Raw genomic sequence first — 57,671 nt, forward strand, 5'->3', positions numbered from 1 at the left:
TTTATAAATTCTATAATCTTAAAAAAGGGATATAAACAAGAGTGTAAGCGTTTTCAGGTTAGCCGGACAGTCATTCTCCTCGGCTCAGCGAACCGTCAAAACAATCCATTCTATCAGGTTCTATCCGGATCTATCAGGCTCAATTAAAATTTACAAATACATCGTATCTCTTAAATCTATCGAATCTCTTGAATCTCTCAAATCTATCGAATCTCGTAGTATGCTTCAGCGCTTTCAATAACCATAAACTTATATTAATTGTAATTAAATGTTATTTGGTAGGCTATAGATCGTTAGTTGCAATTTTAATAATAAAAATCAACGATTTTGCCGAATCACCTGCCCCTTAGGCTTTACATCCCGCTTGGCCTCGAACCCATGCCTAAACCAAAAAAGGACCGCCGGGAACAGTACCCATGCGGTCTGCATCTTCTATGGGGGCTCTACCAGCGAATCTCCTTGATCCGCGCGGCGATGCGCTCCTGCTCCATAACAGGCAGCGGCCAGTCGCTGATTTCCTCCAGGATCCGCGACCGGTTGGTATACCCTTTTGCGAGTCCGTTCAGCCTTGCCGCCAGCGTTGTCCGGTCCATTTCCGCGATGGACAGATACAGCGCAGCCAGCTTTTTCAACGCATCCGGATGGCGTTTAAGATAGTATTTCTGGTGCCTCTCTTCGGCGGGATAAAACACGGTGAACGGCTTCACCTCTGTCGCCGGCTCCGGTTTGCCCGCGGCACGCCGCGCTTTGAGTACTTGTTCTATATCATCCTTTTGCTCCGGCGTGCGGTACAGCAGCATGGATTGATACTGCCGCCCTTTATAATCATTAATATTTGCCGGATTGTGATTCTCCCAGAATACGCGCACAATCTCCTCGTAAGGCAGCTCGTCCGGATCATATTCCAGCTCTATGGCTTCCGAATGATCGCCCATATGACGGTAAGTCGGATCAGCCAACGTACCGCCCGTATAGCCTGTTCTCGTACGGATGATCCCCGGCATGGAACCGAACAGCGCCTCCGGACTCCAAAAACATCCCATGGCAAGCACAGCCTTCTCCATCCCTTGTGTCATTTCTTTCATGTTCCCGCTCCCGTCCGGCACGCTTTTTGATTAGATATCAATATACACGAGCCCGGCGGGATTTGCCAGCGCGTGCAGCAGGGCGGCAGGAATCTGCCCCGTCATGTCAAAAACGCCCACTCTTTCGAGTGGACGTCGTCATGCATGCTTGCGAAGCTTCCCTCCGCCATGCAAATTTGGGTTTTAGAGGTTCACGGCCGCTTTCTTCATCTCTTCGTCCAACAGCCGGAACGCGTCATGGAGCTTATCCTTCGGCACGCCCGCGTAGCGGTCGCCGATGCTGATTTCAAAAGAACAGGAGCTTTCCCCGGTATGGCGCAGCCAAGCCGTTAATCCTACTCCCGTCGCTCCTATAACGCCACTAAGTATCGGTGCGATCCGCTCTTCGGGCAGCCGGAAATGAACATGGAACATGTTCGACACGGGCACCTCAGGCACGGTCGAAACGCCTTCGCAGGCATTGTAAAGCGCAGCAAGCTCCTTCGCTTCCTCGTAATACTGCGCCATTTTGCCGATCCGCAGGTCAAAATAATATTCCGAGCTGACAATGTACGGATACAGGCTGATCAGATCGCCTCCATGGCGTCTTTTCCAGATCTTCGACTGCTCCGTGAAGCCGGGATCCCCGGCCAAAATCGCGCCCGCAATGCCGCCAATGCCCTTGTAAAAGGACACGTACACGCTGTCGAACAGCGCGCAGATCTCCGCAGCGGTCTTTTGATAATACGGGGTGATCTCGAACAGTCTGGCCCCGTCCAGATGGAGCTTGATCCCTTGTTCCCGGCAGTAGGCGGAAATGGCCTCCAGCTCCTCAAAAGCCGGCAGCTGGCCGCCGATCTCGCGCTGCGGCAGCTCCAGCAACAGGCAGGAGATGTCCTCGCCCAGCTGCTGCACATCCGCAAGGGTGATCAGCCGGTCCTTGTCCGCCAGCAGAACCGGCTCGATGTGATGCAGCTCCTTCATGCCGTCCTGCTCGTGGATTTCCAGATGGCAGAGCGGATGATAGGCCACGCGCTTGATGCCCTTCTCATCGCACCAGATTCTCAGCGCAATTTGCTGCGCCATCGTGCCGCTCGGGAAAAATACAGCCGATGCCTTGCCAAGGTACGCTGCCATTTTATCCTGAAATTCCTCGATCACCTTGCCGCTACCGTACATATCGCTCTCGAGACTGCCCGAAACTTCATCAAAAGCTTCCTTCAATACCTGTATATCCCGCGGACCGTTGCCACCCACCGGGTAAGCCGCCTTCTCATAGGACTCGATCAATGTTTTGCCGCTCATGACTGCTTGTCCCCCTTCGGTAAACTCTATCCTCTCTAGCATACTAAATCCGGCTCGCCTTGAAAAATCACATTTATCCCCATTTCCCTCCTGCTGGCCAGTTCTCCCTTCATCATTCCGCAAGACACCACCTTATAGGCATCCGCATACGATATTCCATCCAAACCCTAAACGGAGGTTTTGAATATGAGTCTGCAGCAAGCGAACCATCAGCAGCATCTGTACCAAGCCGAGTCTCATATGGGGCCCACGCTCCAATCGGTGCGCGACCGCTTCAGCCAGATTTGCAAGCAGCATGCGAACCGGCATGTCCGCGTCGAAACCATGGACGGTGATGTGTTCGAAGGAATGATCGTCGGCTGCAATAAAGGCATTTTGTACATCCAGATGCCCATGGAAAATGCGAACGGTCAGCGCTACCTCGGCCGCCCGCCGGTCTATAATGCCATCCTGCCCTTAGTGCTGTATGAACTGCTCGTCATCACCCTGCTCATGTAATTCAAGCGGCTTCGGACATGTCATGAATAAGGAGTGCTATGAAAATGGCTTTTATGCCCCCATTTGGTCCGCAAGGACAACAGCAGGCACCAACCTCACCGCCGCCTCAATACACGCCCCAGATGCCTGTCGCATCGACGTTTGCCATCGATCCCGGAGCGATTTCCGGCTGCCTGTTCCGCAATACTTACGTTTGGCTTAACAATGGTTCCGGCTTCTGGTTTTATCCGGTCTTTGTCGGCCGGACATCCGTCGCGGGATTTCGCTGGAACGGCTTCTTCTGGATGTATTCCGGTGTGGATTTAAGACAAATCCGCTCGTTTACCTGCTTCTGAAGCTTGCACGACCGTGCTGCTCTCCATTGCACGCAAAAGCCCCCCGTTCCGCGATTCAGGCGGTTTCGGGGGGCTGATTTGCGATCTCCTTGATCTATGTGTAATTTCTTATTCTCTGCTGCCTGGCAAACAGCTTACTTATCCGCTGCTTCGTCCGCGATCATCTGCTTGTACTGCTTCAGCAGCTCGGCCAAGGCTTCCTTGATGGCGGCTGCGTCTTTGGACTCTTCCGCTTTGGACAGCGCCGTCCACGCATTGCCGAATGCGTCATGCTCTCCTTCCGGCAGGCTGGATGCCGTCACGAGGGAAACGGCGACAGTTTTCGCATTACCGTCACCCGGAACCCATGTCGCTGCCGGAACGGCAACCGCTGCCGGGACGGAAATCATGTCAAGCCTCACGGCTTTCGCGAAATTTTCTGCTGCGGGTTCGGCTATCTCTGTTTTCGCGAAATCTTTCGCTTTGGCGGTGTCGAGCTTCACGGCGGTGACAGCCTTGACGGCCGGGATGAGCTTGGTTTCGCCCTTGACATCGCCATCCTGAATTTCGACGCTCGCCATCGGAGTCGTCTCATCCTTGGTTGCTTTTAGCGTAATGCTCTTACTGAAATGCTTCATGGTTTCCTGCCAATCGGACACCGTCTCCGGTGCGTATTGCCTGGCGAGCTCGACCGGATCGAGGATTTTGTCGATCTGGATTTGCTTCGCATCGGCGCTCACAGCCGTCGCTACGGCCATGGCCGCTTCCGTTTTCACGGCCGGGACGGCCTCCGCCTTCTGGCTGCTATCCGCGTTCGTAATGGCCGGAGCCGCCACTGCGGACAACATCACCGCGGACAATGCCGTTCTTTTCAGTATTTGCTGCACCTTCATGGGTAACACTCCTTCGATTTGGTCTTGCAAACCCCAATGCGCGAATCAGCCGAGGCAACGAATCGGGTGAAGAATAGAACGGTGAACGCACGTAAACGATCAGCGAATCACGCTTCGGACGATCACGTCATACGCCAGCAGCGCAGCCTCCGAGCAGGCGAAAAAGGCGCACCAGCACAGCAGCATCAGCCCCGCGATCCGGCATATCCTTGTAAGCGCGGTCCACCGTTTTGCCGTGCTATGCCTGGTCTCCTCGCTTGGATTGGCCATTTCCTTCAGCTCCTTCTTCCTTGCCCTTATCTGCCGTTCTCATCCTCTTGCAGAGCTTCATCCGGGCTTGCAAGTCCCAGTATATCCGGGGGTGATGGCAGGCCATTGGTGGATTTGTGGAAAAACGATGGCATTCCTCCTTCCGTTCCTTACGGCCTGCTATACTTAATGAAAGAAATCCGGCCTGGAGGAACCAAACATGAATCAAAACTACGTCATTGCCATCGTCGATGACGATCTCAATATACGCCATTTGGTGGAAGCCTTTTTGCAAAAAGAGCAGTACCGTACCATCGGCCTTGGCAGCGCCGAAGAAGCCTGGGAGCTGTGGAAAACGAGCCCGCCCGACATGTGGGTGCTGGACATTATGCTGCCCGGCATGGACGGGTATGAATTTTGCCGGCGGATCCGCAGCGAAGCGGAGGTGCCGATCATCATGATCTCCGCCCGGGATAACGAGGTTGATAAAATTTTAGGTCTGGAGCTCGGAAGCGACGACTATCTGGTCAAGCCGTTCAGCCCGCGCGAGCTGGTCGCCCGCATCAAGAGGCAGCTTCAGCGCTGGTACAAGCTGAACGGGCCCGAGTCGCAGGGCAGCAGCCCTGCCCCCGTGCGGATCGAAGCGGGCGGACTGGTGCTGATGCCCGAGGAGCGGCGCGTTTATTGGCAGGGCGAGGAAGTCGATCTGACCAGCAAGGAGTTTGCGATGCTGCAGGTGTTCGCCGAGCATCCGAATCGCGCGTTCACGCGGGACGAGCTGCTGACCTTCGTCTGGGGGGACGATTATTTCGGCAGCGACCGCGCGGTCGACCACCTGATCAAGCGGATGCGCAAAAAAATCGACCGCCTGCCGGTCGAAGCCGTATGGGGACATGGCTACCGCCTGAGAAACGATGGAGGTGACAGAAGCGATGAAGCTCGTTCATCAGATTAATTTGGCCTTCGGCATCGCGCTCGTGCTGGTGCTCAGCGTTACGGGCATCGTGGTTCACTATGTGCTGCTCGATCATCTGATCGGCGCGCAGAAGGACGATCTGAAAGCCATGAGCGCGGAGATGACCGCCACGATGAAGACGCTGGACGTGACGGTCAAGCATACTCCGGTTCCGTCGTATACGCAGGCCATGCCGGTTGCGCCTTCCACCGCCGGCGTCAGCGCGATCCTGACCGATAACACGGGCAGCGTCCTCCAGGTGTCGCCCGCAACCTCTATTGACATGTCCCAGCCCGTGAAGCTTGAAGCAGACTCTCAGCCCGTGACGACCGCGGCCAGCATCCAGGCCATTCAGAGCGGTTCGGCCAAGAACTATATCACAGTGGATCATCCGACGCCGCTGGGAACGCTGACGCTGTACACCCCCATGAGCAAAATTCAGAGCATTGAGCAGGCGCTGCTGAAGCGGGTGCTGATTATTTTCGGCGCGGCGGGTCTCGTCATGTTTCTCTTCAGCCTGTTTATAACGAAAAAGCTGATCCGGCCGCTCATTCGCCTGCGCGACGAACTAACCAAAGTCAAGGAACGCCGCTTCTCCGACGTGCGCTTCATCAAGGCGGGAGGGGAAATCGGGACGGTCGCCAAATCGGTGTACGACATGGCCGGGGAGCTCAACCGCTTCAACCATGTGCAAAAGCAGTTTTTCCAAAACGCCTCCCATGAGCTCAAAACGCCGCTGATGTCGATCTCTGGCTATGCGGAGGGCATTCGCGACGGCGTGTTCGAGGGCGAAAGCGTGAGCAAGGGGCTCGACGTGATCATGAACGAAAGCGCCCGGCTCACAAAGCTCGTCACCGAGATGACCTTGCTGGCCAAGCTCGACAGTGAAGAAGATGTGTTCAAAAGCGAAGAGGTATGCCTGCAGGAGCTGCTCACCGAAACCGTGGAGCGCATGAATCCCCTGCTCGTCAAAAAAGGAATTACACTGCATACGATGTACGAGGATGCCGAGCCGGTAACGCTGCGCGCAGACCGCGACAAGCTGCTGCAGGCGCTGCTGAACGTCGTATCCAACGCCGTACGTTACGCCAAGCATCATATTTACATCCAGGCCGATATCCGCAAGGATCAAGTCATGATCCGGGTGAGCGATGACGGTCCGGGCATACCGGATGATCTCCTGCCGTACCTGTTCCACCGCTTCGTGAAAGGAAAGGACGGCGAATCAGGCCTCGGGCTTGCGATCTCCCGCGCCATCGTCGAGCGCTGCGGGGGCCAGATCGCGGCCGGCAACGGACGCGGGGGCGGCGCGGTGATTTCGCTGGGTTTTCCGGCGGCTCCGTGCTGACCCGAGACGGAACCCTGAATCAAAAAAGAGACCTGCAGAGGTCTCTTTTTTGATATCGATTCGCCGACTACAGCTGCCTCACGAGATGCAGCGCCGAGCGCAGGCGCGGACGTTTCAGATGCTCCTGCACATAGCGGTAATCGGTCAATTCCACGCCGGCATCGCGGAGCGCGTACCCGAAATCCTCGTCGAAAGGGAGCTTGAATTCCCATACGCGCTTGGCGTAATTCGGGATGTTCGCAAGCATCCAGGCATCCTCGACACCGGGATGGATGTATGTTTCGCACACGCCATCCGGCAAATGATAGAGCTTGGCGATCATCGACTGCTTGAAGCTGTCGTAGGTCTCTCCCTCCTCGATACCGAAGGGGTGGGACAGCAGATAATCGGGAATCGGCACGCCGAGCGCATCGGCCAGCGCAACCACGCGGGCGACCGGGCGCTCAATCCCGCTCAGCGAACCGAGCAGCGGATCCTCCTTATAGATATGCCGGAAGAAGCGCATCGGCAGCTTCCAGCGCGACACTTTCCAGAGCGTCTGCGGCAGCAGGCTGCGTCCGGTTTCCATGCCGTACAGGCTCCCCATGTGGTTATCGACATGGCTGATGGCGATGCCGGCCTTCCTTGCCCGTTCATACTGGGCGTCGATCTCCTTCATGGCCGCTTTCGCATCCGCCCCCTGTTCAAATTCCTTCACCGTGCGGTATTGGTAGCCGCTCTCGTCATGCAGCGAAGGATCCCCCGTCAGGCTGCGCCAGCGCAGCGCGTCAAATTCGCTCGTCATCGTCAGATGCAGCCCTACGTTCGGCTGGTTCCGGCGGGCCGTCCAGGCCGCAGCCTCTTCAAAGCCGGGCGCAACCGCCATGATGGTGGCCGAGGATACCTTCTTCTCCTCAAGCAGGGCCATGATCGCCCGGTTCAAGGCCGGGCTCTGCCCGAAATCGTCACAGTTGAGGATGAGTTTCTTCCCCATGCGCCAAGTCTCCTTTCCGATTCGTCGTGAATTCAAATCTGGTAAGCAGCGAAATGATGATCGAGACCAGAAGCAGGCAGAACGGCACGATACTGATCAGCACCCGGAACGTCATTTCCGGATTCGGTCCCGGCTTGTCGCCGCTTTCGTAGCCGAAGATCAGGCCGACAATCAGGAAGGCGAGCGCGGAAATCAGGCCGCTGGAACGGGTGATGAACCCGGCCACAGCCGTATAGATGCCCTCCCTGCGCAGGCCTGTTTTCTCGGCATCCTCATCAATAATGCGCCCGCTCACCATGGCCGGCGTAACGAGGAAGCCGGCCAACCCGAAGCCGACGGCGATTCCCGCGGCGACCCCGCTCACCAGATTAAAGCCGAACCAGAGCGGCAGCACGGAGACGGCGTAGACTGCCAGCGACAGCCGCCATACCTTCACCCCGTCCATCCGGCGGCAGATCCAGTACCAGACAAAGACGAGCGGAATGACCGAAACGAATACGGCCGCCATCAGAATCGTGACCTGGGGTCCTTCGATTTTCAGCACGTATTTCGCATAGAAGGGGATGATGGAGCTGACGAGCCCGTTCACGGTCTGCGCGAAGGAATTCGAAATATTGAACAGCCAAAACTTCTTGTTCTTCATCGTTTCCTTGAACGCGGCGCCAAGCTTCAACGGCTCGCCCACGCTGTACTCCCTGCGTTCCTGAACGTATAGCATGCACACGAGCATGCTGATGCAAAAGACGAAGGCATAAATGATGGACATCGTCGAGAAATTGAGCGCATTGAAAATAATCGGCGTCAGCGCCGAGCCGATCAGCAGTGCCACAACCTGATAGCTCTGCTGGATCGCCGATGCTTTGGCGCGAAGGCGGTCCCCATGGTACAGCTCCGGAAACAGCGCTCCGTAATTGACCCACAGGACGGTGGATACCGCTTCAAACAAAATCAGCGCCGTCAGAAACCAGGCAAACAGTCCGTGCTGCGATAAACCGCCGGGAGGGGAGAACACCATGATGAAAGTCAGCATGAACAGCGGCATAGCCCCGAATATCCAGGGCCTCCGCCGGCCAAGGCGGGTATTGGTGCGGTCGGACCAGTGGCCGAACAGCGGGTTGTTCACGGCATCCCATATGAGGAAAATCGTCCGGGCCAGCGTTGCGAGCCCGATGCCGAGTCCCAATTTCTCCACATAAAAGAAGCTGTAGAACGTGCTGAAGGCCTGGCTTGGAACCATCATGGCAAACATGCCGAGTGCGAAGGTGTACGGCGAATTGATCCATTTGCGCTGCATGCGCATTCCTCCCATGCGTGAATCTCTTTTGTTCTATACTATTCAACGCATGGGTTATTTTACCTCCATACGAAAACTTATATCTATCAATTTAATGAGCTGCTGACACCCTAAGGACAAGCCTTGTCTATGAAACAGATGCACGAAGCGGACGTAATCCGGCAGCAAAAAGAAAGAGGACGGATCATAACGATCGTCCTCCTTTTTAAGAAATGCATCCTTCAAAACCCGAGCAGGTGCAGCGGAAACGCCAGCACCGACACGAAAATGCCGGTCAGCCCCATGCTGAAGCCGCTGACGGCACCCATCCATTCCGAGTCCCTCAGCACGCGCGCCGTGCCGATGCCGTGCGAGGTCGTCCCGATGGCAACGCCGATGGCTGTCTCGTCCCGGACGCCGCACAGCCGCAGCAGCGGCGCGCCGATGAGGCTGCCCGCAAGGCCGGTCAGGACGGTGAGCACCGCCGTCAGCTCCGGATAGCCGCCGTACAGGCGTGATACTTCCATGGAGATCGGCGTCGTCGCCGATTTAGGCATAATCGTCCACGCCATGCCAGCCGCCCCTCCCATGCACAGCACGATCAGTCCGGCACTGAGCATGCCGCATAATGCCCCGACCGTGATGCCGCTTAGGATCGGCTTCCAGCTGCGGCGGATTTGCTCGGCATTCTTGTAGATGGGCACGCCGAGCGCAATCGTTGCCGGTCCGAGCAGAAAGCTGAGCCAGCTGCCGCCCTTCTGGTAGTCCTCGACCGGAATCCGGAGCACCACGAGCATGATCATGATCACCGCGCTTGTCATGAGCAGCGGCTGCACCCAGGTACGGCGCGACTGCAGCCACAAAAACGCCGCGTACACAATCACGGTCACGGCGATGCCGAATAAAGGATCAGCCGCGATGGACATGAGCATCCTCCTCCCGCGGCCGGTTTCTGCGGGCCTGCAATCGACTTTGCACCAGCCATCCGGTCACAAGCAGCGGCAAAAGCAGGCTGACGACCCCGCTGCTTGCGAACACGGCCCAGTGCTCGCGCAGATACGGGAAGAACGCGAGGCTTCCCACGATGACCGGCACAAAAAACAGGCTCATGTATTTGAGCAGAAAAGACGCCGCTCCCTCTACCTGCTGGAGCGGCACCCACTTCAAAAACAAAGCCAGGATAAACAGCATCAGGCCGATCACATTGGCGGGGAGCGGCAAGCCCGTCAGATGCTGAATGAGCCAACCGACCAGCTGAAAAAGGACGAGTATGGCGAATCCCATCATCTTGATTCCCTCCTTGTAAACGGCTTGATGTCTCGTTGAAGATTACAAATCCTTTAAGAACTGAATGATTTTATCGTTCAGCCCCGGCAGCCCCTCATGCCCGAAGTCCGGGAAAATTTCCAGCTGCACCGGCGACGTGATTTTGTTGATCGCCGCAAATTGCGTGGACGGCGGGCAGACAACGTCCATCAGGCCAACCCCGATAAGCATGTCGGCTTGGATGCGCGGAGCCAGGTTCTGAATATCGATGTACCCGAGCTTCGTGAATATTTCATCCTCGCGCTGATGCTGCGGATCGAAATAGCGGAAATACGTGCTAAGCTCTTCGTAAGCATGCTTGAAGAGGTCCATTTCCCAGGTTCTGCGGTAATCGCTCAGGAACGGGTAGACCGGAGCCGCCTTCTTGATCCTTGGTTCCAGGGCTGCGCAGGCGATCGTCAGCGCACCGCCCTGCGACCAGCCCGTAGCGCCGACGCGGTCCGCGTCCACTTCCGGGAAGCTCATCACGATGGAAGCCAGCTGCGCCGTATCCAGGAATATATCCCGGAACAGCAGGCGATGCGGATCTTCGTTCTCCAGGCCGCGGATAATATGGCCGTGATGCGTATTGCCGCTTACACCGCCGGTATCTTCAGACAAGCCGCCCTGTCCGCGCACATCCAGGGAAGCGATGGAGAAGCCAAGCGCAGGATACACCATCTTATCCATCCAGTCCCCGCTGTTTCCGCGATAGCCGTGGAATTGCAGGACGGCCGGATGCGGCTCCGTTGCCCCCTTCGGTCTGATATACTTCGCATGCACTCTGGCACCGCTTACACCGGTGAAATACAAATGGAAGCATTCCGCGAACGGAAGCTGGAATTCGGCCGGAATCAGCTCAACCTGCGGATCTACGGCGCGCATTTCTTCAAGCGCTTTTTCCCAGTAGGCATCAAAATCATCGGGTTTGGGATTGATTCCTTGATACGTTTTCAGCTCGGATAGGGGCATATCGATTAGTGGCATCGTCATCACCTTTTCTTCTGATTTATCAAACTTGCGTTGATTCTGACAATACAATATCAGTCCGTTTATATCCTCTTTTTATCGACTCGCCTATTATATCACGCCAATGTCCCAACCAAGAAGAATTTTTCTTCCAAAATCCACTCTATAATGACGAAAATCTTCAGTTCATCCCTTCTCCGGTGAAAACCGGTTCCCGCGGCGGGTATTCCCACAGCTGCAGCCCCGCGCCGATCATGCCGCTATGATTGCCCCGGTACGCCGGAACGATCCGCAAATTCTCCGTAAAAGACCGCATCGCCCGCTTCAGCGTTTCCTCCCTGACCCGTTCCAGAAAAATCTCTCCGCTTTCGGCCACGCCGCCGCCGAGGACAATCATTTCGGGATTAAACATATGGACGATGGACGCGAGGCCCGAGCCCAGCGCCTGGAAGGTCTCATCCATGACCCTGGCGGCCGCTTCGTCGCCTGCCTGCCATAAGGCGATCGCCTGTCGTGCATCGACGCCTTCCGCATTCCGGCCCAGGGATTCCAGCTCCCGCCGCATACGCACTCCAATGCCGGTACCGGAAGCATACTGCTCCAGGCAGCCCACGCCGCCGCAGATGCAGGGAAGACCGTCAAAATCCACCGACATATGGCCGATTTCACCTGCCCCGCCCCAGCTTCCGCGAACGATCCGGCCGTCTGCCATGATACCTCCGCCGACGCCCGTTCCGAGGGCGAGACAAACAAAATTCCGCAGTCCCTTCGCGGCGCCCAGCCTCTTCTCGGTCAGCGTCAGCACGTTCACATCATTGTCCACAAACACGGGCATACGAAACCGCTCCTCGAGTATCTGCCTAAGCGGCGTACCCGTATAGCCCGGGATCAGATCGGTCGAGAAATGAACCGAGCCTTTCTCCCAATTGATCTGGCCCGCGCTGGCCAAGCCGATGCCGCGGATGCTCGGCACATCCGGCCCGGTGCCTTGTTGAAACAGCTTACCGATCGTCTCTATGATCCGGTCCGGAACGCTCCCCTGGCCCGCCAATGTAGGCAGGGATCATGTGCTCAGCACATGCCCCTGCTCATCGATCAAGCCCGCATTGATTTTGGTGCCACCGAGGTCCATCCCGATGGCAAAAGTGGCGTCCGGTGAATAGACAAGTCCCGTCATTCCCATGTCGTCCCGCCCTATCCCAGCACGACCGACATCGCCTGCACGTACTGCTCGGTGATCAGCTGAGGACGGGTAATCGCACTGCCGACGACGACGTATTCCGCCCCCACGGCCAAGGCCAGCGCCGCTTCCGCCGGCGTGGAAATTTTCCCTTCGGCGATGAGCACGGCCGTCGTCAGCGATTTGGCAAGCTGCGACAGCAGGCGGATGTCCGGTCCGGCGACTTGAGTGCTGTATGAGGTATACCCCGACAGCGTGGTTCCCACATAATCCACGCCAAGCTTTTCGGCGGCCATGCCTTCCTCGAAGGTCGACACGTCGGCCATGACGGCCGCCCCGGCCGCATGCGCTTCATCGATCAGCTCTTTCACCGTTTCCAGGCGGTTTTCACGGTCCGTAATGTCGAGCGCCACAATATCCGCCCCTGCCTGAATAATCTGTCTGACCTCGGTCAGCGTAGGTGTAATGAAAATATCCGAATCCGGCATGATGCGCTTGATGATGCCGATGACCGGCAGTTCTACTGCCTGCTTGATGCCCCAGATGTCGCGGGCCCCGTTCGCACGGATGCCGATGGCTCCCGACTGCTGCGCGGCCAAAGCCATTTTGACCATCGTATCCCCGCCATGCAGCGGTTCATCCTCCAGTGCCTGGCAGGATACGATCAAGCCGCGGTTTTTGAATATGCATTTCATATGGCTGCTCCCCCTATCTCAAACTCTTGCCAAGCATCAGGCTTTGACGGACGATAATGCCTCTTCCGTGTATTCATGAATCTGCTTCTGCAGAAGCACGATCCGGCCCAGGTCGGCCTGGGGCACCGGCAGCAGCGGCAACCGCGGCTCGCCGCATTCCACGCCCTGGAGCTTCAGCACCGCTTTGCAGGCACCGTACAGGGACGGGAAGCTAAGCAGATTTTGGATGATTTCGTTAATCTTGAACTGCCACGCCTTCGCCTCTTCCATGCGGCCTTCCCGATAGCAGCTTTCCAGCTTCAGGAACAGCTCCGGCATGACGCCGTACGTTCCGCCGATGCCGCCGTCCGCGCCGATGCTGCGGCCTGCGAGGTACTGCTCGTCAGGGCCGTTCAATACGAGAAAATCCGGGCCGCCGATCGCTTTGAACTGCTGCAGCTCATACGTGCTTTCCGAGGAAATTTTCACGCCGATGACCTTGTCCTGAGCCGCCATTCTGGCCAGCAGATCAGCCGAGAGGTGAAAACCCGTTGTTTGCGGAATGTGATAGATAATAAACGGCAGCGTCGTGTTGTCGATCATCTCCTGCCAGTGCCGCTCCACGCTTGCGGGCGACAGGCGGTAATAGATGGCCGGAACGGCGGATATGGCATCCGCGCCGGCGGCTTCCGCGTGCTTGGCGAGCTCGACGCTTTCGCGGGTAGAGGCTGCGCCGACATGTGCGATAACGGTCAGCTCGCCGCCGACCTCCTCCATGACGGCCTCCAGCACGACCTTGCGCTCCGCCGCCGTCTGCAGCATGCCTTCACCGCTGCTGCCCCCGACATACAGCCCTTTGACGCCTTTATTTGCGTAGTGGCGGGCCAGCTTCCGGACTCTTGCGGGATCCACGTTCCCCTCGTCATCGTAGGCGGCATACAAGGCAATCATAATGCCTTTGAATTTTTCGGTATCAACCATCGTTATCTCTTCCTTCCCTCTCATCCATTAAAATGACACCTTGCAGCTATAACTCCATTTGCAGCCTAGGCCAAACCGTTAACCTTTTACCGCCCCCATCGTAATCCCTTGCGTAAATGCTTTTTGGAACGTAAGGAAAATCGCGATCATCGGCACCGAGGCCAAGGCCGCTCCCGCCATCATGACGCCATAATTGGTGGTATATTCCCCCTGCAGCGTCGCGATGCCCATCGGCAGTGTCATCATCGAGGTGGAACGCGTCATGATGAGCTGGCTGAAATAGTCGTTCCAGGACCCGATAAAGGTGAATATCGCAAGCGCGCCCAGCGCCGGCGTCAGCAGCGGCAGAATGATCGTGGAGAACATGCGCACTTCCGAGCAGCCGTCAATTTTGGAGGCCTCGATCACTTCCGTCGGGATCGTCTGGGAGAACTGCTTCATCAGGAACACGCCGAACGGCCAGCCGATCGCCGGTAAAATCAGGCCGCGGTATGTGTTGACCCAGCCGAAATCCGCCAGCATCGTAAACAGCGGCACGAGGATGACCTGCTTGGGCAGCGCCATGGCTGCGACGAACATGGTAAAGATGATTTTGCGTCCCGGAAAGGACTTCTTGGCCAGCACGTAACCTGCCAGCGCTGCCACGAGGCATACCGCCGCCATTTCGCAGAACGATATGAAAAAGCTGTTGAACGTCCAGCGCCATATCGCATTTTTAAAGAGGTCGGACCAGTTCTGAAGCGTCGGATGCAGCGGGAACCATTCCGGCGGAATAGCGGTGGCCGTCGTTTGCTTTTTGAATGCGCCCGTAATAATCCAGTAAAACGGAAAGATGAAGAATAACGTCGACAAGGTCAGGATGACATTGCCGATCAGGTTGCCGATATTCCATGGTTTTTTGCCGGCCAGATCGGATGGATTGACTCCCGCCTTCATGCCGGCCTGTATGGTTGAACTCATCGCATGCCCCTCCTAGTACTCCACATCGCTGCCAAAAGTTTTGAATTGGATGGTGGAAATAATGCCGATGATCACGGCCAATATAATGCCCATGGCGGAAGCCATGCCGAAGTTGCCCAGCTTGAACGCCTGCTCGTACACGCCGTACATAACGGTGGAGGTGCTGTAATAAGGGCCTCCGGAGGTGAGCAGCTGAATGATCGCAAAGCACTGAAACGTGTTGATCGTCGTGATGACGATAATATAGAGATTGGTCGGCATCAGCATCGGCCAAATGATTTTCCGGAATATTTGCCAGGACGTCGCCCGGTCGATTTGGGCCGCTTCGATGTAAGAGGACGGAATGTTGCCCAGCGAAGCGACATAAAGGATAATCGGCTGCCCGACAGAGGTGGTGATCAGGACGGCAATAATGGACAAGAGCGCCGTTTTCTCATTCCCAAGCCAGGAGATCGGTTCAGCCCCGAAGAGCCCCGTCAAGTAATTGAGCACGCCGTAATTCGGGTGGTAAATCCAGCCCCAGACGACCGTAATGCTGACCACAGAGGAGACGGCCGGCAGATAAAAGACGCCCCGGAAGAAGGATCTGGCGAACTCCCGTTTGCGGTAGATGCTCATCGCGACGAAGATCGAGAACACAATCACCAGCGGGACGGTAATGATCACGAGCAGCGACGTATTCCACAGCGATTTCATAAACGTTTCATTGTGAAACAGATCGACGTAATTGCGCAGTCCCACATATTCGAATTTACGCAGGCTGTAGTTAAAAAAGCTGATGTAAATCCCTCTCAGCATCGGATACGCGACAAACACGAGGAAGAATCCGAATGCCGGGAGCAAGAACAGATAACTCATGAACCAGTCACGCAGTAAATTGGGATTTATTTTTCGTACCCTTGTTTCCATGGCTCTCTCCCCTACTTTCCCTTCTCTTTGTTGACCATCCACCATCATGCTGCACAGTCCGGATTGGAAAGGAAAAGCGCACCATACGGCGCGCTATTCCATCGTTTACGAGCGTCAGTATCGTTTATTTGCCGGCATCCGCCTTGGCTTTGGCGATAGCTTCATCTGCCTTTTGCGCGAACGAGTCCAACGCTTCCTTGCCCGTGGCTTTGCCTAGCAGCACTCTTTGCAGTTCCGGGAACCAGAACGTGCGCACTTCGGCGTAACCGTCTACGATCGTTGGCGGGTTCGTGTAAAATTCGCGTGCTTGCTCCGCATAGGTGTACTCCGGATCGTTATACAGACCTGTAATGGAGCTGCGAGCGGACAGGCCGCCGGTCTGGATCAGGTCTTTCTTGCCCCATTCGGGATCGTTCGCGATAAAGTCGATCAGCTTCTTGGCAGCGGCGATTTTGGCGTCGTTGCCGTTGTTGAAGATGGCCATACCGCCCAGGTAAGGCTCCAGCTTCGGCTTCGCGCCGTCGATCGTCGGGAACGGCACCAGCACGTCTTCGAATTCCGCTTTTTTCAGCGTGGCGTTTTGCGCCCGGAGCACCGGCGAATAATTCAGCGTAATGGCCAGCTTGCCTTGCAGGAACAGGTCATTGACATCGCCGCCAGTAAGGGATTCGGAGCCGGAAACAACCAGCTTATCCTTCACGCCTTGACGGATCCAGTCCAAAGCCGCGCCGGCTTTATCCGTATTAATCGCGATTTTGGAGTAATCGTCGTTCAGGAATGGGGAGTTGCCCAGGTTGGCGATATAAGCGCGAGTTCCTTGGTCCCCGGCTTGGCTTTTCGCGAAAAATCCGGAAGGAATAATATCAGGCGCTTTTTCTTTGACGGCCTGGAGTGCTTTCTTGTACTCGTCGAAGGTCCAGGTACGGTCCGGACGGTCCAGCGGCAGCAAATCCAGCGCGCCGATCTTTTCAAATACGGTTTTGTTCACGCCCATCATGAATGGTGCGGTATTGATTGGATACATGTACGTTTTATCGCCGACCATCGACTGCTTCCAAAGCGCTTCCGGAATATCCTTGCGGACCTCGTCCGTGACCATGTCGTCGAGCGGCGCGAGCAGATCCTTCTTCGCCCAGTCCAGAATCCGTCCCGGCGCGTCATAGATGACGTCCGGCGCGGTGTTCGAAGCGATCGCGACGTTCAGCTTTTCCGGGCCGGCCTCGAAGGTGATCATCTCCAGATTGACCTTGATCTCAGGGTATTTCTTGTTGAAGGCCTCGATGATCTGTTTCTCATACTTTCCGACTTCCCCGTCCAGCGCCTGGAAGCTCGGGAAGTTCCACCATGTGATTTCTACGGGCTTGGCTTCGTCCTTTTTGGCCGTGTCCGTTGCTGTTGTTTCTTTCTTGTCGCTGGATGCAGGCTCGGTTGTTTGGGACGAATCGCTTGTCGATCCGCAAGCAACAAGCTGGGTACCGATCAGCGTGATGCCCAGCAGTGTCATCAGCCCTTTTTTTACTGTGTTCATTTCTTACCCCCCTGAATGGTCTGAAATTCTTGATACAGCGCTTACATGTGTAATTATAGGGGCATTGACTGTGGTTGTTGAATACCCTTATTTTTACTTTCATCCCTCAAAATTGACCCTTATATCAAACTCTTTCACCTGGCGCTTCAATCTCCAATATTTGTTTTTTATCTTCGATTCGCTTTCGTTACAATCGGAAGTAACCTCAAGGATTCTTTAGAATCCTTGGCTGAATTTGCGGTTTTGCGCGAAGGCGCTTCGCTGGCAACGCCTGTCGGTAATCGATTAACGTACCTAGTTCTATACCATCACAACAAATGGCCGGAGGATAAACGCGATGTACAAATTGATGATTGTTGAGGATGAGCCGTTAATCCGCATGGGGCTTCAAAAGTATTTGGACTGGAAGGAGCTTGGCTTCCACGAAATCGTGGAGGCGGAGAATGGCGCTGAAGGCGTGCACACGGCGCTGAAGGAGAAACCAGATCTGGTCATTACCGATATCCGGATGCCTTTGATGGACGGACTCGAAATGATCGGCTCCCTGCGGGACACGCTTCCAGAGACCTTGTTCGTCATCTGGACGGGCTACAATGATTTCGAATATGCCCGGGAAGCCCTGCGCCTTGGGAATGTATCGGCGTATTTGCTGAAACCGCTTCAATATGAAGAAAGCCTCAGAACCATCCAGAACTGCGTCAAACAGCTGGAGCAAAAGCGGGAGCAGGCGCGGCTGGCATCGGCCATACAGCATAATCTGGTGGAAAATATGCAGCTGAAGCGAAGCCACTTCCTCAAGCAGCTCCTGGAGGATGGGGGCGCTTCGGCCGATACCGGCCAGCTCGCCGACTTATGCGGAATGAATGCCGCGGATATGCAGCTGCGGCCCTTCGTCCTTTCCTACGTTCCCGCTTCGGTGCCCTCCCCGCAATCCAGAGCCTGGTGGCGGCAGAGCGCCGAGCAGCTGCTGACGGATTTGCTACAGCGCATGATACCTTCCATGGAACGTCAGCAGCTGTTTTGCTATGGCTCTCATCATAAAGTGTATGCGTTTATAGTCACAGACGAGGAGCAGGCTCCGTACCTCATGTTGCCGTCGCTTCAGCAGGAAGCCGAGCGCCTGCTTCGCAGTGCGGCCGTGGAGCCTGATGTCCGTTTGTATTTCGCTCTGGGTCCCGTTACCTCCGATCTTCCTACGCTGTCTTCCCTGCTGCATCAAGCCGATCAGGCTTTCTTCGCACGATTCATCCCGGACGGCGCCCGGGCGTTCGAGCTTCGTCCATCCGGGGCCGATCCGCTCAGGACAGCGCTGGTCCAGCTTGGGGATAAGGATAAAATGCAGCTTCTCTCCTGTCTGGAGCAGGACGAAACGGAGCAGCTGAAACAGCTCATGCGGCGTCTTGGGCAGGAGCTGCAGGCCAAGGCCGGGCAGATTCCCATGGAGCAAGGCCTCGGTTTTATCCAGGAAGTGATCGCAACCGGCATCCGCTATGCGGGCAAGCATGGCATCAATATCGAGGAAACGTACCACCAGCGGCTGCTCTATTTGCGGTTCGTGGACGATTTCGATTCCATGCCGGCTTTATTCGAGTGGCTTACCGGCTGGATGCTGCAGCTGCGGACCGATGCAGGGCAAGCGGCGAGAAACGGCGGAGCGCCGGATACCGCCGTTTTCGACCAGATCGAGGCTTATATTCTCCAGCATATCGACCAGGAGATCACCCTGCAGATGGTGGCCGATCGCTTCTTCTACAACCCGTCCTATCTCAGCCGTCTGTTCAAAACCAAGCTGAATAAAAATTATATGGCCTTCGTGACGGAAATCCGCATCGCCTACGCCAAACGCTGCCTGGTGCAGTCCAAGGTTCCGATGACGGACGTGGCCCAGATGTGCGGCTATGCGAGCTACAAGCATTTCGTGAAAACTTTTCGTAAAATGACAGATACGACACCCTCCGATTACCGGAAGCAAATGGGGATGATGGATTGAAAAGCTCGCTCTGGCTGCGCAAGCTGTTTTATATGAGACACTTGAATACGCAAATTTTCGTGCTGATGATCCTGACGGTCACGATTCCGCTCCTGATCATTTCGGCCATCATCTACTCCGCCTCCCTGCAAACGGTCAAATCGGAATACACGAGCAGCTCCGATCTCATTCTGAACAATCTGTCGTTCAATATCGACCAGTACCTGCAAAGCATCGAAAAAGGAACGCTTTACGCGCATATGGACGGGCAGCTGCAAAACGCCTTGGAAAAATGGATCGACCATCCCGACGACGACCAGAAGCTCGCCTCCCAATACGTGATCCAGCATTTCATCGCCACGCTCGAGATGACCATCAAGAACGTGGACAGCGTACAGATTTACACCGGTCATGAGCTCTTTTACTCGGCCAATTTCAACCGCTCCGACCTGCATTACGAAAATTTCGAGCAGGAGGACTGGTATCTCAAGACCCTTGATAAAAAAGGCGGCATCGTGATTTTCGGCACGCACACGCCCTTCCATAAGGTCGATACGAAGGAAAAAGTGATTTCCATCGCGCGCGTAATCAACAAAACCGGCGGCAAGCAGCCGCTCGGCGTCATGCTCGTGGATATCCGCCTCGATTCCCTGCGCGAAATCCTCAGTCTCTCCGAAAACACGAAGCGCAATTTCGTCATTACGGATCCGGGCGGGGCGATTATTTATGCATCCAAAAACCCGGATTTTTCTAAACCGCTGCAAATCGGGAAGCCGAAGCTCGGGCAGGTGCTTGGACAGCAGACCGGCAGTTTTTACGGCAATTACGAGGGGAAGGATTCATACTTCAATTTCGTTACCTCGCCTTATTCGGGCTGGAAGGTCATTCAATATACGGATGAAAAGGAAATGACCAAGGATTCCGCGATGCTCGGCCGGATTATTCTCTTCCTCGCCGTCGGCTCGATCGGCATGGCGATTCTGTTCCTGCTCATCATGCGGGCCCGCGTCACGAAGCCGATCATTTTCCTGAAGCGCCAGGTCGAAAAAGTCGGGATGGGCAACTTCGACGTGGATTTCGGCAGCAAGCGGCAGGATGAATTCGGCGTGCTGTATCAAGGACTCCGCAAAATGACCCAGGAGCTGCAGGATTATATCGAACGCTCCTCCAAGGCCAAGGTGCAGCAAAAGGTCGCGCGGCTCGGAGCGCTCAAAAGCCAGATCAATCCGCATTTTCTTGCCAACGCGCTCGAATCGGTGCAGATGAAGGCGATCCTGAACGACCAGCGCGAGATCGGCGAAATGATCGGTACGCTCGGACAACTCTTCCGCATCCACACCCGGATGAGCAAGGACATCGTGTCCCTGGAGCAGGAGCTGCAGCATATCCGGCTGTACATTCAAGTGCAGCAGATGCGTTTCGGCGAGAAAATCCGGTATGCCGAGCAGCTTGCGCCGCAGACGAATGCGCTGCAGGTGGTGCATTTCTCTCTGCAGCCTCTCGTCGAGAATGCTATCATTCACGGCTTGGAGAAGCAGGTCGGACCCGGACTCCTGGAAGTGTGCACGGAGCTGACAGGCAGCCAGCTGCTCATTACCGTGCGCGACAACGGCGCCGGCATGACGCCGGAGGAGCTTGCGGCGCTTCGGCAGCGCTTAGCTGATCTTACCGACGCGGATGATGACAACCATATCGGTCTCGTCAATGTGCAGGAGCGCATCCATCTCTATTTTGGCGCACAGTACGGAATGGCGATCGACAGCACCCTCGGCGCCGGGACAACGGTTACGATCCGGCTCCCTGCGGTGCCCAGCCCGTAGCGGCTATGATTCCATCGGACATCTTGAACCTCCAAATCTAACGAAACATCATGAACGATGTGTCATTTCACTTTCTTGTGAATAGGCTATATCATCAAATTTGATTGGAGGTTCATGACATGACGACAAGCAGCAGCTATCCCTTCGGGCCCGGCTTCCAGCATATATATCCGGTTCCTTATACGTACGATCCATATGCTTATACCTTCCGCAGCCCGTTCCCGCCGTCCTTTTACTTCTGGCCTACGCCGGAACGGGGCTATCCTTACATGGGCGCATACCCGGGTTATTCCCCGTATCCGGTGTATACGGCGTATCCCTCCCCGTATCCCGGTCTCTCCTATGCCGCCCCTTATCCGCAGTCCGATCCCAATCGGGTGGAGCCGACTCCCAAAGGCTTTCAGATCAAGCTCCAGCCGCAGCCGGAGCCCATCATGAGCGAAAACGTGAAGGCGGAAAATGTGAAGGCGGAACAGGTAAAGGCGGAAAGTCAGCCAGGCGTGAAGATGAATACCGGGATTGAGGTGGGAGGCAAGCACGGAGCAGGCTTCCAGGCCGAGACCCAGGTAGACAAACATGGCATCAACAATCAGATCAGCAGCCATGTCGGCAACGAGAATTATGGCCTGAACATGCAATCCGAAGCCAACCTCGACAGCAACACCAAAGGTTTCCAATTCGAAACCGGCGGCCAGCTGGGCGGCAAATACGGCATACAGGCTCAAGTGGAAGGTCATGCCGGCCTGCAGGACGGCATCGGCATTAACACCAATGCCCAGATCGGCGGCCAGCATGGCGTCGGAGCCCATGTGAAAAGCCAGATCGGCGGCGGCCAGGGTGCGGAATTCCACACCGGGGCATCCGTCTTCGGAGACCACGGCCTAGGGGCGCATGCCGGCGCGCAGATCGGCGGCGGCCAAGGCGTCAGCTTCAACATCGGCGGAAACGTCGGCAGCCATGACGGGCAGGTGGGCATCAACCTGGGCGGCAAGGACAAGAAAAAGGCGGATTAGCAGCCCGTTTCAAGTAAAAATCAGAAAGGAGTCATCCCCAAGCGCTGTGGGGGTGGCTCCTTTCTGATTTTTGTGAATGATTTTTGTTACGAATGGAAATAGTACCATAAAAGTGTCCGAATAACTTAAAGGGAGACTGCCTCGATGAAACAAACTTACCTGAAAATCGGAGCCGCTATTTTGTGCTCCAGCTTGGTTTTAAGCGCCTGCAGTACCAATACGAACAAAAACGCCAACAAGACAGAACCTGCGCCCGCTCCAAACCCTTCCGAAAGCACGCCGTCCCCTTCGACACCGGCGAAGGTAACGGGAACATCTTTTGAAAACTTCGGAACATACGGCTTTGATTTAAGCAACACGCGCCATTCACCTTATAAGGAAGTCACCGCTGAGAACGTTAAAGATTTGGGCGTCATTTGGAGCGCGGATCTCAAAGCGCTGGACAAGGACGTCAAGAATGGAAACCAATGCTACCCTGTCGTCGTCGACGGCGTCGTGTATATCACCACTTCGGGGAACCAGGTTTTCGCCTTTGATGCGGTAACCGGCGGCCAGATCTGGCACTGGAAACCTTCGGCCGAACAAGCCGCCACATTCAGTAAGGCCGGAATTATCGCGAACCGCGGGGTTGCAGTGGCCGAAGGCAAAGTGTTCATGCTCACCATCGACAACCAAATCGTATCCCTGGATCAAAAGACCGGTAAACTCGTCAAAATGGTCCCGATCTCCGATTCCGTCAAAGGTGTCACCTTGGAGAACGGATACTACGAAACAACGGCTCCCGTTTATTACAAAGGAAATATTTATATCGGCAGCAGCGGTGGTGATAATGGCATTCGCGGCTTCGTCCATGCTTACAAGGCAAGCGATTTGACCCCTGCCTGGGATACTCCATTCTGGACGGTTCCCCCGAAAGGCCAGGACTGGCTTGCGAACAGCAAATTCCAAGGCGGCGGCGCCGTATGGAACCCTCCTGCCATTGATGAAGAGACGGGCATCATGTATTTTGCGGTCGGTAACCCTGCACCCGACTTTTACGGCGAATCAAGACCGGGCGCCAACCCGCATACCGATTCGGTGGTGGCGGTCGATGCTGCAACAGGCAAGCTGATCTGGTCGAAGCAGGAAATCAGCCATGACCTGTGGGATTATGATGCCGCCGCCTCGCCTATGATTATTAATGCGACAGTAAAAGGTAAAAAGCAAAAAATCGTCGTTCAGGGCGGGAAGTCGGGACAATGGTTTGCATGGGATGCGAAAACCGGTAAAGTCGTCTGGGATGGCATTCCTTTTGCCAAGATTGATCATCCGAAGCCTACGCCGGAGGGCGTAACGGTGTATCCGGGTGTACTTGGCGGGGAGAACTACGCCCCCGAAACGTATGACCCTGCAACCAATTATGTGCTGATCCCGGGCATTGAACAGGGGGCTGTCCTGAAATCGGCGAAAAATCAGGATGAAGCATCTACCCCGGATTCGCCGGGGGCGGCTGCATTCGGTACGACGATGTTAGCGGCAGAAAACGACGTGGCCTTCGGGACCATCACTGCCATGGACGTGAATACCGGGAAAAAGGCGTATCAGATTAAAACCAAAGACCCGATGCGCGGCGGCCTGACCAGTACCGTTTCCGGGCTGGCCTTCTACGGCGAGTTGGACGGGAAAATCAATGCAATCGACATTAAATCGGGGAAAGTCATCTGGACCTTCCAAACTACGGGCAGCAGCATTCAAGCCGCACCGGCGATCTTTACGGTAGACAATAAACAATATATGGCGTTCACGACCGGCGGAACCACGCCCAAGGCTTTCGTGTTTGGGCTGGGTGGAGACAAAACGCAAGGCAAGGCCGGCACTGCGGAGGATACGAACGCGCATCAAAAGAAATAAGGAAACATCCAACATCAAATCAGGTTCAACTGTACACGGGGTAAGGCTGGTTACAGCGTTACCCCATTTTTATTCGTAAGAAAGGGGCGCAAGCCGAAACGATGAAATATTCCCATGCCATGCTCATTCTTCTATTGCCTTTATGCCTTGGCGGATGCGAGGGGAAATCGTCGCAATCCGTCTCCCCAGCGCCAACGCCGCCGCAGGTGGCCAAACATAACGTTCAGCTAGAAATCGAGAAGCCTGTATTCTCGCTGAGTCCGTGGAAATCGGACGGATCCCACATGACCTCCGTTAAGGGGCGGCTGCTTATTGACGATCTCCCTGTCGCGAATGGCGTGCTGCATCCAAGCAACCAAACGAATCCGATCATCACCGGCAAGGATGGTTCGTTCCGGTTGACCGTTGACCAAAGCCTGCTGTCCGACATCAAGTTGAAGGTGGCTTCCCTCAAACAGGCGACCGTTTCCGGCAAGTCCCTGAGCGGGGAGATGGAGCAAGAGCTTCAAGCTGCTTCGGCAACGGTGAGTGTGTATTATCCCATTCGGATAAAAAAGGTTGAGCCGTCCCGGCAGGACCCTTCCCAGGTTCACGTATCCGGACAGATCATTCCCGGTAAGGGCAATGTCGTGTCTTACTTTCAAGTCGATAAATACCGGCTGGGCGGTGTCGTCAAGGACGCGGACGGCCATCCGGTTAAGAATGCGGTGGTCTGGTTTGACCGAGATGACGGTGAGGGGTTTGGTAAATCGACTCCCACAGATGAGGAAGGCAACTATTCCATTTATTATTGGCCTGAGGACGAAGATACCCATTTATCGGTTACGAAAGGGGCCAAGCGGTATACGCTGCCGGAAGGCAAGGTGTTCAAGATGCCCGAAAATACGAGCGTTGAGATCGATATTACCCTGCCCCGAAAGGGTACGGTTATTGAAGATAAGCCTCCAACCTTGTTCAGCGTAACCTCCGCGGGTGCGATGTACACCGGGGTTCTCGTCGGGCTTAACCTGCCTGAAAATATTCCATATACGGCGACGATCCCGGACAAACACGGGGACTTCACCCTAACCGTCTCCAAAAAAGCATGGGAGCAAAAGCCGGCTTTTTTCGAAACCACAGCCTCGAAATTTGTGAAGGAACGCCTCTCTTGGGGAGATACGCTTCCCGCCAACTACATTCATCCGGATGAAGAGGATCCGAAACATATCATGCCTGTCTTGTAAGTCTTGTAAGGAAGCCTGCAGATGATTTGCCGGTTTCCGGGCAAAGTGAAGCCCTGACCTTGGTGGAGGTCAGGGCTCTTCAATAGCATCGATCCTGTTTTTACAATCGGATAAGCAGCAGATTATCTCCGCTCGTCTTCCGTTCTTCTGCCCCACAATCCGCGGAGCCCGAATAAGCCAAGCAGACCAAGCCATCCCCAGCTTCCGCCGTCCCGGCCTGTTGCGGTTGAAGTGGTGTGTAATCTGTTATCCGTATGGTCCGTAATGGAATTCGTGCGATATCCGTCGTACTGATTTGTTCGAACCCCATTCGGTTCGATTCGATGATCTGTATTCCAATACTGGCTTCCTGTACTTGTCCCATAGACGCTCACATCGTAATTCCCGCCTGTTCCAACCTCGTTTATGCGGTAGTTGGAACCATCGGACGTTTTCGTCCCCATGGTCCCCATCCCGTTGCCCAGTCCGCCGTTGCCGCCATCTTCCGCCGTTCCATGGGCATAGGCCGGAACCGTCAGCATCAAAGACAGACTTGCGGCCAATAAAACACTTTTGATTTGTCTGTTCATCATGATACCTACCTCTTGAGTAAGATTGTTATTCCTTGAATTATTGTGTCTCAAGCGTTGTGGTCTTATGCAATCGGATTGACGCCTGTCCCTTACAGCCTCCGGGGGATGCCCGGGAAATCCAAGCGGCTGTTCATTGTTATAGAATGCCAAAAAGGTACATAGGATATAACAATGAATTCGAAGCTTCTTTTCCTCATGAACGATGTCGGGCACATGAGCTTCAAGGGGGTGAGGGAATGTGGGTTAAGCCTGAGTTTGAAGTCGTTGAGGTTTGTGCTGAGGTGACGGCATACGCCTATCAAAAGTAAGCAACAGCATCGCAGCCATATGCCGGAGCAATCCGGCATCTATTTTTTTGGGGAGGACAGAAACATGTTTCTGAAAGTGCTGGGGTCCGCGGCAGGAGGAGGCTTTCCGCAATGGAACTGTAACTGTCCCAACTGCCGCTCCGCAAGGGAAAACCAACGTTTTTTTCGCACTCGCATGCATAATTCTCTGGCCATTAGCGATAACGGCAAGTCATGGTATCTATTGAATGCGACTCCGGATATCCATGCTCAGATCGAAGCCCATGATGAGCTTCAACCCGGGCCTACGATTCGCAGCTCCCCGATCCAGGGCGTGCTGCTGACCGATGCGGAGCTGGATCATACGATCGGGCTGCTTCAATTAAGGGAATCCGCGGAAATCGAGGTGTATGCAGCCCCTCCGGTGATGCAGGCTCTGCAAGAGGCCTTTCCTATCCGGCAAATTCTTGAGCCTTATGCAGCGTTCCGATGGTCAATCGCGAATCCCGGAGAATCTTTTCCACTTTTTGGGGGAAACTTAATTCTATATCCGTTTCATTTAGGCTGCAAGCCTCCACGATATGCTTCCGCCCTGCAAACAAGAGAGCCTGAGCGCTCCTCTTGGGTCATGGGATACAAGATCGTGGACCAGCGCACGGGTGGGACGGCTGTATATGCACCCGGCGTTGAATTATGGACGGAGGAACTGGATAAGCAATTGGAGCATGCCGACTGCATGTTCATGGACGGAACCTTTTGGCACCCGGATGAAATCAAACGCTTGGGCATTTCCGATTTGAACGCTTCCGATATGGGTCATATCCCAATCGCCGGTCCGAATGGCAGCCTGGAGCGTCTTATCCGCCGGTCCGGTCGAAAAATCTACATTCACATCAACAACACCAACCCGATTCTTCATGAAGGCTCCCTGGAGAGCCGAACGCTCAAGGAACTCGGACTGGAGGTCGGCTATGACGGTTTGGAATTGGAGGTCTAGACGTACGTGAACCCTTATTTGTTGTCCAATGAAGAATTAACGATGAAATTACGTGAAGTCGGAGAGCTGCGATATCACGACAAGCATCCGTACCATGTACGTATGCATGAAGGAAAGCTAAGCCCCGAACAGCTTCGGGCGTGGGTGGCGAATCGCTTTTACTATCAGAAGAACATTCCGGTGAAAGACGCCATCATTCTTTCCAAACTGCCCTCAAAGGAAGAGCGGCGTAAATGGATTCAGCGCATTATGGACCATGACGGAACTGCGGAGCATGAAGGCGGAATCGAGGCCTGGATCCGTCTTGGCGAGGCGGTCGGAATTCCGAGAGAGGAAATGCTGGATGAGCGGCACGTGCTGCCGGCCGTTCGATTCGCGGTGGATGCCTATGTAAACTTCTGCCGACTTCAGCCTTGGCTCATCGCCGTTGCCTCTTCTTTAACGGAAATGTTTGCGCCCGTGCTGATCTCGCATCGTATCGCCATATTTGAACAGCTGTATCCGTGGATCAAGCCGGAGGGGCTTGAGTACTTCAAGGCCAGGCTGCACCAGGCGCCCCGCGACGCGGACCATGGACTGGGGCTCGTATTGCGCGAATGCAAAGATCGCAGTGATCAAGATCAAGCGATCGCCGCACTGCATTTCAAATGCGATGTGCTGTGGGCGATGCTGGATGCGCTTCTAATGGCTTATCCCATAGCGGAGGACGAGCGATGATGACAGAGGAGCTATCGAAGCAGCTCAGGCTGCGCCGCCCGGCCCGTTTGAAGTTTGACGAAGCCAGACAGACCGATCTGCTTCTTCTGCCGGAACGCGTCATTCGTCTGAATCCTACGGCAGGGGCCATTCTTTGGCTGTGCGACGGCGAGCGGACGGTAAATCAAATCATCGAGGAGCTGCAGACGAAATACAATCAAACGGATCTGAAAGCGGATGTCCTCGATTTTCTGACGCAGGCGGCGGATCGGGGGTGGGTGGAAACATGGAAGTAGCGATTCCCTATGCGCTTACCGCAGAGCTTACTCATCGCTGTCCCCTCCATTGCGCGTACTGCTCGAATCCGGTCGAGCTTTCCAGAAGAGAACATGAATTGTCTACACAGGATTGGATGAACGTATGGGAAGAAGCGCATGACCTCGGCATCGTGCAGCTTCACCTGACGGGCGGGGAACCGCTGCTGAGACCGGACGCGGAGCAGCTGATCCGGCGGGCCCGCGAATTAGGTTTTTTCGTCAATGTAATCACCAGCGGTGTGGGCGTTACGGAAAAACGCATCCGCCAGCTTGCGCTCGCAGGGGTGGATAGCATTCAATTGAGCGTTCAGGCGCCTACGGCGGAACTCGCCGACGCGATCGCCGGCTCCAGGGCCCACGAATCCAAACAAAAAGCCGCACAATGGATTCGAGCTGCAGGTCTTCCGTTACATATGAACGTCGTGCTTCACAGGCAAAATATCGACCTTGTGGAGGATATCATCGAGCTTTGCGCCTCATGGGGAGCGGAGCGGTTGGAGCTGGCAAACACCCAATATTACGGCTGGGCTTATCTGAACCGCCAGCATTTGCTGCCGGCAAAGGCCCAGCTTGCAGCGGCCGAGGAAGCTTACACGCGTGCCAAAGAACGCTTCGGTCAACAAATGGAGCTGATTTGGGTGATCCCGGATTACTATGAGGAATTCCCGAAGCCCTGCATGGGGGGATGGGGCAGCATATCGATGACCGTGACGCCCGACGGGAAAGTCTTGCCTTGCACTGCAGCATCGAGTATCCGGACGATGAAATTCGATTCGGTAAAAGAAAAGACGTTAAAGTGGATTTGGGAAGAATCCGCCGCTTTCAATGCATACCGGGGGCAGGATTGGATGTCCGAACCTTGCCGGAGCTGCGAACACCGCTTTCGGGACTTCGGGGGCTGCCGCTGTCAGGCTTATCTATTAACAGGCGACTCCGGGCAAGCCGATCCTGTATGCCAACGGTCACCCCATCACCATATGATTACCGAATTCATCTCCACGATGAACGCAGAAGACCATGCCGGAGCAAGCGCTGAACCTGGGGAGCTCTTCCCCTCCTATGCCTATCGCGGCAGGCCGGTCATGAACGGAGGCATTGCCGGTGAAAATATTTGATGCCCACTGCGATGTGCTGAGCAAGCTATTGGAAGACCCCGAGCTTGATTTCCGCCAGGAAAAGGACCGGCTGGATGTCACGCTCGATCGGATGCTGGAATCCAACATCGGATTCCAAAACTTCGCCCTCTATTTACCCGCGAAATTTTCCGGAAACTATCGTCATATCCTGGAAAGCATTGATTTATTTCATGAACGTATTCTTTCAAACCGACAGATCCGAGGCATTCGGACGAAGAATGATTTAAAGCTGGCTCAACGTGAAGGATTGATCGGGGCTTTATTGTCGCTTGAAGGCGTGGATGCGCTGCAGGGAAACTTGACTTATCTCAGAATCTTATTTTACTTGGGCGTCCGGAATGTCGGCATCACCTGGAATTATGCAAATTGGGCGGCGGACGGCGTTTTGGAGCCGCGCAAAGGCGGATTTACGTCTCAAGGATTGAAGCTGATCCGGGAATGCAACCGTCTCGGCATGATCCTCGACGTATCGCACCTGTCCGAAACGGCCTTCTGGGAGTTAACATCGCAATCCGAAAAGCCCTTTATTGCCTCTCACTCCAATGCCAGCCATGTATGTCCGCGGCTCAGGAATCTAAACGATGCGCAGATTGCTTCGATCATCCAGACCGGCGGAGTCATCGGGATCACCTTTGTACCTTCGTTCGTGCATGCTGAAGAACCGGCTGAGATGGATCATATATTGTTTCATATCGACCATATTTGCTCGCTTGGCGGCAGCCGCCATATCGGATTCGGGTCAGATTTTGACGGGATCAAAGAAAAGATCGCCGGCCTGGAGCATGCGGGGAAGTATGATCGGCTGGTCGATTTACTTCAGAAGCATTACAGCGAACAAGATGTCGAACGATTTATCTATAAAAATTGGTTTGACTTCTACATGGATCATTTACCGGAAGACAACCAATTCACGGACTAATTTCGCATACGTAAAAGCCTTATAAGAAGACGTAATTTATCAGGAGACAGACCGCCATCAGCAGAAGTTTTTCTTGCTTGATAAGAAAAACGTCTATCGACGTACCTTCAAAGAAGACAGACCGCGTTTAGCGGAAATTTTTCTTGCGATTATAGAATGGTTCAGCTTTGCTGAAATTTATAAATTCTATAATCTTAAAAAAGACAAGGAGCCGATGGCTACTCGCCGGCTCCTTGTCTTTTTTGTATGCTTCACGCCAAGCTGACTGCATCCGCTAAGCACCTAAGCACGCGGATCCCCGGCCCCATTTATGATTGGGATTCGAAGCTGGCCGTACTTTTCAATTCCATAGCCTCGGTGCTTTCTTTTCCCGACTCCTGCCGGTCGAACATCTTGCCAATCTTCCACCCGATCCCTACATTGAGGACTGCCATGGCCGCATATAGGACGACATCCCCCCACGGCTCCGGAAGAAGCAGGTCTGCCAGCAGCCAGCCACCGGTCATCGAAGCCCCCATAACTGCACCTTTAACGGATGACTTCAAGTACGTTTTACCCATTTTCCGCGCCTCCTGTCAATTTGACTTCATATAGGCTCGAGTACATGCCCTCGACCTAAGACGACATCCTTCTCTCTAAAACCGATTATATGTTGAGGACAAAAACGATTATGCTTAAAGGCCCGAAATAAAGAAGCAGCGGCACAAGAGTGTTCCCTTATGCCGCTGCTTCGTATTCTTTGGAGATCCTATTCAGCTGTCAGACGTGCTTCAAATTCAGCCCTTGATGACCTGAATGGCATCATCCAGAACTTCCACGTTGATATGCGTAACATTTCCCTCGTCCAGCACCAGATCGGTGATGCCGTCCTCCACGTACTGCTGGATGACGCGGCGCAGCGGACGTGCTCCGAAGGCCGGGTTGTAGCCGAGCTCGGACAGTTTCTTTTTCGCTTCGTCCGATATGTGAAGCGTGATACCCTGCTCACCCATGGTGCTGACGATTTCGTCCAGCATATGGTCCACGATCTGTACGAGCACGTCTTCCTTCAGGGAAGCAAACGGAATGATGGCATCGAACCGGTTCAGGAATTCCGGACGGAAGTACGCGCCGAGCGAATCCAGGATCGAGCTGGTTTGAACCGAATCGGAAGCCGAGAAACCGACGGTAATCTTCTTCTCCGTGATGCCTGCATTCGACGTCATGATGATGACGGTGTCCTTGAAGCTCACGGTCCGTCCTTGGCTGTCCGTCAGACGTCCGTCGTCCAGCACCTGCAGGAACATGTGCTGCACATCAGGATGCGCCTTCTCGATCTCATCGAGCAGGATAATGCTGTACGGATTGCGACGTACGCGTTCCGTCAGCTGGCCGGCTTCTTCATGGCCGACATATCCCGGAGGCGAACCGATCAGCTTCGAAACGGAATGCTTCTCCATGTATTCGCTCATATCAAGCCGGATCATGGCATCCGCTTGGCCGAACAGTTCTTCCGCAAGCGACTTGGACAGTTCGGTTTTACCAACGCCAGTCGGGCCGACGAACAGGAAGGAAGCAATCGGTTTGTTCTTCGGCTTCAATCCGGCACGGCTGCGGCGTACGGCCTTGGCCACTTTCTCAACCGCTTCCGCCTGCCCCATAACCTTCATGCCCAGACGTTCGGCAAGATTCTTCATCTTGCTTTGCTCATCCTGCTGCAGCTTGCCGACCGGAATCCCGGTTTTACGTTCGATGATATGCTGGATATCCTCGACGCTGACCTCTGCCGTATTATTTGGCTGTCCTTCAGCGCTGTTCAAGCGGCGGAGCAGCTCATTTTCTTCATCACGCAGCCGGGCCGCAACTTCATAGTTTTCAGCACGGGTAGCCTGATCCTTCTCGGCCTTCACCTGCTCCAAGCGGGCCTGGAGCTGTCCCTGTCCGCTATCCGACATCCGCAAATTCAGCTTGGCGCCTGCCTCGTCGAGCAGATCGATCGCCTTGTCCGGCAGGAAGCGGTCCTGAATGTACCGTTGGGACAGCTGCGCGCAGGCGGCAATCGTCTCGTCAGAATAATGGACGCCGTGGAATTCTTCATATTTCGGACGGAGCCCCTTCAGAATCTCAATCGTTTCCTGAACGGTCGGCTCATCGACCATGACCGGCTGGAAACGACGCTCCAGAGCGGCATCCTTCTCGATTTGGCGATACTCCTTCAAGGTGGTTGCCCCGATGACCTGGAGCTCGCCGCGTGCCAATACCGGCTTCAGGATATTGCCTGCATCCATCGAGCCTTCGGCCGAGCCTGCACCGACCAGCAGATGGATCTCGTCGATGAACAGCAGAACATTCTCGCGCTGCTGCAGCTCGGATATGAGCTGTTTCACCTTCTCCTCGAATTGGCCGCGGATGCCGGTGCCGGCAACCAGCGAAGCCACATCCAGCGAGTAAACCTCTTTGTTACGCAGCTTGGCAGGTACCTTGCCTTCCGTGATACGGAGGGCGAGGCCTTCGGCGATGGCCGTTTTACCTACCCCTGGCTCACCGATCAGCACCGGGTTGTTTTTGCTGCGGCGGTTCAAAATTTCAATGACTCGTTCAATTTCTTCGTCACGGCCGATCACGGCATCAATTTGACCTGCTTTCGCCGCGTCGTTCAGATTCCGTCCCAGCTGATCCAGCATGCCGTCTCCGCGCTGGCCGCCACGGCCCTGGGCGCGGCTTGCTGCGCCATTCGCGACGTTTGCATCCTGCTGGAATTGCGGCGGCTGCATGAAGCCTTTGAAGAATTCATCGATCGGCGACATGCCCAAAGAGCCGAAGCCCGCGTGGAACGGGATCCCGCTGTTCATTTTTGCATAACATTCCTGGCATATATATAAACGTTCTGATTTCTGATTCACGGTAAAGCTCAGTCCTACAGTAGCTTCATTGGCATTACATTGTTGACAACGCATAGATCCATTGCCCCTTTCTGGTTTGATGCTAATGGTTTGGAAATACGATTGATGTTTTGATCAAATTTTTTGACTTTGACTTTCTTTGACTATTATACCGCATGGAACAGAGATGTCAATATGTGTGAAAACAATCTTTTGAAAATTTTCATTTCGATTTCTTATGCATGCAAAAAACGAGCAGCTGCGCATGGTGCCGGCTGTTACCAGCCTCCATCGCGGTTGCCCGTAGTTCAAAGGTATACACTGCCCGAGTAAATGATGTGCCGTTGAAGTCACTTCGGATTTTTCGTATCCACCTTGATCTTCAGCACCAGCGTTACTGTATCTGTTTGCAGCATTTCCTCCAGTTGCTCCGGACCATACGTCTGATAACCGCCGGATTCATTCTGCCGCCATACCGCCAATATCGCGGAATCGCCGGCTTTTAATTCAAGCTTTTGATCCCCTATGACGGAGCCCATCATCGATGAAAGATTCTTATCGATCACCTCGGGTACGCTGCTTAATCCCGTCCCGGCTCCAGGAGCGTATAAAATCATCGACTTCTGCGCTCCGCCTTCGTTTACGATCCCCCACCCTAAAGCGCCTGCGCTTGTTTGGGACGGAGCGAAACCGTAGGAGAGCGAGATCAGCGGCGATTCCTGCATTTTTTTACCCTTTTTATAACCTTCCACCCATACTTCAACCCAGGTTTTGTCGGCATGCGGCAGGCTCAGGTTATAATCGAAAACATTGCCGAGAGATAAGGCATTAAACATTTCCGCATAGTTAGAATCCTTCTGCGCCTGGATCACCGCAAGCGTATCCGCCTCAGGCCGTGAACTGCAGCCGCCGAGCAGCAAAATCAAAACGGAACAGACCATCAAAAGCTTTAGCCCTGTTTTCATGTTTCCCCCATTTCGTACTTTTTGGTTGCCTTCGTCATTCGAATGGCTAAGCGCTCCAAGCTCACATAATCGAATGTCATAATTTGTATATATTGTAAGTTACTTTATGGAAATCGTAAACCCTGAAGCTCCGTTCCCGGGAATTTCCGTCTGCCTTACTCTAACAAAAAAAGGAGCATCGCCAGATGCTCCTTTTTGCGGCTATTTTTTCGCGTTGTACTCCACCTGGATATTGAAGCTGGACTTGTTTCCCGACAGGTCGACCGCTTCCAGCGCGATCCGGTTTACCCCTTTGGACAAGGTCAGCTTCTGATTGAATTTTCCGTTTGAGACCTTCACCTGCAGCGGCTTACCGCCATTCAGCGTGACCGTCAAGGATGCTTTCAGCAACGCTTCATTGACTCTACCGGATAACACGTAGTTTCGATTATGTACCGTTTTATTCGTGTTATCGAGCGAAATCACAGGCGGCGTGGTATCTTGCCCCGCAGCCGTGTCGCCCAGCACGATGCCCAAGCCGTTCGTTCCCAGATAGACGCGACCATATATTCTCGGATCGCCGGTAATCGCCGCATTCGCCGATCCGAACTGATGCTGGTCGTCGTTGATGCGAATCCAGGTCCGGCCTGCATCGTCCGAGCGATAGATGCCTTGCTTGCCATGGATAGTGGCATTCGTATAGAGAGCCATGTATTTCTGGCCGGGAGCTGCCTTGCCGAAACCGATGGAAGCAGCCTCCTGAACCTGATTCATCTTCTCAAACGATTGACCGGCATTGGTGGAGTGCCACAGACCGTACGGGCTATTCTTTTTGCTGTTGTCTGCGGCTGCCGCGATCCAGATATCCCCTTCCACGCCCGGCACGGCCTTGAAGTTGCTCGTCAAATTCGTCGGCAGCCCCGAAGCCGTCTTCGTAAAAGATGCCCCGCCGTTTCTGCTGACGTAAAAATCACCATCTGCGATGCCATAGAACAGAGCCGGGTTCACGCGGTCAGAGGATATGCTCGCGCCGCTCGGGATGCCGCTGGATATTTTCCAGGTCGCTCCCTGATCCGTAGAGTAGCTTACCGGCTTCGGAGCCTCCGAATTCGCCGGGCTCCACAGGATGGTTCCCCCGTTTGCCCCTACGGCAACATGGCCGCCCTGCGTTGCATCATCCTTCACCGCAGCCCAGGCATTGGCCGCCGGTTTCCAGGTCTTTCCGTTGTCCGTAGAAATGCCCATCCGCGGATTCTCGCCGTCGCTGTTACCGACACGTACGACCATGTCCGGATTCAATTCGGCGTAATCGATATCGGTGCTGGTACCCAGATACGGATTCGTGATCATGGAAGGAGCCTTGGTCAGATCTTCATGCCGGAAACCTCCGATATCCCCCATGGAGCTCAGCAGATGAGCGCCGGAGGGCGGACTGATCAGGCCCAGAACAGCCGTTTCCTCAATCCCGTTGGCCATGACGGATATGTTGACGTTTTGACCTTGGTCCAGGGCCGTCACATTGCTCGAACCATACAGCGTAGCGCCGGTTCCATACAGGATGCGATCCGAATTAAACGGATCAATCTCCAGATCCCCGATCATCCAGCCGAGCTTCGGATTTTGCTCCGGAAGGCTTTTCTTTTCTCCCCAGTCGAGCCAAGGGGCAAGCGAATAATCGATGGTGTATTGATTCTGACGTACCGGGTCCTTGGAATAATCCAGCGTCCAGAATGACTTCCATGTCTTGCCTCCATCCGTGCTGCGGTATATGAACTCATCCGGCCACCATTTGTTCATCGTGGCTACCATGAGGGTGTCCGGATGCTGCGCATCCACCGCCAGTCCCCCGTAAGGGCTGTCCGTCGAGCCTGCTCCGGTCGGACTGATATCCGTCCATGTCCGGGCAGCCGTGTCGTATTTCCATACCGACCCTTCGCCGCCGTTGTAAGGACCAACCTCCTTCGCGTAAGTTACGTAAAGATGACCGTTAGCGGACAGCACGCCATGATGAGGAAGATAGCCCTGTTCAGGCTGTCCCGGCACCGGCTCCCAGGTCTTCCCGCCATCCGTGCTCCGGTATATGCTGTGCTCCGTATCCGCCACGCCAACATAGATGGTTTGCGTCGTTGTGCCCTTGCTGCCTGTCGACGGGTCAAAGGTCACCCATACGACGCCGACGAGATCATTATAATAATCTTTCACGTTGCCTACTGCCTTGAAGCTGTCCACCCGGCTCCAGGTCACCCCGTAATCGGTACTTCTCCATAGACCGTTTCCGCTTCTCGTCCCCATATACAGCACGCGATTATTATTGGGATCGATAGCCAGACGTTCCCCCATCGACCGGCCCGGCATATTCCCTCCCAATTTAAAAGGTAGCTCGGTGCGCTGCCAGGTGTCCCCCCGGTCCGTCGAGCGAAGCAAAACGCCATTCATGTCCGTCCAATCATTGGTATACGTTCCGGACGCTACATACAATCGGTTCGTGTCTACCGGGTCCGTAGCCAGCGTATCCACGCCAAGCATGTTCCATTCCTTAAAGCTGACGGAGTCCAGCAGTTGAACCCAGGACTGCGTTGACGGGTTCCAGCGATAAGCTCCGCCAATATCCGTCCGGGCATAAATCAGATCCTTTTCTCCGGGATTGTAAATAATGCCGGGAATGAATCCGCCCCCGACCACTTTCACGCGATCCCAGCTGTAGGCTTGCCCAGGGGATGGCTTCTTCTCTTGCGCTTTTTCAGCCAGTGCTGGAGCAGCTGGCGTTCCGGCCACAGTGATTGGCACGACCATAGCGGCGGCGAGAACCAAACTCAGCGTCTTTTTCAACATCATGACTTGCCTCCTTAGAAAGGTATCGAGATACAGAAAGCGTTTTCATAAATGACTGACTTGCTTACACTTTTTTCTTCCTCCTTCTGCTGCCGAAAACGCTAGGATACGATGGATCAGGATCATCTATGTAAGCGTTTACGAGTATGGGCTCCCGGAGGATATATTTTTATTCTAATCGCGCGCTTTTGATAAAAACACCCCAGGAATTAGCTTCCTTTTCATATCAAAATTAGTGGTTTTTCCATGTAAAAAAGACTTCTCCCGCCCGTCTCCGGATGACTCCGGACGCGGACTATGGAAGAAGTCTTTAAAAACCAAATACGTTTACGAAATTACCGTGCTTTTATGGATATGCTCTTTGATCTGCCCGTTGATCCACTCCCGTTTGGACAAAATCCATGCCGCGTCCCTTGGGTAACGGCTGAAGGTGATCGGCTCTTCTAGGCCCTCATCCAGCGCCGCAAGCACGGCATCCCGCCCGATCAGTTCCTCCAGCAGACGCAGCGCGCGCAAATCCTGCAGCGCCTCGTACAGAACCTCCATCCGGATCGATTCGATCGGACCGTCCTCGCCCGGATATACCAGATAGGCGTCGCCGGAAGGGAAGGCGCCCCCTGCATCCGTCACGCGGAACGGGTCGATGACCTGCTTCGAATACTGCGTATACCAGAAATTGAAGCCCCAATGCAAAAATCCCGCCGCATCGTATTTATACAGCTGGTAGCCCAAAATCCGGTTGCGCGCCGACGGCATGCTGAAGAAGCGGTTGGATACGTCCTTGTACTGCGATACGCAGTAATACGTCCACAGCGGTGTGACCCCATGCTCCAGGAAAGGCTCGATGTGATTGTTGGCCGGAATCGGGTTCTCCACCAAACCCTTTTCATAAAAGTCGTAATCCGACAGCGCGTCGATGATGGGAAATCCCTCGAGCAGATCCTTGACGATATTACGGGCGCTTTCACAAGATTCCAGATGATCCAGCGTCGGCTCATCGGAAATGTGGAAATAGCTGCGTTTCTCCAGCCCATTCTCCCGAATCCAGTCCACCAGCTGCGGCAGGAACTGGTTCAGGAACGTATGATAGGCTTCGCCCGACGCGTCCGTCTCCCAGCCGAAGATCCGCTTCGTTTCGCCGTTTACGGTCGCCATGATTTTCGGCGCGTGATGCGCGCCCCACTGCGTGAACAGATGCGAGAATTCAAAATACTCGATACCGCATTCGTTACACAGCTCCACCCATCTACTCAGGCGGTCAAACCCGAAAGCGTACTGATTCTCCCCCGTCACCTCGACATCGACCAATTGCACGGTCGGACGTTCCCCTCCGACTTCCGTATCGAGCGGAGGCGTGAAGAGAGGCGTCAGCAGCATATTGATGCCGTGATCCGCCGCGGTTTGTATGTACTGCTTCAGAAGCTCCCAGTGCCTTTCGCTGAACGCATCCGTATGGTAGTGCGTTGTCAGGCAATCCGTGTGAAACCACTGCGTATGCAGAAGCTGCTGCTTGGGCAGCTGTGCCCCGATGATTTCCAGCTCAAAGCGTTCCTTTGCCAGCTCCTCTCCCGATTCCGTCACGAAACGCACCACGATCGGGTAGAGGCCCGGATTGACCTCGTTCTCAGGGTTCACCGTAATCCAAATCGAACGCCACTGCGCCGGATATGCACGCACGCCGTCGCCGCTCAGCGGCAGCAGCGGATCCGGATACAGGCCTGGCGTGGTCCGCAGCATGTTGTCGTCATGGTCGCCCTGCACAGGGTACTCCGATGGCGACAGACCGACGCTGCGCAGCGTGATGTAATCTCCGATTTCGGACTCGACCTTCACATGAATCGACGGAATCCAATACTGCGACCGATAGGCCACCTGATACGAGAAAACCTCGTTTTGGAGCGCCGCCCCTTGAGCGACGGCATGAACTGCCAAATCCTCGTCGGGAAATATTTTCATCAAAGAATGGACCGTTCTTGTCTCCAATTGTTGCGTCATATACTGCATCCTCCCTTCATCTCTCACCGTCCCGGCTCTGCCGGCGTTCATCCATTTGCGGTAACGCTTACAGCAAAGATTATAACCAACTCTTCTCTTGGTTTCTATGCACGATTTTGTTTTGTTTTATGTTATTTTCTTTACATTCCCAAACATACAAAAAAAACCGCAGGAACGGCGCCTTTCGGACCTTACCATGCGGTTTTAATCTATTTACAATTTGAACGGGATTAGCCTATTATTTCGTCACGTTTTTCCAGTCAGCCGCAAACTTCTCCATGCCTTGATCGGTCAAAGGATGTTTGGCAAGCTGCGCGATAACGCTGAACGGTACCGTTGCGATGTGGGCACCGGCCATGGCGACACGGGTAACGTGATCGGGATGGCGGACCGAAGCGGCAATGATTTGCGCGTCCAGGTTATGAATGCGGAACAGCTCAGCGATTTTGGACACGAGCAGAACGCCGTCTTCCGAAATATCGTCGAGGCGTCCCAGGAACGGAGACACGTACGTTGCGCCTGCACGAGCGGCAAGCAGCGCCTGGTTCACGGTGAAGATCAGGGTCACGTTCGTTTTTACGCCTTTTTTGGTGAGGTAGCGGCAAGCTTCCAGACCGTCGAGGGTCATCGGCAGCTTGATCGTGATATTTTTGTCGCCGCCGTTGATCTTGATCAGCTCTTCCGCTTGTGCGATCATATCTTCCGCGGTTAACGCATCCGGAGTCACTTCGGCAGATACCGATTCAACTTCGGGAACGGCCTGCAAAATTTCAGCAATGCGGTCCTCGAACTTCACGCCTTCTTTGGCAACCAGGGAAGGGTTCGTTGTTACACCCGACAATACGCCGACTTTGTATGCTTTTTTAATGTCTTCCAGATTCGCAGTATCGATGAAAAATTTCATGATTCACTTACCTCCAGTTTGTATAGAAAGTTTAGTTTTTGACTACGGCATGGCCGCCAAACTCATTGCGGAGCGCTGCAACGACTTTACCGGTAAAGGAGTCATTTTCCAGGGAACGGTAACGCATCAGCAGGGACAGTGCAATGACCGGAGTCGCGGTTTGCAGATCCAGCGCGGTTTCCACCGTCCATTTGCCTTCGCCGGAAGACTGCATGACGCCTTTGATGCCATCCAGGTTAGCATCCTTGGAGAAAGCCTGCTCCGTCAATTCCATCAGCCAAGAGCGGATAACGGAACCGTTGTTCCATACGCGCGCCACTTTCTCATAGTCATAATCGAAGTCGCTTTTCTCCAGCACTTCGAAGCCTTCGCCGATGGCAGCCATCATGCCGTACTCCACGCCGTTATGGACCATTTTCAGGAAGTGTCCGCTGCCGGCTTTACCTGCGTACAGGTAGCCATTTTCAACTGCGGTGTCCTTGAAGATCGGTTCAACGATGTTCCAGGCCTCTTCGTCCCCGCCGATCATATAGCAAGCGCCGTTGCGTGCGCCTTCCATCCCGCCGGACGTACCCACATCAAGGAAGCTCACGCCAAATTCCTTGAGCTTGTTGTATCTGGCGATGGACTCTTTGTAGTGAGAGTTCCCGGCTTCGATCACGATGTCGCCCTTCGACAAAACCGGAACCAGCTCATCGATGACGGAATCAACGACGCCATGCGGAACCATGATCCAGAAAATCCGCGGAGATTCCATTTTGGAAGCGAGCTCCTTCAAGCTTGCCGCACCTTCGGCGCCTTTGCTCGTCAGTTCTTCAACCGCAGCTGTATTCAGGTCAAAAGCAACCACGTTATGATGATGATCCAAAAGATTTTGTCCCAGGTTGAGACCCATTTTACCTAATCCAATTAATCCGACTTTCATGTTATTACCTCCACACCATGCTTTTTAATCTATCTATTATGATTTAACCCGTATGATTCCCTGAAGATCAGGCTTGCGTTACCAATTCCTTCTCGTCTTTCTTTTGCGCAGCCGCAGGGGCTTGATCAAGCCACCACTGGAAGCCGTCGGCCTGCACCAATTGCTCGGATGCTTCCGGACCGTTGGAGCCTGCAGGGTAATAAGACAGCGGAATCAGATCCTGCTCGAATGCGTCGAGGATCGGCTGCACGTATTCCCAGGACAGCTCAACCTCGTCCCAATGGGCGAAGAAGGTGGAGTCGCCGCGGATGGCATCGAAAATCAGGTTTTCGTAAGCTTCCGGCAGATCCTTACCGCTTGAGAAGAAGTTTACGCGCATCGGTTCGAGCTTCTCTGTGTTCAGCGGATCTTTTTTGTTTAATTGAATAAAGATGCCTTCATTCGGATTAATTTCGATCACCAGCAAATTCGGGTCGCTTGTGGTAGTTTGTCCTTTTAAAGGCTCTTTAAATTCAATGACAATTCGCGTAGATTTTTCCGCCATGCGTTTGCCTGTACGGATATAGAAAGGAACCTCGCTCCAGAAGTAATTATCGATCCACAGGCGAAGCGCGATAAAGGTATCGTTCTTCGACGTTGTCGGCACGTTAGGCTCGCTGGTGTAGCCCGGTACGGCTTTTCCTTGAATTTCTCCGGCGGTGTATTGGCCGCGGACGACGTTCTTCGCGATGGTCTCCATGTGCAGCGGACGAAGGGATTCCATGACGTTTCTTTTCTTCATGCGGACTTCGCTCGCGTCGCTCTTGCGCGGAAGACGCATACTGATCATCATCAGAAGCTGAAGCATATGGTTTTGAACCATGTCCCGGATGGCTCCGGAATGATCGTAGTAACCGGCTCTTTCTTCAACGCCGACGATCTCGCTCGCGATAATCTGGACGTTGGCGATATGGTGGTTGGACCATAGAGCCTTCAGAATCGGATTTGAGGATTCGAGGATTTCAAGATTTTGCACCATCGACTTGCCGAGATAGTGGTCAATGCGGTAAATTTCGCTTTCGTCAAAAGCTTTGCTGAGCTGCTCGTTCAAATGGCGCGCCGATTTCAAATCGCGTCCGAACGGTTTCTCGATAATGAGCCGTTTCCAGCCTGTTGTCGACCCGAGCCCGCTTTCTTTGATGCTCAGCGCGATCACGTCGAAAAATTCCGGTCCGACCGACAGGTAGAACATGCGGTTTTCCGGTATGCCAAGCTCTTGCTCCCGGGACTCCACGAGAGTCCGCAGCTTATGAAAGTCCTCTATGTTACCTGCGTCGAGCGAAGAATAACGAATCGACTGCAAAAAGGATTCAACGACAGCCGGATCGCTTGCCGTTCTTCTGGAGAACGTCTGCAGCGATTGCGCCACGACCTGTTGAAAATCCGTATGGGACTGTTCTTTTCTGCCCAAAGCAACAATCGAAAATGCCTCGGGCATTTTATTATCTATATATAGGTTGAATAAAGCAGGGTAGATTTTTCTCTTAGCCAGATCCCCTGTGCCTCCAAACAAAACAAATGACATATTGTCCACAGTATATTCCTCCATTCCCACCAAAAAACATCTAGCTGCCGGCAGCAGCGTTACGCTGCATATTTGGTTACTTTAAATAACCCGATAACTTAACATGGGCAATATTAAACCCATTTTTCCGCGCTGTCAAACATTTTTTGTCCAAATTATGAACGGTGCCCGCGGGGCTTTAATGATAGCGTTTTCCGTGATATGATGTTCTACAATCATCATGTGACAAACATCATATTGCCTTGTATTGCAGATGTAGTAACTTAATTATGTTTAGTAACCTTGGTACAGAGGAGTGAGTACAATGAACGACGGAAAACGTGAAAACCCATTATGCGAGAAAGTCGAAATGGCATATCAAATCACGGGGAAAAAGTGGGTAAATCTCATCATTCACACGTTGATGGAGGAGCCCAAACGCTTTAGTGAGATTCAAGCCTATATTCCCGATCTCAGCAAGCGTATGCTGAATGAACGGATCAAGGAGCTGGAGGATGGCGGCATCATCGTCCGCAACGTGATCGCAGACCGCCCGGTTCGCATCGAATATTCCTTGACCCGAAAAGGAACCGAACTGGGTCGGGCTTTACGCGCCGTCGAAGAATGGGCTGAGAAATGGTACTAGGCGCGGACTGCCCTGATACGCATTTCTGTTAGCGTTTACAAAATAAAATATGTATTTTTATACATATTGCGAAATCATCGCACAGCCATATCTCATTCCTGCACCAGACAAGCTGTCATCGACATTCTTCCTCCAATCACAACAAAAGCTCTGCATCTCTGAGAGATGCAGAGCCGTAAGCAGGCAGCGTTCATATGGTTACAACCCTGACTAGGAAAGCGTCAGCACTTCATATTTATCCGCCAGCTCCATAAAATGCCCCATGCTGGAAATTTCTCCGACGGTCAATTGCTCCCGGATACCGTAATAGTCCACGCATGTGGCGCAGGCCAGCACCTGTACGTTTTTGTCGGCGAGCTCCTTCAGATGAACCGATGCCAAAGACTGCTCCGTCAAGGCAAGCACGCCCCGGTTCGCGCAAAAAATGGCCGCAGGCAGCTGCTCACGCTGCTTCAGAAGCGTGAAATACGTCTCCAGAATTTGCGTTCCCAGCTCCCGTTCTCCGTTTCCCAGGCTGTCTGTTGTCAGAAAAATCACTTTGCTTTGCATCTGAATCCTTCCCTTCCGTCCTTATTCTGTCTTTATCTCTTCAACGATATCCCACGTATGGCAAAAGAGCAACTCAGAAGAAAGGATACGACGAACCCCGACAGGACATAAGCATGAAGAATTACACCCGGAATAACCCGGCCGGACAGTAAGCCAGAGAGCTGAATAAAGAATAAATATACGCTTGCTCTGCCGCGGATCGCTATTCTGCAGAAGTACATACCAAGTGGCGAATGGGGCGATGGAGGAAGCGGAAATCAGAAGTATTCGCGGCAGTTTTTACCCATTTCGCCATTCTGTGTGGTTCCATGGTGAAAAAAAGCGCATGCTGTGCTACAATACTGGAATTGCACAGGCATTTAAATCAGGGAGGTTTATATACACGCCATGCTCATTATTGGTATCGCCGGCGGGACGGGCTCCGGCAAAACGACGGTAGCCCGCTCTGTCATTGACCGTCTTGGTACGGGAAAAGTTACGTTTATATCCCAGGACAACTATTATAAAGACAACAAGCATCTAACGCTGGAGGAACGGGCGCTGAACAACTATGATCATCCGTTCGCCTTTGATAATGAGCTGTTGATCGAGCACCTCTCCAAGCTTCGGGCAGGTGAAACGGCTTATGCGCCGGTATATGATTTCACGATTCATGCCCGTTCCACGACAGAAACGCTGGAGCTTAAACCGAATAATATCGTCATCATCGAAGGCCTTCATGTCCTGTCGGATGAAAAGCTTCGCGACATGCTGGATATCAAGGTGTTCGTCGATACCGATCCCGATGTGCGCATCCTTCGCCGCGTCGTCCGTGACATCGAGGAGCGAGGCCGTTCGATCCAATCGGTTCACCAGCAGTACCTGACGACGGTCAAGCCGATGCATGAAGCCTTCATCGAGCCGTCCAAAAAATACGCCGACCTGATCATCCCCGAAGGCGGGCAGAACGAGGTCGGTATCCAGCTCCTGTCGATTCTGACGGAAAAGTTTCTCTCGGGTGACCGGGATTGGTCCGACTACTAGAACGACATATAAAAAACGTCCCGCAGGCCCATGATGCGTCTGGGGACGTTTTTTTATAAGGAGCTATTCATTCAATGCCCCGCGGTTGAAATGCTCTGAAACTCCCTTGCGGGTCCGCTCTCCGCGCCCAGCTCCTCGAGAAATACGCGCTGCGATGGATAAGCCAGCCGGACGCCCTCTTCTTCCAGCACTTCCAGCACCGTGAGGTTGATGTCCTCGCGAATGGCCAAATATTCCGCCCACACGGTCGTTTTCGTGAAAAAGTAGAACATGATGCCGAGACTGCTTTCCTGGAATTCCGTAAATTTAACCATAATGGTCGCCGGATCGATTCGTTCATCCTCCCGGAGCATCCGTTCCATGCGCGTCGTGGCCGCATCCAGCCGCTCCCGGTCCGAGTCCAGCGCCACGTTCAATGTAAATTGGATTCTACGCTTGCCCATCCGGCTCCAGTTCGTGATCGGCTGCCCTGACAGGGTCGCGTTGGGGACCGTCACGAAGGCATCCGCAAAGGTGCGGATTTTCGTGCTGCGGAAGGTGATGTCCTCCACAAAGCCTTCCACGCTTGGCGTCAGAATCCAGTCTCCTTTGGAAAACGGCTTTTCCAAAATGATGACGATGCCCCCGATAATGTTGCCAAGCGTGTCTTTAGCGGCCAGCGCGATCGCCAGACTGCCAAGACCCATGCCCGCAATGACGCCGCTCATGCTGAAGCCCCACTCGGATGCAACCAGCGTAATGATCAGCACGAAGACGACGAACCGAAGCACCTTGGACAGAAAAGGAATCAGCATGCTGGAATCGTCCAGCCGGATTTTCTTGCTGATTTCCTCGAGCAAAAAGGAGGATTGATTCGACAGCACCAGCAGCCCCCAACCGGTCAGAATGATGACCGCGCTCCGAAACCACCGGTCCAGCATAATGGCTGTCGACCAGCCGCCCGGCAAGAGATATTTCAAGCCCCAATACACGCCAAGCAGCATGAGGAACAGCCTTAGCGGCTTCTCGAAGGCTTGCCTCCACATCAGCGCATTCTCTTCGGCTTTGAATTTCTTGTTGATCATTGAAAATACATAGGTTACCAGCAGCCGGTTCACAATAAAAAATACAGCCATAATGCCGAAGGCGATCAGCACGTCCATCCATCGGATCTGGCGGTAAAGATCTCCGGCCCATTCCCAAACGTTCATGGCGACACCCCCTTGAAAATGAAGTACCTATTGTATCATTGATTGCACACGGATGTCTAAATGCATGCATGATTGCGCGTTGATCCAAAGCACAAAAAAGAACATCCGCAAGGATGCCCTGTTGTAGTCGCTATCTATTTTCGCGCAATCTACACGTACCGGCTCGGAGATACCCCGAAATGCTGCTTGAACAGCTTTACAAAATAGCTTTTATTGTCGTAGCCCAGCATGAGCGCCACCTTCTCCACGGTATGATCCGGATCGAGCAGCAGCAGCCTTGCCTTCTCCATCTTCATCCGGGTGACATGCTCAATGAAGTTCTCACCGGTCTCCTTCTTATACAATCTGCTGAAGTAGCTGAGATTCAGATGCAGACGGTCCGCCACTTCCTCGAGCGTAATTTTCCGGTGCAGGTTCAGCTGGACGTATTTCTGGGCGTCGATGATCTCTGATTTCTTGCTCTTTTTGGAAATCTGTTCGGCGTGGATCACCGCCTCTTTCATGAACTTCAGGAGCCAGTCCCGCAGCTCGCTCACATTCAACATTTGTCCGATGTCGTGCTGAACCTTTTCTTTGTCGTAATGCAGGCTGAACTTCAGTTTGAGCTGCAGATCCAGCGCCAGCTTCCAGACGAATTGCTTCACGATGGAGGGCTGGAATTTCCGGCTTTCGATGAACGCCAAGAACCCCGCAATGACCGAGTCGATATCGCCATTTTCCTCGATCAGCAGACGGTTCAGCTTTTCGCTATATTCAGCATAATGGAGAAAGAGATCCTCTTCCCGCATCTTCGGCTCCAGCTCAGAGGATTTCAGGATGACAGGACCGCTCGAGTAGAAAAAGCCATCCGCCGAAGCAAGCAAATGGGACAGCTCCCGCCTCATGCCTTCGGCTCCGGCCACCATTGCGCCGATCAGGACCGACACCTCGATTTTCAGATACTTGGCAAAAGCCTTCTGGAGGTGCTTGGAAATCCGCGCCATCGTATCGTAGGGATTTGTGACCAACTCCTTCCGGCAAGCGCAGAGCAGAAAAAACTCCTGGGACGAATAGCTGAAAAAGATGACGTCAGGCTCTTCGCGAAGCAGCTCCCCCGCGGCATTCTCCACAATGAATTTCACCATTTCCTCGCTGTTATAGCGGCCGATGGCATCATGAAAACGGTGGATCCTGCAGCAAACCGGAATAAAATGTCCCAGCGTCACGTTCAGACCATATTCATGCAGCTGTTCATAGAGCGCTGCGTCCTCCAGAACGGGGCTCGACAGCAGATTCCGAAGCCACTTTTCCTTCATCGCTTCGCGGCTGCGATGGGCCTGGTCATGCAAGCGATCCACACGCAGCTTCAGATGAAGGTCGTCGTCGATCCTGCTTTTGACCCTTTCGAGGATGTCTCTCATACCGTCCAGGCTCAGTGACTCTTTCAGAATGTAATCCTGGACCCCAAGCTGCACGGCCTGCTGCGCAAAGTGAAACTCGTCATGGCATGACAAAATGATGAACCGGGTTTTCACGGCTCCGGCCTGAAGCTGCTTGATGAAGGAAAGGCCATCCATCACCGGCATCCCGATATCCGTAATGATCAGATCGGGAACCAGCTCGCCGCTCATCCGGATCGCATCATGCGCATTGGTGTATGTGCCTGCCAGCTCGAAGCCCAATTCCTGCCACGGAACCAGCTTTTCCAAAAAATTCAGCACCATCACATCATCATCGACCAACATGACCTGATACATCCCTGTTCTCCTCTCTGACCGTTAATGGAATCTTTAACATAAGAATTAAGCCCGAGCCCGGCAAGCTGTTTTTCATCTCCATGGAAAATGCGTCGCCGTATATGATTTGCAGTCTTTCCTTGACGTTCTTCAGTCCGATCCCGGATACCGGCGATCCGCCCTGGAGCTCCTGTATTTTCTCCTCCGACAGACCGATGCCGGAATCCTTGATTTCAATGAGCATCGAGCCCGACTGCTTCCATGCCGAAATGGAAATTACGCCTTGCTTCTGCTGCAGCCCGTGTATGTACGCGTTCTCGACGAGCGGCTGCAGCGTAAAGCGGGGAATCGATTCCAGGATCGTATCCGAGGCCAGGTTGGTATGCAGCTCGACCCCCTCGCTGTGCCTGAAATTCATCAGCCGCATATAATGCTCGATCGTTCCGATTTCCTCATGCAGCGGCACGAATTCATTGTTGCGGTTAATGGTCATCCGCAGCAGCGTGGAGAGCGATCCGATATTGTCGGCAATGGCCGGCTCCCCGCTAAGGATCGCCTGCAGGCGGATGGAATTGAGGGTATTGAACAGAAAATGCGGATTCATCTGGGCCTGCAGCAGCTCCAGCTCCGCCATCCGCTTGCGGGACTGCTCCCATTCGATCTGGTGGATCATCTCCCCGACCCGGTCAAGCATGCTGTCAAAAGCCAGGCCCAGATGGCCGATCTCGTCCCGCCCTTTCACCTTGGAGCGTTCCTGCAGCAGTCCCTTTTCCACCTTCGCAGCCGTGCGGGCCAGTCTCATGATCGGCTTGGTCCACTGATTGAGGAAATATAACAGCACGATGGCGAACAGGAGGAAGAAGATGATTTGCAGCACGAATACGTAGCTGAACAGGTTGCCGATGCGGCTTGTAACGCTTTCATAAGGCGTCAGGCTTTGCATGCTCCAATTGGCAAACGGGAGCGCATGTGTGACGGAAATATACTCCAGCCCGTTCCATTTCACGATGTCAAACGCGCCGGAAGAAGCATTCCGGGGCCGAAAGGTTTGGCCGATCTGCTGCGGATCGGTATGCGAGATGACGGTGCCATGGGCGTCCAGCACCATCATGACCTGGTCGGACGCGTATTTGGCGAAAATCTGGCTGAACTGTTCTTCCGGCTTGCTCAGTATGATATACGCCTTGACGCTGCTATTATAGAGCTGGAACGTGCGTGCGATCGTGACCAGATTCGGCGCCTGATCCGCATCCGAACGGACGTAATTCGGCTGCGTTCCGATCCAGGATGTCGTATTCGTCGGCTCTTTGGACAGCTCTTGAAGCCAGGGCTCCCCATACATATATTTCAAATCATTTTTATACGTCGAATAATTACTGAAATACAGGCCTCCGGGCAGCAGAATCGTAACGTACGTCTTGCCGCCGAAAAACGTAATGCGGTCCAATTTCTCGGTAATTTGCTTGAAGGAGAAAAAATCGACGGCCCCGGTGTTGTCCTTCTTATATTTATTCCAGGCCACGCGCAGATCCGTAATCATTTCACTGTCGTATTGGATCGAATTGAAGGCGTTGACCATATCCTTCATAATGTTGGATTCGTAGAGATCCGCCACCTCGAGCGATTGCTCCGCTTTGTCGACGGCCTTGTTCCTCAGCTCGTTTTTCGTATACAATCCCGTCAGGACCAAGGTAATGACCGAAGGGAGAACAAGACATAAGAGTGACGTGATGATGAGCTTCTGCCTCCAGCTCCATATAGGAAATCGCATCGCCAGCTGGTGCCTCCCTCCGCCAAACAACAAAATAACCCCACAACGTGGGGCACTGCTCCGAAGTCCATTCAGGTACTTTGCGGGGACCCCGTTAAATAACATTCTATCATGTTAAAAAAAAGGGGATGTACCATCCCCTTTTCATTATAAAATTCTAACTATTTATTCGCATCAATAATTTTCTGGAGGTTGGTCTTGATGTTTTCCATCGTTTTATCAATATCGGTCACGCCCAAAATGTAGTTATCGGCTTCGGCAATGTATGCGTTTTCCAAATCAGCCGCATAGGAAACGGTAACTGGCGGTACCGGCAGCTTGGTCACGCTGAGCGTATTGACCAGAGAAGCTTTGTCGATTTTATCCGGTGATAGGGTGGAGGATATGATCTCATCCACTTCCTTATCGAGATCAGCCTTTTTCCATGCAGACAACTGCTTCGTCAGAACCATACCTTCCGTAGAGAGATAACGGAGGAATTTGTAGGATTCTTCTTTATGCTTCGATTTGGAGGACACGACAAGCGGATCGGCTCCCCCATAAGAATAGATGTCGTCCCCTTTGTTGTTGGTAGGCCAAGGAGCGAAGGCCGATACGAAAGTCGCCGGAATTTTCTCCGTTCCCCCGGCTTCCGAGATCATCCAAGGTCCAATCGGCATCATCACGCCTTTTTGCTGGAAGTATTGGTCGCGGTATGGGATCTTCTGGGTGATGACGTCCTGATACGGCGTTGAGGATTTATCCGTTTTCTCCATTTCGTAGCGAAGCTCCAGCGATTTTTTCATGAGCGGATTGTCCGCGTTCAGGTTGATGCCATCATCCTTCATGATGCCTTGATTTTCGGGAGCGCTGTAGAGGTTCAGCAGGAAGTAGTCTTTCCAGGAATGGAAATGCGCGCCGTACGTCTTGCCCGCTCCTTCGCCCTTCGTCAGCTTTTTCGCGTAATCCCTGAAATCGTCCCAGGTCCAGTTTGTCGGTACCGGCAAGCCGGCTTCGTCCAACTTGGATTTATTCAGCAGGATAAACCATGGGCCGAATTTGCCTGGGAGCGAATATCTCTTATCGTTCACCTTCTGCTGCTCCGCTTTATACTCGTCCTCGTATTTCACGCCTTCTTTGGAAAGATAGTCGTCCAGCGGCTCCAGCATGCCATTCGCTGCTCTTTGGCTGAATGCCGGCGCGGAATTCAAGGTAAACACGTCAAAATCTTCTCCGGATGCATACATCAAGTCGATCTTTTTGATGGATTCGTTGGAGTCATTCTCCACCAGCGGAACATACTCGACCTTGATCTCCGGATTTTTTTGTTCGAATGCGTCGATAGCAGGCTGATAAACAGATGATTTTTCCCAGCCGAGAAACTTGATTTTCACGGGCTCCGTGGTGCTTGTTGGCGCATTACCTTTCGAATCGGCGTTTTCCGTTGCCGATGTTTTGTTGGAACCGCCTGAGCAGCCCGCCAGCACGCTCGATGCAACCAGCGCGGCCGTCAGGACCGACAACCATTTTTTCCCCATTTCGCATAAACCTCCCCTAGTCAATGAGCCTATTTCATTATATAGAATGAGCCGGGGCTTGACTGCCCTTGACCATTTTTGCCAGCACCCTAAATTTACCGCGTTTCTCTCAGGTCTTTCGAGTCTCTATTTTTACTTATTAGGAATTATTTTTACCCTTTTACACCGCCGAGCGCGATGCCTTCGATGACCTGCTTTTGCCCGAGCACAAAGATGACGATAAGCGGAAGGATCGCAGAGACGGTGCCGGCCATGATAAGCGAATAATACGCCCCGCTCTCCGATGCAAACTTTTGGATGCCGATTTGGATCGTCGCCAGAGAATCGCTGCGCAGGAAGATCAGCGGGTTGGCATAATCGTTCCAGGTCCATATGAACCGGAGAATCGCGTAGGTTGCCAGCGCCGGCCGGACCAGCGGTACGGCAATCCGTACGAAAATCCTGGCATTTCCGGCCCCATCCATTTTGGCGGCATCCAGATAATCCTTGTGAAGTCCGAGAAAAAACTGCCGCAGCATGAAGGTTCCCAATGCGCTGAACGAGCCGATCAGGATCAAGCCCAGATGGCTGTCAAAGAGATGCAGCCACTTGAAAATCATGAATTGAGGCACGATAATCGAATAGCTTGGAATCATGAACGTCATCAGCACGACGACGAACAGGGCGTTCCTGCCCTTGAATTCCAGATTGGAAAACCCGAAGGCCGCCATACTGGAAAAAAGCAGGGAGATCAGCGTGGTCAACACGCTAACCTTCACCGTATTCCAATAATAAACATAAAAAGGATGCTCTCCCACCCACACCTCGCGGTAATTGTCTACGATATTCCAATGCTTCGGAATCCACTCGATCGGATATTTAAATACGTCAATCTCCGGCTTGAAGGAAGCCGAGATCATCCATAGAAAAGGCGTGACGAAAGCCATTCCGGCCATGAGCATAAGGATTGTGGCCATCGTCCTGCCGATGATGTTCTGTTTACGCATACGTCACCCCGCGTCTAATAGTTAACCCACTTTTTTTGTCCGTACAATTGAAAAAGAGTGATCAGCATCACGAATCCGAACAGCAACCAGGCCATGGAGGACGCGTATCCCGTCTTCAGGTTCTCGAATGCCGTCGTATACAGGTAATAGGTAATGACCGACGTGGAGTAGGCCGGCCTTCCTTCGGTCAGTACCTTAATGATGTCAAACGATTTAAAGGTGCTGATAAAGCCCGTGACAAGGAGAAAGAACGTCGTCGGCGAAACGAGCGGGAACGTAATCTTCGTAAACCGGGTCCATGTCCCCGCCCCGTCGATATCCGCCGATTCATAGAGATCCTTGGGTATCGATTGCAGCGCAGCCATATACACGATGAGGCTAAAGCCGATGCCTACCCATACCATGATGATCATGACGGAGGGCAGCGCATAATGGACGTCGGCCAGCCAGATCGGAGGATTCTTCACGCCCAGCGCCTTGAGAAATTGATTCACGGGTCCGTAGGAAGGGTGGAAAAGAAGCTGAAAAACGATGGCTACGGCAACGATGCTGGAAATGTAAGGCATAAAGAAAATGACCTTGAAAAAGCTTTTAAAGTAGACCAGCTTATCGATGACGACAGCCAGCACCAGTGAAATGATGAGCTGAATGGGCACGACCAGCAGCAAAACCAGATTGTTTTTTAGTGAAATGAGAAATACCCGATCATGGAAAAGCAGCGAGTAATTCTTGATCCCCGTAAATTTAATTTTGTCCAGCCCAGCGATAAAGCTCCAGTCCGTAAAACTGAGAATAAGCGAAATGATGGTCGGGATAATCGTGAGCACGGTTAATCCGAGCAGCATGGGTCCGATAAAAAGGTACCCGGATAAGTTATCCCCCCGTCTCCTTTTCCGGCGTACGGCCGCGGCCTGCGCTTGCTTGCCCGTCTCCGCTAATGTCTTGTTCATAGATTGCACCCCATTCGACAGAGTTTCATACAGAAATCATATCGAACTTCGCCGCAGCGAATAAGAAATGAAAATGACCGATATGAAAATATATTTACTTTTTCTGTACGGAATCCGGACCCGGATGATATGAACGTATAAGCAAAAAGGAGTGTCTCCGCCATGAATGGCCTTGGAGACACTCCTCAATTTCCTTTCTCAACATGTATGGTTACTTCGGATTTTCATTGCTCATCCAGCCGTCCACCTGAAGCGGCTCGCCGTAATCCCCGCGGGCGACTAGCTTGCCGAGCAACTGCTCCGCTTCCTGCTTCGTCTCAAACCCGCCGAGCGCGACGACGTATTGGCCGCTCTTCGTCTTGATGATCGTGCTGCCGTCTCCGGCATACTGCTCGTCGAGCATGCCCAGCGTCTCGCCGAGCTCCATTTCCTGGCTGCGCACATAATACACCTCATGCGGCTTTTGCCGGGCTGCCGCGCCGAACAGCTTCAGCTGAATGAAGCCGGGCTTCTGGTACTCCGAAACGGAATAATCAACGTTGTCCTTCAGCTGCACGACAAACCGGATGGAGGAATCATCAAGAACGACGTTGTTGTAGACGTCCTTCACGTTCGAAAGCGCGCGGATGTCCTGCTTCAGCTTCTCCCCGTCCAGATTCCGGACCCCGTTAAAGGTAAAGATCAGACGGTTGGGTGCTTCCTTGCGATCCACCGTGTATGCGGGAGCGCTTGAAGTCTCTGCTCCATCGATGCTGAAATGGATGTTCAGCGTATTCTCCTGCACCGTAGTCGTGACGGAGACGCCGTCCGTGCGCTCCCCCCCGCCGCCTACCTGCAGTACCTTGACGATCGAGCCGACGACCGGCACGTCGGATAAGGCCATCGCGACGCCCGGCACGTTAACGGTAATCATCAACGCTGCACAGGCCGCGACCAGGATGGACGAGCCGCGCAGCAGTCTCATTTTCCTGCGATGGGTCCGTCCCCGCCGCACGGCTTCCTGCATGACACCGGATAGGCTCCCGGGTATCTGGATGTTGTCATAACGTTCTTTACCTGTCATGGGAGACCACCTCTTCCTTCTTCAAATGTTTTTTTAATTTATCGAGGATCCGGTACAGCTTCGTTTTGACGGTATTTTCCGGTAGGGACAGCACTTCGGCCATGTCCTTGAAACGCCGGTCCTCAAAATACTTCAGAATGATGAACGCCCGCTCCTCCGGCGGCAGCTGATCGAGCGCCTCATACAGATCCCACTTTTCCTCCAGGGAAATCGGCGCTTCCTTCGCAGGCAGCTCTCCTCCCCCATCCTCCATATAGGTGTACCTTTTCTTTTTCCGCATATGATCCAGCGCGCAGTTGATCACGATCCGGCTGATCCAGGTTTCGAAATATTCCGGATTCTTCATTTTCTTCAAAGACAGATAGGCTTTGTACGTTGCTTCAGATACGATCTCCAAAGCCTCCTGTTCGTTCTTAACGTAGCAGTAAGCGAATCGGTACAGCTTCTCTTTGCATAATTCCATGCGCTCGCTGAACTGCTGTTCCGATAATCCCGTATGTTCTTTCAGTATCCTCACCCCCTGGTTGTTGCACCAAGCATTCAGATAAACACGGCTTCCTCTCTGGTTCGAAGACGTCTATGAATGCTGCTATGCCCGTTAGACTGAGGAGTCCGCGAAAAAGTTTCAAGGTATATTTTCCTATCGTGAATATCATATACAAAAAGCAGCCCGGCCACATATCCGTGGGCCGAAGCTGCTTTTTCTTGCCATGCTTTATGACTTGGATGTAAGAAGCTTATAGATCACCTGGGCGCTCTCCGCCCGGGTGGCTTTCCCCAGCGGCTTGTACTGGCTGCCGTCACCGGTCAGCAGCTTCAGTTGAACAGCCTGCTGAACGGCATCGCGCGCCCAATCGTTGATTCGTGACGCATCGGTAAATGGAAGGCTTATTTCCGCTTTCTCAGGCAGAATATGATTCTTCACCTCATAAGCCCGCATCAGCATGACCGCCATTTCTTCCCGTGTGATGGGGGCTTCCGGCGCAAAAACGGTCTGCGAGCGGCCCTTAACAATGCCTGCCTCGTTCGCCGCCGCCACAGCCTCTGCATACCATTGATCGGCAGATACATCCGTAAACAATGCGGAATGCTGTGCTTTTAATTCTAACGCGCGCGCGATTAGCGCAGCGAATTCCGCCCGTGTAACGCTGCGGCTTGGCTCAAAGCGATCCTCCGCTGTGCCGGTAAGAATCTGCTTCGCAGCAAGGTATGACACCGCTGCCGAAGCCCAATGATCCGCAGGCACATCCAAAAACTTCTTATTGAATTCCACTACGGCATACTTTGAAAAATGCTGAAGCTCCGCTGTCATGGTACCGTTCGCATCCAGCTTGCCGTCAATGAATTCGATCTTGCCGTCATCTTTCAGACAGTATAAGAAAAGATGACCCTGACTGGCTTGACGGTTGACCTGAAGGGTGAGCAGCAGCGGCTTGCCGAATTCGCTGATTTCTTTCACGACCTTGCCGCCAGAATCGATCAGCAGCAGCTTGAAGTCGTAAATGGCGGAGGCTTGGGTTAGGCTGGCATGAACCATGCTGCCCGCGCGACTCAGCAGATCTGCTGCTGTCTGCTTGCTCAGCGGTTCCATCTGCACAGCCATCTGGAGTCCCGTTGTTTGGGAGGCGGATGCCGCAAGCTGCTCCAGGACCACTGCCGGCAGGGTCAGCGCATCGCTTCCATGCTTCAGCTGCAGCGATTTTCCTTGCAGAAGTTCCGCCGTCTGCAGCGGCAGGTATACCATTGCCGCATCACCGGCATCTAAGGTCACAGTCAATCCGCTTTGGGAGCTCATGGCTTCCTTGATTTGCGCAATGGTAAACGTAGTGCCAGCCTTACCGTTACCCGGCGAGGCTGTGCCGCTGCCTTGATGCCCCTGCGAACTGCCGGTGCCTCCGATCGTGCCGCTTCCATCCTGACCATTGCCATTTCCGTCGCCCCCGTCCTTCCGGGACACGACTACGGTGCTTTGAGCTTGATAATGACCGTCATGGGTCGTAACCGTAATCATGGCGGTTCCTGCTTTGAGCGGCGTGACCGTTCCGTCCGCACTTACCTTGGCGACGGAATCGTCGCTGGACGAGAAGGCCACCTCTTGATCGGATGCTCCTGCAGGCTGCACAGCAGCGATGAGTTGTCCCGTCTTCCCGCCAGCCGTTAAATTCAGCATAGGGGGCTCGAGCGTTACGCCCGTGACTGGTACCGTTCCCGGATCCACCCCGCTGCTTGTACGATGGATCGCCAGCTCAATTGTTTTGGTCGCCTTGGATGCGCGTCCCGGATCTTCATACCAAGGCAGGTTCAATGTTTCCGCACTTGGTTCGGCGTGTACACTGAAACGGTTAAGACCCGGCGCCAGCGGTATGTCCGTGACCTGCACGTTTCCTTTGGAATCCAACGTACCCGCAGGTATCGGCTGTCCATTGATGGTCACAATCGAGCCATACGGTACGTTAGCCTTGAGAGTAAACTGGGCTTCTTCCGTTTCATAAGCGATCGGATCCCCGTAAGATGTGCGCGGCAGCGTAATAATCATCGGCATATCCACCCAGCGGAGAACGTAATCGTCGATGGTCATCTTGTTGCCGCCCTGGTTCTGAATCGTCAGCTTCATATTCGTATTCTCTGAGGAATACGCATAATTGCTCATATCCGTTGAATCGTCAGCCAGGCGGGCGTGGGAAGTCAGCGCTTCCGTCGCCCAGGTTCCGCGCGTATATTTATATTGAATTGCTTTGCCTGCCATCATTTTGAAGCTGTATTCCACCACATCGCGGGTGGTCGCCCCGCTCGGAACGTTCAGCTTGCCGCCAGCTTGGTTCCACCCGTTAAAATCACCTGCAATATAAATATCATCCTGTACCGGCGTATAGCTCGGCAGATGCAGGCGCAGTTTAACATCCACCATGACGAGCTTCGGCGTCACGCTCTGTTCGGCCGATTCCGCACGGTTATAGGAAGCGTCTACAGCGGCAACCTTATAGGTGTATTGGGTATCATTGCTTACCGTATAGTCAATGAAGGATCGGGCCGCCGCCCCGAGAACGGCAAGCTTTTTATAATTCCCCTCATCCTGTTTCCGGTAAATTTCAAAATTGTAGATGTCTTCGCCTTCAGCCGTCCATTCCAGCTGCGCACGGCTCGATTCCGTATTGATCGCAGCCAGAACCGGAGGATTTGGTGGAATCATATCGCCCGGATCTGCATGCACGGCAACAGTTGCCTGCGCCGATGCGGTATAGTGCTCCCCATGATCGGTAGACACCTTGGCGAAGTAATCATATGGTCCCATTTCCGTCGGCTCAAAAGCGGCCCAGTAGACTTTTTTGTCCCCGTCATCCTTCAAGTAACGCAGCTTCGTCTCATCCGCATCCGCCGGATCCGTATCCTCCTTATAGAAGAGCAGCTTCGCAGTGATGCCGGGCATCTCTTTTCCGGCTAAAGCCTTATCATCGGATAACCCCGGGATGTCCATAGTTACTTGAATTTGCGAAGTTTTATTTCCTGCCCCAAGTGTAACAGCGCTGGACTGCTGAGTGATCTCTACCGAGGATATAGGATACGATGGCGTTGCCGATGCATATTCGCTCAAGCTGCTTTCTCCCTGATTCGTAACCGCTGTGACCGCATAGTAATATTTGGTGCCGTTTTGAACGTTCGTATCGTTCCAGATGGTGTCGGTAGCCACTCCTATCTGCTCGAGTGTTCCACCTTCGATTGGGGCGCGGTATACATGATATCCGTTAGCGTCAGGAACAGCATCCCACGTCAGTGTAACGGTCTGGTTGCCTGCTTGTGCCTGCACGTTCTTCACGGAAGACACAGCCTCCAATGCTCCATCCGAGGTCATCATCAGTCCGCTCATTGCTTGGACCGTCAAGGCCGCTTTTCCATTCTCGATGTGGACCTTCGTTCCGCTTCCCAGCTGGTCGGTCAGGCTGATGCCCGACGGCAGAAAGCCCGCTACATCGAGACTTACGGTCGTATCACTGCTGCCGCGGTTGATGACAACCAATCCTGCCTGCGTATCCGTTTTCCTT

51 protein-coding genes (1 of these 51 running past the window's edge) are annotated in these 57,671 nt (G+C 53.7%); 17 read left to right on the plus strand and 34 right to left on the minus strand.

What is annotated here, in order from left to right; genetic code table 11:
• Positions 1-443 precede the first annotated feature (443 nt).
• Entirely contained in the window at positions 444-1,085 is a 642-nt protein-coding gene (msrA, locus tag PCH05_RS16385; RefSeq protein ID WP_246049656.1) for a peptide-methionine (S)-S-oxide reductase MsrA, read from the minus strand.
• 183 nt (positions 1,086-1,268) lie between these two features.
• Positions 1,269-2,369 carry a threonine aldolase family protein gene (locus tag PCH05_RS16390; protein WP_127603809.1) on the minus strand — a complete coding sequence of 367 codons (1,101 nt, stop codon included), beginning with the start codon at positions 2,367-2,369 and terminating at the stop codon, positions 1,269-1,271.
• 186 nt (positions 2,370-2,555) lie between these two features.
• Here PCH05_RS16390 and PCH05_RS16395 point away from each other — a divergent pair, with 186 nt between their 5' ends.
• Both PCH05_RS16395 and PCH05_RS16400 read left to right on the plus strand, forming a co-directional pair.
• Positions 2,556-2,867 carry a hypothetical protein gene (locus tag PCH05_RS16395; RefSeq protein WP_127603811.1) on the plus strand — a complete coding sequence of 104 codons (312 nt, stop codon included), beginning with the start codon at positions 2,556-2,558 and terminating at the stop codon, positions 2,865-2,867.
• A gap of 44 nt (positions 2,868-2,911) precedes the next feature.
• Positions 2,912-3,202 carry a transporter gene (locus PCH05_RS16400; protein ID WP_127603813.1) on the plus strand — a complete coding sequence of 97 codons (291 nt, stop codon included), beginning with the start codon at positions 2,912-2,914 and terminating at the stop codon, positions 3,200-3,202.
• Positions 3,203-3,336: 134 nt separating this feature from the next.
• Here the strand turns inward: PCH05_RS16400 and PCH05_RS16405 are convergent, their stop codons facing one another.
• Positions 3,337-4,074 carry a hypothetical protein gene (locus tag PCH05_RS16405; RefSeq protein ID WP_127603815.1) on the minus strand — a complete coding sequence of 246 codons (738 nt, stop codon included), beginning with the start codon at positions 4,072-4,074 and terminating at the stop codon, positions 3,337-3,339.
• 99 nt (positions 4,075-4,173) lie between these two features.
• Positions 4,174-4,344 (minus strand): hypothetical protein, encoded by a 171-nt coding sequence (locus PCH05_RS27325; RefSeq protein WP_164766676.1) that lies wholly within the window; start codon positions 4,342-4,344, stop codon positions 4,174-4,176.
• A 199-nt stretch (positions 4,345-4,543) separates the two neighbouring features.
• Here PCH05_RS27325 and PCH05_RS16410 point away from each other — a divergent pair, with 199 nt between their 5' ends.
• Positions 4,544-5,278 carry a response regulator transcription factor gene (locus PCH05_RS16410; protein WP_127603817.1) on the plus strand — a complete coding sequence of 245 codons (735 nt, stop codon included), beginning with the start codon at positions 4,544-4,546 and terminating at the stop codon, positions 5,276-5,278.
• Positions 5,256-6,626, plus strand: coding sequence for a sensor histidine kinase (locus PCH05_RS16415; RefSeq protein ID WP_127603946.1), 1,371 nt, complete (start codon positions 5,256-5,258; stop codon positions 6,624-6,626). The genes PCH05_RS16410 and PCH05_RS16415 overlap by 23 nt, the downstream gene beginning before the upstream one ends.
• A gap of 67 nt (positions 6,627-6,693) precedes the next feature.
• On the opposite strand, the gene PCH05_RS16420 is transcribed toward PCH05_RS16415, so the two are convergent.
• The 11 genes from PCH05_RS16420 to PCH05_RS16470 form a co-directional block, all read right to left on the minus strand.
• Entirely contained in the window at positions 6,694-7,599 is a 906-nt protein-coding gene (locus PCH05_RS16420) for a polysaccharide deacetylase family protein (RefSeq protein WP_127603819.1), read from the minus strand.
• Entirely contained in the window at positions 7,571-8,893 is a 1,323-nt protein-coding gene (locus PCH05_RS16425) for an MFS transporter (RefSeq protein WP_127603821.1), read from the minus strand. The genes PCH05_RS16420 and PCH05_RS16425 overlap by 29 nt, the downstream gene beginning before the upstream one ends.
• Before the next feature lie 221 nt (positions 8,894-9,114).
• Positions 9,115-9,798 carry an LrgB family protein gene (locus tag PCH05_RS16430; RefSeq protein ID WP_127603823.1) on the minus strand — a complete coding sequence of 228 codons (684 nt, stop codon included), beginning with the start codon at positions 9,796-9,798 and terminating at the stop codon, positions 9,115-9,117.
• Entirely contained in the window at positions 9,782-10,159 is a 378-nt protein-coding gene (locus tag PCH05_RS16435; RefSeq protein ID WP_127603825.1) for a CidA/LrgA family protein, read from the minus strand. Before PCH05_RS16435 ends, PCH05_RS16430 begins: the two co-directional genes overlap by 17 nt.
• Before the next feature lie 42 nt (positions 10,160-10,201).
• On the minus strand, positions 10,202-11,164 hold the full coding sequence (locus tag PCH05_RS16440) for an acetylxylan esterase (RefSeq protein ID WP_127603948.1): 963 nt from the start codon (positions 11,162-11,164) through the stop codon (positions 10,202-10,204).
• Between the two features lie 163 nt (positions 11,165-11,327).
• Positions 11,328-12,197 carry an ROK family protein gene (locus PCH05_RS16445; protein WP_164766677.1) on the minus strand — a complete coding sequence of 290 codons (870 nt, stop codon included), beginning with the start codon at positions 12,195-12,197 and terminating at the stop codon, positions 11,328-11,330.
• Between the two features lie 143 nt (positions 12,198-12,340).
• Positions 12,341-13,021 (minus strand): N-acetylmannosamine-6-phosphate 2-epimerase, encoded by a 681-nt coding sequence (locus tag PCH05_RS16450; protein WP_127603829.1) that lies wholly within the window; start codon positions 13,019-13,021, stop codon positions 12,341-12,343.
• Positions 13,022-13,057: 36 nt separating this feature from the next.
• Positions 13,058-13,981, minus strand: coding sequence for a dihydrodipicolinate synthase family protein (locus PCH05_RS16455; RefSeq protein ID WP_127603831.1), 924 nt, complete (start codon positions 13,979-13,981; stop codon positions 13,058-13,060).
• Between the two features lie 78 nt (positions 13,982-14,059).
• Complete coding sequence (locus PCH05_RS16460) at positions 14,060-14,941, minus strand: carbohydrate ABC transporter permease (protein ID WP_246049658.1); 882 nt, start codon at positions 14,939-14,941, stop codon at positions 14,060-14,062.
• 12 nt (positions 14,942-14,953) lie between these two features.
• Positions 14,954-15,850 carry a carbohydrate ABC transporter permease gene (locus PCH05_RS16465; protein WP_127603833.1) on the minus strand — a complete coding sequence of 299 codons (897 nt, stop codon included), beginning with the start codon at positions 15,848-15,850 and terminating at the stop codon, positions 14,954-14,956.
• A 124-nt stretch (positions 15,851-15,974) separates the two neighbouring features.
• Entirely contained in the window at positions 15,975-17,378 is a 1,404-nt protein-coding gene (locus tag PCH05_RS16470; RefSeq protein ID WP_246049660.1) for an ABC transporter substrate-binding protein, read from the minus strand.
• A 337-nt stretch (positions 17,379-17,715) separates the two neighbouring features.
• On the opposite strand from PCH05_RS16470, the gene PCH05_RS16475 reads away from it, so the two are divergent.
• The 5 genes from PCH05_RS16475 (at position 17,716) to PCH05_RS16495 (ending at position 25,293) form a co-directional block, all read left to right on the plus strand.
• Entirely contained in the window at positions 17,716-19,368 is a 1,653-nt protein-coding gene (locus tag PCH05_RS16475) for a helix-turn-helix domain-containing protein (protein WP_127603835.1), read from the plus strand.
• On the plus strand, positions 19,365-21,167 hold the full coding sequence (locus PCH05_RS16480; RefSeq protein ID WP_127603837.1) for a cache domain-containing sensor histidine kinase: 1,803 nt from the start codon (positions 19,365-19,367) through the stop codon (positions 21,165-21,167). The genes PCH05_RS16475 and PCH05_RS16480 overlap by 4 nt, the downstream gene beginning before the upstream one ends.
• A 119-nt stretch (positions 21,168-21,286) precedes the next feature.
• A complete protein-coding gene (locus tag PCH05_RS16485) occupies positions 21,287-22,180 on the plus strand; it encodes a hypothetical protein (RefSeq protein ID WP_127603839.1) in 894 nt (297 codons plus the stop codon).
• Between the two features lie 144 nt (positions 22,181-22,324).
• Positions 22,325-24,070, plus strand: coding sequence for a pyrroloquinoline quinone-dependent dehydrogenase (locus PCH05_RS16490; protein WP_127603841.1), 1,746 nt, complete (start codon positions 22,325-22,327; stop codon positions 24,068-24,070).
• A 101-nt stretch (positions 24,071-24,171) separates the two neighbouring features.
• Positions 24,172-25,293, plus strand: a complete 1,122-nt coding sequence (locus PCH05_RS16495; RefSeq protein WP_127603843.1) for a carboxypeptidase-like regulatory domain-containing protein — start codon at positions 24,172-24,174, stop codon at positions 25,291-25,293.
• A 122-nt stretch (positions 25,294-25,415) separates the two neighbouring features.
• Here the strand turns inward: PCH05_RS16495 and PCH05_RS16500 are convergent, their stop codons facing one another.
• A complete protein-coding gene (locus PCH05_RS16500) occupies positions 25,416-25,865 on the minus strand; it encodes a WGxxGxxG family protein (RefSeq protein ID WP_127603846.1) in 450 nt (149 codons plus the stop codon).
• Positions 25,866-26,101: 236 nt separating this feature from the next.
• Here PCH05_RS16500 and pqqA point away from each other — a divergent pair, with 236 nt between their 5' ends.
• The 6 genes from pqqA (at position 26,102) to PCH05_RS16525 (ending at position 30,217) form a co-directional block, all read left to right on the plus strand.
• Positions 26,102-26,173, plus strand: coding sequence for a pyrroloquinoline quinone precursor peptide PqqA (gene pqqA, locus PCH05_RS28105; RefSeq protein WP_371860557.1), 72 nt, complete (start codon positions 26,102-26,104; stop codon positions 26,171-26,173).
• A gap of 64 nt (positions 26,174-26,237) precedes the next feature.
• Positions 26,238-27,149 carry a pyrroloquinoline quinone biosynthesis protein PqqB gene (gene pqqB / locus PCH05_RS16505; RefSeq protein ID WP_164766678.1) on the plus strand — a complete coding sequence of 304 codons (912 nt, stop codon included), beginning with the start codon at positions 26,238-26,240 and terminating at the stop codon, positions 27,147-27,149.
• A gap of 6 nt (positions 27,150-27,155) precedes the next feature.
• Complete coding sequence (pqqC, locus tag PCH05_RS16510) at positions 27,156-27,866, plus strand: pyrroloquinoline-quinone synthase PqqC (protein WP_246049662.1); 711 nt, start codon at positions 27,156-27,158, stop codon at positions 27,864-27,866.
• Positions 27,866-28,141, plus strand: a complete 276-nt coding sequence (gene pqqD / locus PCH05_RS16515; protein WP_164766679.1) for a pyrroloquinoline quinone biosynthesis peptide chaperone PqqD — start codon at positions 27,866-27,868, stop codon at positions 28,139-28,141. The genes pqqC and pqqD overlap by 1 nt, the downstream gene beginning before the upstream one ends.
• Complete coding sequence (gene pqqE / locus PCH05_RS16520; protein ID WP_127603852.1) at positions 28,132-29,277, plus strand: pyrroloquinoline quinone biosynthesis protein PqqE; 1,146 nt, start codon at positions 28,132-28,134, stop codon at positions 29,275-29,277. Before pqqD ends, pqqE begins: the two co-directional genes overlap by 10 nt.
• Positions 29,264-30,217 (plus strand): dipeptidase, encoded by a 954-nt coding sequence (locus tag PCH05_RS16525; RefSeq protein WP_307719545.1) that lies wholly within the window; start codon positions 29,264-29,266, stop codon positions 30,215-30,217. Before pqqE ends, PCH05_RS16525 begins: the two co-directional genes overlap by 14 nt.
• Before the next feature lie 308 nt (positions 30,218-30,525).
• Here the strand turns inward: PCH05_RS16525 and PCH05_RS16530 are convergent, their stop codons facing one another.
• The 8 genes from PCH05_RS16530 to zwf form a co-directional block, all read right to left on the minus strand.
• Positions 30,526-30,777 carry a hypothetical protein gene (locus PCH05_RS16530; protein ID WP_127603856.1) on the minus strand — a complete coding sequence of 84 codons (252 nt, stop codon included), beginning with the start codon at positions 30,775-30,777 and terminating at the stop codon, positions 30,526-30,528.
• A 216-nt stretch (positions 30,778-30,993) separates the two neighbouring features.
• Positions 30,994-33,153 (minus strand): ATP-dependent Clp protease ATP-binding subunit, encoded by a 2,160-nt coding sequence (locus tag PCH05_RS16535; RefSeq protein WP_127603858.1) that lies wholly within the window; start codon positions 33,151-33,153, stop codon positions 30,994-30,996.
• A gap of 275 nt (positions 33,154-33,428) precedes the next feature.
• Entirely contained in the window at positions 33,429-34,043 is a 615-nt protein-coding gene (locus PCH05_RS16540) for a hypothetical protein (protein WP_127603860.1), read from the minus strand.
• 201 nt (positions 34,044-34,244) lie between these two features.
• Entirely contained in the window at positions 34,245-36,854 is a 2,610-nt protein-coding gene (locus PCH05_RS16545) for a xyloglucanase (RefSeq protein WP_127603956.1), read from the minus strand.
• A 327-nt stretch (positions 36,855-37,181) separates the two neighbouring features.
• On the minus strand, positions 37,182-38,849 hold the full coding sequence (locus tag PCH05_RS16550; protein ID WP_127603862.1) for a DUF4091 domain-containing protein: 1,668 nt from the start codon (positions 38,847-38,849) through the stop codon (positions 37,182-37,184).
• A gap of 238 nt (positions 38,850-39,087) precedes the next feature.
• Positions 39,088-39,753, minus strand: coding sequence for a fructose-6-phosphate aldolase (gene fsa / locus PCH05_RS16555; protein ID WP_127603864.1), 666 nt, complete (start codon positions 39,751-39,753; stop codon positions 39,088-39,090).
• Between the two features lie 31 nt (positions 39,754-39,784).
• The gene (gene gnd, locus PCH05_RS16560) at positions 39,785-40,678 is read right to left on the minus strand and encodes a phosphogluconate dehydrogenase (NAD(+)-dependent, decarboxylating) (protein WP_127603867.1); all 894 of its coding nucleotides are present in this window, start codon (positions 40,676-40,678) and stop codon (positions 39,785-39,787) included.
• Positions 40,679-40,745: 67 nt separating this feature from the next.
• Complete coding sequence (zwf, locus tag PCH05_RS16565; protein ID WP_127603869.1) at positions 40,746-42,251, minus strand: glucose-6-phosphate dehydrogenase; 1,506 nt, start codon at positions 42,249-42,251, stop codon at positions 40,746-40,748.
• Between the two features lie 295 nt (positions 42,252-42,546).
• Here zwf and PCH05_RS16570 point away from each other — a divergent pair, with 295 nt between their 5' ends.
• Positions 42,547-42,867, plus strand: a complete 321-nt coding sequence (locus tag PCH05_RS16570) for a winged helix-turn-helix transcriptional regulator (RefSeq protein WP_127603871.1) — start codon at positions 42,547-42,549, stop codon at positions 42,865-42,867.
• 210 nt (positions 42,868-43,077) lie between these two features.
• Here the strand turns inward: PCH05_RS16570 and PCH05_RS16575 are convergent, their stop codons facing one another.
• Complete coding sequence (locus PCH05_RS16575) at positions 43,078-43,416, minus strand: DsrE family protein (protein ID WP_127603873.1); 339 nt, start codon at positions 43,414-43,416, stop codon at positions 43,078-43,080.
• A 387-nt stretch (positions 43,417-43,803) separates the two neighbouring features.
• Between PCH05_RS16575 and udk the strand changes: the two genes are divergently transcribed.
• Positions 43,804-44,439, plus strand: coding sequence for a uridine kinase (gene udk, locus PCH05_RS16580; RefSeq protein WP_127603875.1), 636 nt, complete (start codon positions 43,804-43,806; stop codon positions 44,437-44,439).
• Between the two features lie 71 nt (positions 44,440-44,510).
• Here the strand turns inward: udk and PCH05_RS16585 are convergent, their stop codons facing one another.
• The 9 genes from PCH05_RS16585 to PCH05_RS16625 form a co-directional block, all read right to left on the minus strand.
• On the minus strand, positions 44,511-45,629 hold the full coding sequence (locus PCH05_RS16585) for a mechanosensitive ion channel family protein (RefSeq protein ID WP_127603877.1): 1,119 nt from the start codon (positions 45,627-45,629) through the stop codon (positions 44,511-44,513).
• A 149-nt stretch (positions 45,630-45,778) separates the two neighbouring features.
• Positions 45,779-47,365, minus strand: a complete 1,587-nt coding sequence (locus PCH05_RS16590) for a helix-turn-helix domain-containing protein (RefSeq protein WP_127603879.1) — start codon at positions 47,363-47,365, stop codon at positions 45,779-45,781.
• Entirely contained in the window at positions 47,340-49,115 is a 1,776-nt protein-coding gene (locus tag PCH05_RS16595; protein ID WP_164766680.1) for a cache domain-containing sensor histidine kinase, read from the minus strand. The genes PCH05_RS16590 and PCH05_RS16595 overlap by 26 nt, the downstream gene beginning before the upstream one ends.
• Positions 49,116-49,276: 161 nt before the next feature.
• Entirely contained in the window at positions 49,277-50,632 is a 1,356-nt protein-coding gene (locus tag PCH05_RS16600) for an ABC transporter substrate-binding protein (RefSeq protein ID WP_127603883.1), read from the minus strand.
• A gap of 152 nt (positions 50,633-50,784) precedes the next feature.
• The gene (locus PCH05_RS16605; protein ID WP_127603885.1) at positions 50,785-51,618 is read right to left on the minus strand and encodes a carbohydrate ABC transporter permease; all 834 of its coding nucleotides are present in this window, start codon (positions 51,616-51,618) and stop codon (positions 50,785-50,787) included.
• A gap of 14 nt (positions 51,619-51,632) precedes the next feature.
• Entirely contained in the window at positions 51,633-52,568 is a 936-nt protein-coding gene (locus PCH05_RS16610) for a carbohydrate ABC transporter permease (protein ID WP_127603887.1), read from the minus strand.
• 211 nt (positions 52,569-52,779) lie between these two features.
• On the minus strand, positions 52,780-53,631 hold the full coding sequence (locus tag PCH05_RS16615) for an AMIN domain-containing protein (RefSeq protein WP_127603889.1): 852 nt from the start codon (positions 53,629-53,631) through the stop codon (positions 52,780-52,782).
• The gene (locus tag PCH05_RS16620) at positions 53,621-54,094 is read right to left on the minus strand and encodes a sigma-70 family RNA polymerase sigma factor (protein ID WP_127603891.1); all 474 of its coding nucleotides are present in this window, start codon (positions 54,092-54,094) and stop codon (positions 53,621-53,623) included. Before PCH05_RS16620 ends, PCH05_RS16615 begins: the two co-directional genes overlap by 11 nt.
• 252 nt (positions 54,095-54,346) lie before the next feature.
• Positions 54,347-57,671 carry the 3' end of an alpha-amylase family glycosyl hydrolase gene (locus tag PCH05_RS16625; RefSeq protein ID WP_127603893.1) on the minus strand. It continues 3,488 nt past the right edge of the window, so 3,325 of the gene's 6,813 nt are visible here — the last part of the coding sequence; its start codon lies beyond the right edge, outside the window; the stop codon is at positions 54,347-54,349.

Origin of the sequence: Paenibacillus chibensis (assembly GCF_004001045.1) — a bacterium.
Classification (GTDB): Bacteria; Bacillota; Bacilli; order Paenibacillales; family Paenibacillaceae; genus Paenibacillus_AQ; species Paenibacillus_AQ chibensis.

Excerpts from the sequence above, each read along its gene's own strand:
- PCH05_RS16455 (WP_127603831.1), bottom strand. The coding sequence starts at position 13,981 with ATGGTTGATACCGAAAAATTCAAAGGCATTATGATTGCCTTGTATGCC.
- PCH05_RS16500 (WP_127603846.1), bottom strand. The coding sequence starts at position 25,865 with ATGATGAACAGACAAATCAAAAGTGTTTTATTGGCCGCAAGTCTGTCT.
- PCH05_RS16535 (WP_127603858.1), bottom strand. The coding sequence starts at position 33,153 with ATGCGTTGTCAACAATGTAATGCCAATGAAGCTACTGTAGGACTGAGC.
- PCH05_RS16540 (WP_127603860.1), bottom strand. The coding sequence starts at position 34,043 with ATGAAAACAGGGCTAAAGCTTTTGATGGTCTGTTCCGTTTTGATTTTG.
- PCH05_RS16460 (WP_246049658.1), bottom strand. The coding sequence starts at position 14,941 with ATGAGTTCAACCATACAGGCCGGCATGAAGGCGGGAGTCAATCCATCC.
- PCH05_RS16575 (WP_127603873.1), bottom strand. The coding sequence starts at position 43,416 with ATGCAAAGCAAAGTGATTTTTCTGACAACAGACAGCCTGGGAAACGGA.
- PCH05_RS16450 (WP_127603829.1), bottom strand. The coding sequence starts at position 13,021 with ATGAAATGCATATTCAAAAACCGCGGCTTGATCGTATCCTGCCAGGCA.
- PCH05_RS16620 (WP_127603891.1), bottom strand. The coding sequence starts at position 54,094 with ATGGAATTATGCAAAGAGAAGCTGTACCGATTCGCTTACTGCTACGTT.
- PCH05_RS16610 (WP_127603887.1), bottom strand. The coding sequence starts at position 52,568 with ATGAACAAGACATTAGCGGAGACGGGCAAGCAAGCGCAGGCCGCGGCC.
- PCH05_RS16605 (WP_127603885.1), bottom strand. The coding sequence starts at position 51,618 with ATGCGTAAACAGAACATCATCGGCAGGACGATGGCCACAATCCTTATG.
- PCH05_RS16440 (WP_127603948.1), bottom strand. The coding sequence starts at position 11,164 with ATGCCACTAATCGATATGCCCCTATCCGAGCTGAAAACGTATCAAGGA.
- PCH05_RS16405 (WP_127603815.1), bottom strand. The coding sequence starts at position 4,074 with ATGAAGGTGCAGCAAATACTGAAAAGAACGGCATTGTCCGCGGTGATG.
- pqqB (WP_164766678.1), top strand. The coding sequence starts at position 26,238 with ATGTTTCTGAAAGTGCTGGGGTCCGCGGCAGGAGGAGGCTTTCCGCAA.
- PCH05_RS27325 (WP_164766676.1), bottom strand. The coding sequence starts at position 4,344 with ATGGCCAATCCAAGCGAGGAGACCAGGCATAGCACGGCAAAACGGTGG.
- PCH05_RS16570 (WP_127603871.1), top strand. The coding sequence starts at position 42,547 with ATGAACGACGGAAAACGTGAAAACCCATTATGCGAGAAAGTCGAAATG.
- PCH05_RS16470 (WP_246049660.1), bottom strand. The coding sequence starts at position 17,378 with ATGAACACAGTAAAAAAAGGGCTGATGACACTGCTGGGCATCACGCTG.
- PCH05_RS16410 (WP_127603817.1), top strand. The coding sequence starts at position 4,544 with ATGAATCAAAACTACGTCATTGCCATCGTCGATGACGATCTCAATATA.
- PCH05_RS16425 (WP_127603821.1), bottom strand. The coding sequence starts at position 8,893 with ATGCAGCGCAAATGGATCAATTCGCCGTACACCTTCGCACTCGGCATG.
- PCH05_RS16420 (WP_127603819.1), bottom strand. The coding sequence starts at position 7,599 with ATGGGGAAGAAACTCATCCTCAACTGTGACGATTTCGGGCAGAGCCCG.
- PCH05_RS16435 (WP_127603825.1), bottom strand. The coding sequence starts at position 10,159 with ATGATGGGATTCGCCATACTCGTCCTTTTTCAGCTGGTCGGTTGGCTC.
- PCH05_RS16390 (WP_127603809.1), bottom strand. The coding sequence starts at position 2,369 with ATGAGCGGCAAAACATTGATCGAGTCCTATGAGAAGGCGGCTTACCCG.
- PCH05_RS16400 (WP_127603813.1), top strand. The coding sequence starts at position 2,912 with ATGGCTTTTATGCCCCCATTTGGTCCGCAAGGACAACAGCAGGCACCA.
- PCH05_RS16485 (WP_127603839.1), top strand. The coding sequence starts at position 21,287 with ATGACGACAAGCAGCAGCTATCCCTTCGGGCCCGGCTTCCAGCATATA.
- PCH05_RS16415 (WP_127603946.1), top strand. The coding sequence starts at position 5,256 with ATGAAGCTCGTTCATCAGATTAATTTGGCCTTCGGCATCGCGCTCGTG.
- PCH05_RS16395 (WP_127603811.1), top strand. The coding sequence starts at position 2,556 with ATGAGTCTGCAGCAAGCGAACCATCAGCAGCATCTGTACCAAGCCGAG.
- PCH05_RS16490 (WP_127603841.1), top strand. The coding sequence starts at position 22,325 with ATGAAACAAACTTACCTGAAAATCGGAGCCGCTATTTTGTGCTCCAGC.
- PCH05_RS16530 (WP_127603856.1), bottom strand. The coding sequence starts at position 30,777 with ATGGGTAAAACGTACTTGAAGTCATCCGTTAAAGGTGCAGTTATGGGG.
- PCH05_RS16590 (WP_127603879.1), bottom strand. The coding sequence starts at position 47,365 with ATGTATCAGGTCATGTTGGTCGATGATGATGTGATGGTGCTGAATTTT.
- msrA (WP_246049656.1), bottom strand. The coding sequence starts at position 1,085 with ATGAAAGAAATGACACAAGGGATGGAGAAGGCTGTGCTTGCCATGGGA.
- PCH05_RS16430 (WP_127603823.1), bottom strand. The coding sequence starts at position 9,798 with ATGTCCATCGCGGCTGATCCTTTATTCGGCATCGCCGTGACCGTGATT.
- PCH05_RS16545 (WP_127603956.1), bottom strand. The coding sequence starts at position 36,854 with ATGTTGAAAAAGACGCTGAGTTTGGTTCTCGCCGCCGCTATGGTCGTG.
- PCH05_RS16615 (WP_127603889.1), bottom strand. The coding sequence starts at position 53,631 with ATGACAGGTAAAGAACGTTATGACAACATCCAGATACCCGGGAGCCTA.
- gnd (WP_127603867.1), bottom strand. The coding sequence starts at position 40,678 with ATGAAAGTCGGATTAATTGGATTAGGTAAAATGGGTCTCAACCTGGGA.
- PCH05_RS16495 (WP_127603843.1), top strand. The coding sequence starts at position 24,172 with ATGAAATATTCCCATGCCATGCTCATTCTTCTATTGCCTTTATGCCTT.
- fsa (WP_127603864.1), bottom strand. The coding sequence starts at position 39,753 with ATGAAATTTTTCATCGATACTGCGAATCTGGAAGACATTAAAAAAGCA.
- PCH05_RS16595 (WP_164766680.1), bottom strand. The coding sequence starts at position 49,115 with ATGCGATTTCCTATATGGAGCTGGAGGCAGAAGCTCATCATCACGTCA.
- pqqD (WP_164766679.1), top strand. The coding sequence starts at position 27,866 with ATGACAGAGGAGCTATCGAAGCAGCTCAGGCTGCGCCGCCCGGCCCGT.
- pqqE (WP_127603852.1), top strand. The coding sequence starts at position 28,132 with ATGGAAGTAGCGATTCCCTATGCGCTTACCGCAGAGCTTACTCATCGC.
- PCH05_RS16600 (WP_127603883.1), bottom strand. The coding sequence starts at position 50,632 with ATGGGGAAAAAATGGTTGTCGGTCCTGACGGCCGCGCTGGTTGCATCG.
- PCH05_RS16475 (WP_127603835.1), top strand. The coding sequence starts at position 17,716 with ATGTACAAATTGATGATTGTTGAGGATGAGCCGTTAATCCGCATGGGG.
- PCH05_RS16585 (WP_127603877.1), bottom strand. The coding sequence starts at position 45,629 with ATGAACGTTTGGGAATGGGCCGGAGATCTTTACCGCCAGATCCGATGG.
- PCH05_RS16550 (WP_127603862.1), bottom strand. The coding sequence starts at position 38,849 with ATGACGCAACAATTGGAGACAAGAACGGTCCATTCTTTGATGAAAATA.
- PCH05_RS16465 (WP_127603833.1), bottom strand. The coding sequence starts at position 15,850 with ATGGAAACAAGGGTACGAAAAATAAATCCCAATTTACTGCGTGACTGG.
- udk (WP_127603875.1), top strand. The coding sequence starts at position 43,804 with ATGCTCATTATTGGTATCGCCGGCGGGACGGGCTCCGGCAAAACGACG.